Origin of the sequence: Helicobacter trogontum (assembly GCF_000765905.2) — a bacterium.
Classification (GTDB): domain Bacteria; phylum Campylobacterota; class Campylobacteria; order Campylobacterales; family Helicobacteraceae; genus Helicobacter_A; species Helicobacter_A trogontum.
On record NZ_JRPL02000003.1, the window covers coordinates 57,672 to 115,342 of the forward strand.

Annotated in this window: 57 protein-coding genes (1 of these 57 only partly in view); 24 read left to right on the plus strand and 33 right to left on the minus strand. The window is 33.1% G+C overall.

Features of this window, described 5'->3' with window-relative positions:
• Positions 1-431 precede the first annotated feature (431 nt).
• Positions 432-2,042: a ribosomal protection-like ABC-F family protein gene (gene abc-f, locus LS81_RS02130; RefSeq protein ID WP_034344755.1), complete on the minus strand. Its 1,611-nt coding sequence runs from the start codon at positions 2,040-2,042 to the stop codon at positions 432-434.
• Between the two features lie 143 nt (positions 2,043-2,185).
• On the opposite strand from abc-f, the gene ccoG reads away from it, so the two are divergent.
• The 12 genes from ccoG (at position 2,186) to acpS (ending at position 13,439) form a co-directional block, all read left to right on the plus strand.
• Positions 2,186-3,640, plus strand: a complete 1,455-nt coding sequence (ccoG, locus tag LS81_RS02135) for a cytochrome c oxidase accessory protein CcoG (protein WP_034344752.1) — start codon at positions 2,186-2,188, stop codon at positions 3,638-3,640.
• A 134-nt stretch (positions 3,641-3,774) separates the two neighbouring features.
• Positions 3,775-4,449, plus strand: coding sequence for a tetratricopeptide repeat protein (locus tag LS81_RS02140; RefSeq protein ID WP_034344750.1), 675 nt, complete (start codon positions 3,775-3,777; stop codon positions 4,447-4,449).
• Between the two features lie 27 nt (positions 4,450-4,476).
• Positions 4,477-4,866 (plus strand): GtrA family protein, encoded by a 390-nt coding sequence (locus LS81_RS02145; RefSeq protein ID WP_081955881.1) that lies wholly within the window; start codon positions 4,477-4,479, stop codon positions 4,864-4,866.
• Positions 4,867-4,962: 96 nt separating this feature from the next.
• Positions 4,963-5,742, plus strand: coding sequence for a histidinol-phosphatase (locus tag LS81_RS02150; protein WP_034344747.1), 780 nt, complete (start codon positions 4,963-4,965; stop codon positions 5,740-5,742).
• A gap of 95 nt (positions 5,743-5,837) precedes the next feature.
• Positions 5,838-6,887: a Holliday junction branch migration DNA helicase RuvB gene (gene ruvB / locus LS81_RS02155; RefSeq protein ID WP_034344744.1), complete on the plus strand. Its 1,050-nt coding sequence runs from the start codon at positions 5,838-5,840 to the stop codon at positions 6,885-6,887.
• 452 nt (positions 6,888-7,339) lie between these two features.
• Entirely contained in the window at positions 7,340-7,777 is a 438-nt protein-coding gene (locus LS81_RS02160) for an RNase H family protein (protein ID WP_034344741.1), read from the plus strand.
• Between the two features lie 182 nt (positions 7,778-7,959).
• Positions 7,960-8,580: a 5-formyltetrahydrofolate cyclo-ligase gene (locus tag LS81_RS02165; protein ID WP_034344739.1), complete on the plus strand. Its 621-nt coding sequence runs from the start codon at positions 7,960-7,962 to the stop codon at positions 8,578-8,580.
• Positions 8,577-10,079: a ribonuclease Y gene (rny, locus tag LS81_RS02170; protein ID WP_081955880.1), complete on the plus strand. Its 1,503-nt coding sequence runs from the start codon at positions 8,577-8,579 to the stop codon at positions 10,077-10,079. The genes LS81_RS02165 and rny overlap by 4 nt, the downstream gene beginning before the upstream one ends.
• A 1,017-nt stretch (positions 10,080-11,096) precedes the next feature.
• A complete protein-coding gene (locus LS81_RS02175; RefSeq protein WP_034344737.1) occupies positions 11,097-11,825 on the plus strand; it encodes an RsmD family RNA methyltransferase in 729 nt (242 codons plus the stop codon).
• A 9-nt stretch (positions 11,826-11,834) separates the two neighbouring features.
• On the plus strand, positions 11,835-12,386 hold the full coding sequence (locus LS81_RS02180; protein WP_034344735.1) for a flagellar basal body-associated FliL family protein: 552 nt from the start codon (positions 11,835-11,837) through the stop codon (positions 12,384-12,386).
• A gap of 67 nt (positions 12,387-12,453) precedes the next feature.
• Positions 12,454-12,867 carry a flagellar basal body-associated FliL family protein gene (locus LS81_RS02185; protein ID WP_034317123.1) on the plus strand — a complete coding sequence of 138 codons (414 nt, stop codon included), beginning with the start codon at positions 12,454-12,456 and terminating at the stop codon, positions 12,865-12,867.
• A gap of 2 nt (positions 12,868-12,869) precedes the next feature.
• Positions 12,870-13,439: a holo-ACP synthase gene (gene acpS, locus LS81_RS02190; RefSeq protein ID WP_052096451.1), complete on the plus strand. Its 570-nt coding sequence runs from the start codon at positions 12,870-12,872 to the stop codon at positions 13,437-13,439.
• A 280-nt stretch (positions 13,440-13,719) separates the two neighbouring features.
• Here the strand turns inward: acpS and LS81_RS02195 are convergent, their stop codons facing one another.
• The 4 genes from LS81_RS02195 to LS81_RS02210 all read right to left on the minus strand — a co-directional run bounded on the left by LS81_RS02195 (position 13,720) and on the right by LS81_RS02210 (position 18,689).
• Positions 13,720-14,739: an LLM class flavin-dependent oxidoreductase gene (locus LS81_RS02195; protein WP_034344732.1), complete on the minus strand. Its 1,020-nt coding sequence runs from the start codon at positions 14,737-14,739 to the stop codon at positions 13,720-13,722.
• 10 nt (positions 14,740-14,749) lie between these two features.
• Complete coding sequence (locus LS81_RS02200; RefSeq protein WP_034344729.1) at positions 14,750-15,769, minus strand: ATP-grasp domain-containing protein; 1,020 nt, start codon at positions 15,767-15,769, stop codon at positions 14,750-14,752.
• Between the two features lie 37 nt (positions 15,770-15,806).
• Positions 15,807-17,090, minus strand: coding sequence for an MFS transporter (locus tag LS81_RS02205; protein ID WP_034344726.1), 1,284 nt, complete (start codon positions 17,088-17,090; stop codon positions 15,807-15,809).
• Positions 17,091-17,240: 150 nt separating this feature from the next.
• A complete protein-coding gene (locus tag LS81_RS02210; protein WP_034344723.1) occupies positions 17,241-18,689 on the minus strand; it encodes an LLM class flavin-dependent oxidoreductase in 1,449 nt (482 codons plus the stop codon).
• 197 nt (positions 18,690-18,886) lie between these two features.
• Here LS81_RS02210 and LS81_RS11200 point away from each other — a divergent pair, with 197 nt between their 5' ends.
• Both LS81_RS11200 and LS81_RS02215 read left to right on the plus strand, forming a co-directional pair.
• Positions 18,887-19,051: a hypothetical protein gene (locus LS81_RS11200; RefSeq protein WP_161976739.1), complete on the plus strand. Its 165-nt coding sequence runs from the start codon at positions 18,887-18,889 to the stop codon at positions 19,049-19,051.
• A complete protein-coding gene (locus tag LS81_RS02215) occupies positions 19,052-20,074 on the plus strand; it encodes a glycosyltransferase family 9 protein (RefSeq protein ID WP_034344719.1) in 1,023 nt (340 codons plus the stop codon).
• Between the two features lie 220 nt (positions 20,075-20,294).
• Here the strand turns inward: LS81_RS02215 and glmS are convergent, their stop codons facing one another.
• From glmS to LS81_RS02240, 5 genes are all read right to left on the minus strand, one after another.
• Entirely contained in the window at positions 20,295-22,091 is a 1,797-nt protein-coding gene (gene glmS, locus LS81_RS02220) for a glutamine--fructose-6-phosphate transaminase (isomerizing) (protein WP_104696502.1), read from the minus strand.
• A gap of 296 nt (positions 22,092-22,387) precedes the next feature.
• The gene (locus tag LS81_RS02225; RefSeq protein ID WP_034344716.1) at positions 22,388-23,197 is read right to left on the minus strand and encodes a 3'-5' exonuclease; all 810 of its coding nucleotides are present in this window, start codon (positions 23,195-23,197) and stop codon (positions 22,388-22,390) included.
• A 15-nt stretch (positions 23,198-23,212) separates the two neighbouring features.
• Entirely contained in the window at positions 23,213-24,655 is a 1,443-nt protein-coding gene (gene argH, locus LS81_RS02230; RefSeq protein WP_034344714.1) for an argininosuccinate lyase, read from the minus strand.
• A 399-nt stretch (positions 24,656-25,054) separates the two neighbouring features.
• Positions 25,055-26,128 (minus strand): 3-isopropylmalate dehydrogenase, encoded by a 1,074-nt coding sequence (gene leuB / locus LS81_RS02235; protein ID WP_034344711.1) that lies wholly within the window; start codon positions 26,126-26,128, stop codon positions 25,055-25,057.
• A 269-nt stretch (positions 26,129-26,397) separates the two neighbouring features.
• The gene (locus LS81_RS02240; RefSeq protein ID WP_138069868.1) at positions 26,398-26,610 is read right to left on the minus strand and encodes a hypothetical protein; all 213 of its coding nucleotides are present in this window, start codon (positions 26,608-26,610) and stop codon (positions 26,398-26,400) included.
• Positions 26,611-26,858: 248 nt separating this feature from the next.
• Here LS81_RS02240 and LS81_RS02245 point away from each other — a divergent pair, with 248 nt between their 5' ends.
• Positions 26,859-28,421 carry a peptidase U32 family protein gene (locus LS81_RS02245; protein ID WP_034344708.1) on the plus strand — a complete coding sequence of 521 codons (1,563 nt, stop codon included), beginning with the start codon at positions 26,859-26,861 and terminating at the stop codon, positions 28,419-28,421.
• Between the two features lie 128 nt (positions 28,422-28,549).
• On the opposite strand, the gene LS81_RS02250 is transcribed toward LS81_RS02245, so the two are convergent.
• From LS81_RS02250 to LS81_RS02265, 4 genes are all read right to left on the minus strand, one after another.
• Positions 28,550-29,236 carry a C39 family peptidase gene (locus LS81_RS02250; RefSeq protein WP_034344704.1) on the minus strand — a complete coding sequence of 229 codons (687 nt, stop codon included), beginning with the start codon at positions 29,234-29,236 and terminating at the stop codon, positions 28,550-28,552.
• 1 nt (position 29,237) lies between these two features.
• A complete protein-coding gene (locus LS81_RS02255) occupies positions 29,238-30,083 on the minus strand; it encodes a porin family protein (RefSeq protein ID WP_237022189.1) in 846 nt (281 codons plus the stop codon).
• Between the two features lie 277 nt (positions 30,084-30,360).
• A complete protein-coding gene (locus LS81_RS02260) occupies positions 30,361-31,098 on the minus strand; it encodes a hypothetical protein (protein ID WP_233715915.1) in 738 nt (245 codons plus the stop codon).
• Between the two features lie 86 nt (positions 31,099-31,184).
• The gene (locus tag LS81_RS02265; protein WP_034344696.1) at positions 31,185-31,514 is read right to left on the minus strand and encodes a hypothetical protein; all 330 of its coding nucleotides are present in this window, start codon (positions 31,512-31,514) and stop codon (positions 31,185-31,187) included.
• A 219-nt stretch (positions 31,515-31,733) separates the two neighbouring features.
• Here LS81_RS02265 and LS81_RS11205 point away from each other — a divergent pair, with 219 nt between their 5' ends.
• A complete protein-coding gene (locus LS81_RS11205; protein ID WP_161976740.1) occupies positions 31,734-31,895 on the plus strand; it encodes a hypothetical protein in 162 nt (53 codons plus the stop codon).
• Between the two features lie 122 nt (positions 31,896-32,017).
• Here the strand turns inward: LS81_RS11205 and LS81_RS02270 are convergent, their stop codons facing one another.
• From LS81_RS02270 to hypB, 3 genes are all read right to left on the minus strand, one after another.
• Entirely contained in the window at positions 32,018-32,752 is a 735-nt protein-coding gene (locus LS81_RS02270; protein ID WP_233715914.1) for a hypothetical protein, read from the minus strand.
• 36 nt (positions 32,753-32,788) lie between these two features.
• Positions 32,789-33,088, minus strand: a complete 300-nt coding sequence (locus LS81_RS02275) for a hypothetical protein (protein WP_034344692.1) — start codon at positions 33,086-33,088, stop codon at positions 32,789-32,791.
• Positions 33,089-33,755: 667 nt separating this feature from the next.
• Entirely contained in the window at positions 33,756-34,442 is a 687-nt protein-coding gene (gene hypB / locus LS81_RS02280; protein ID WP_034344690.1) for a hydrogenase nickel incorporation protein HypB, read from the minus strand.
• Between the two features lie 224 nt (positions 34,443-34,666).
• Between hypB and LS81_RS02285 the strand changes: the two genes are divergently transcribed.
• The gene (locus LS81_RS02285; RefSeq protein ID WP_104696439.1) at positions 34,667-35,665 is read left to right on the plus strand and encodes a phospholipase A; all 999 of its coding nucleotides are present in this window, start codon (positions 34,667-34,669) and stop codon (positions 35,663-35,665) included.
• Between the two features lie 73 nt (positions 35,666-35,738).
• Here the strand turns inward: LS81_RS02285 and LS81_RS02290 are convergent, their stop codons facing one another.
• Positions 35,739-36,626, minus strand: a complete 888-nt coding sequence (locus tag LS81_RS02290; RefSeq protein ID WP_034344688.1) for a hypothetical protein — start codon at positions 36,624-36,626, stop codon at positions 35,739-35,741.
• A gap of 106 nt (positions 36,627-36,732) precedes the next feature.
• Here LS81_RS02290 and LS81_RS02295 point away from each other — a divergent pair, with 106 nt between their 5' ends.
• The 5 genes from LS81_RS02295 to hisG all read left to right on the plus strand — a co-directional run bounded on the left by LS81_RS02295 (position 36,733) and on the right by hisG (position 41,082).
• On the plus strand, positions 36,733-37,701 hold the full coding sequence (locus LS81_RS02295) for a thiamine-phosphate kinase (RefSeq protein WP_034344684.1): 969 nt from the start codon (positions 36,733-36,735) through the stop codon (positions 37,699-37,701).
• A 119-nt stretch (positions 37,702-37,820) separates the two neighbouring features.
• The gene (locus LS81_RS02300) at positions 37,821-38,546 is read left to right on the plus strand and encodes a hypothetical protein (RefSeq protein WP_052096449.1); all 726 of its coding nucleotides are present in this window, start codon (positions 37,821-37,823) and stop codon (positions 38,544-38,546) included.
• A gap of 146 nt (positions 38,547-38,692) precedes the next feature.
• On the plus strand, positions 38,693-39,778 hold the full coding sequence (locus tag LS81_RS02305) for a plasminogen-binding protein pgbB (protein WP_237022190.1): 1,086 nt from the start codon (positions 38,693-38,695) through the stop codon (positions 39,776-39,778).
• 37 nt (positions 39,779-39,815) lie between these two features.
• A complete protein-coding gene (locus LS81_RS02310) occupies positions 39,816-40,451 on the plus strand; it encodes a type III pantothenate kinase (protein WP_081955878.1) in 636 nt (211 codons plus the stop codon).
• A gap of 13 nt (positions 40,452-40,464) precedes the next feature.
• On the plus strand, positions 40,465-41,082 hold the full coding sequence (gene hisG, locus LS81_RS02315; protein ID WP_034344681.1) for an ATP phosphoribosyltransferase: 618 nt from the start codon (positions 40,465-40,467) through the stop codon (positions 41,080-41,082).
• A gap of 616 nt (positions 41,083-41,698) precedes the next feature.
• On the opposite strand, the gene LS81_RS02320 is transcribed toward hisG, so the two are convergent.
• The 7 genes from LS81_RS02320 to efp all read right to left on the minus strand — a co-directional run bounded on the left by LS81_RS02320 (position 41,699) and on the right by efp (position 47,483).
• Positions 41,699-42,295: a peroxiredoxin gene (locus tag LS81_RS02320; RefSeq protein WP_034320994.1), complete on the minus strand. Its 597-nt coding sequence runs from the start codon at positions 42,293-42,295 to the stop codon at positions 41,699-41,701.
• Positions 42,296-43,033: 738 nt separating this feature from the next.
• Positions 43,034-44,170 carry a hypothetical protein gene (locus tag LS81_RS02325; protein WP_034344678.1) on the minus strand — a complete coding sequence of 379 codons (1,137 nt, stop codon included), beginning with the start codon at positions 44,168-44,170 and terminating at the stop codon, positions 43,034-43,036.
• A complete protein-coding gene (locus tag LS81_RS02330; protein WP_052089209.1) occupies positions 44,167-44,535 on the minus strand; it encodes a TraR/DksA C4-type zinc finger protein in 369 nt (122 codons plus the stop codon). The genes LS81_RS02325 and LS81_RS02330 overlap by 4 nt, the downstream gene beginning before the upstream one ends.
• 12 nt (positions 44,536-44,547) lie before the next feature.
• Entirely contained in the window at positions 44,548-45,015 is a 468-nt protein-coding gene (locus LS81_RS02335) for a 23S rRNA (pseudouridine(1915)-N(3))-methyltransferase RlmH (protein WP_034344675.1), read from the minus strand.
• Positions 44,987-45,856 (minus strand): acetyl-CoA carboxylase, carboxyltransferase subunit beta, encoded by an 870-nt coding sequence (accD, locus tag LS81_RS02340; protein ID WP_034321008.1) that lies wholly within the window; start codon positions 45,854-45,856, stop codon positions 44,987-44,989. The genes LS81_RS02335 and accD overlap by 29 nt, the downstream gene beginning before the upstream one ends.
• 1 nt (position 45,857) lies before the next feature.
• The gene (locus tag LS81_RS02345; protein ID WP_034344672.1) at positions 45,858-46,916 is read right to left on the minus strand and encodes an FIG domain-containing protein; all 1,059 of its coding nucleotides are present in this window, start codon (positions 46,914-46,916) and stop codon (positions 45,858-45,860) included.
• Between the two features lie 3 nt (positions 46,917-46,919).
• Positions 46,920-47,483, minus strand: a complete 564-nt coding sequence (efp, locus tag LS81_RS02350; RefSeq protein ID WP_034344669.1) for an elongation factor P — start codon at positions 47,481-47,483, stop codon at positions 46,920-46,922.
• Between the two features lie 746 nt (positions 47,484-48,229).
• Here efp and surE point away from each other — a divergent pair.
• A complete protein-coding gene (gene surE, locus LS81_RS02355) occupies positions 48,230-49,084 on the plus strand; it encodes a 5'/3'-nucleotidase SurE (protein WP_034344665.1) in 855 nt (284 codons plus the stop codon).
• 276 nt (positions 49,085-49,360) lie between these two features.
• Here surE and LS81_RS02360 read toward each other — a convergent pair whose 3' ends face one another.
• The 8 genes from LS81_RS02360 to LS81_RS02395 all read right to left on the minus strand — a co-directional run bounded on the left by LS81_RS02360 (position 49,361) and on the right by LS81_RS02395 (position 56,403).
• Positions 49,361-49,657, minus strand: a complete 297-nt coding sequence (locus LS81_RS02360; RefSeq protein WP_081955877.1) for a CstA-like transporter-associated (seleno)protein — start codon at positions 49,655-49,657, stop codon at positions 49,361-49,363.
• A 69-nt stretch (positions 49,658-49,726) separates the two neighbouring features.
• Positions 49,727-50,140 carry a hypothetical protein gene (locus tag LS81_RS02365; protein ID WP_034344663.1) on the minus strand — a complete coding sequence of 138 codons (414 nt, stop codon included), beginning with the start codon at positions 50,138-50,140 and terminating at the stop codon, positions 49,727-49,729.
• A 30-nt stretch (positions 50,141-50,170) separates the two neighbouring features.
• The gene (locus tag LS81_RS02370) at positions 50,171-50,614 is read right to left on the minus strand and encodes a hypothetical protein (RefSeq protein ID WP_034321197.1); all 444 of its coding nucleotides are present in this window, start codon (positions 50,612-50,614) and stop codon (positions 50,171-50,173) included.
• Positions 50,615-50,821: 207 nt separating this feature from the next.
• On the minus strand, positions 50,822-52,207 hold the full coding sequence (mnmE, locus tag LS81_RS02375; RefSeq protein ID WP_034344660.1) for a tRNA uridine-5-carboxymethylaminomethyl(34) synthesis GTPase MnmE: 1,386 nt from the start codon (positions 52,205-52,207) through the stop codon (positions 50,822-50,824).
• Positions 52,208-53,545: a Jag N-terminal domain-containing protein gene (locus LS81_RS02380; protein WP_034344657.1), complete on the minus strand. Its 1,338-nt coding sequence runs from the start codon at positions 53,543-53,545 to the stop codon at positions 52,208-52,210.
• Between the two features lie 51 nt (positions 53,546-53,596).
• Positions 53,597-55,312 (minus strand): membrane protein insertase YidC, encoded by a 1,716-nt coding sequence (gene yidC, locus LS81_RS02385; protein ID WP_104696437.1) that lies wholly within the window; start codon positions 55,310-55,312, stop codon positions 53,597-53,599.
• A 19-nt stretch (positions 55,313-55,331) separates the two neighbouring features.
• Positions 55,332-55,763, minus strand: coding sequence for a membrane protein insertion efficiency factor YidD (gene yidD / locus LS81_RS02390; protein WP_052096444.1), 432 nt, complete (start codon positions 55,761-55,763; stop codon positions 55,332-55,334).
• Positions 55,738-56,403: an amino acid ABC transporter permease gene (locus tag LS81_RS02395; protein WP_034344654.1), complete on the minus strand. Its 666-nt coding sequence runs from the start codon at positions 56,401-56,403 to the stop codon at positions 55,738-55,740. Before LS81_RS02395 ends, yidD begins: the two co-directional genes overlap by 26 nt.
• Before the next feature lie 763 nt (positions 56,404-57,166).
• On the opposite strand from LS81_RS02395, the gene LS81_RS02400 reads away from it, so the two are divergent.
• Positions 57,167-57,671, plus strand: the 5' portion of a protein-coding gene (locus LS81_RS02400; RefSeq protein ID WP_034344652.1) for a F0F1 ATP synthase subunit A. Its footprint extends 176 nt past the window's final position; the window shows 505 of its 681 coding nt (coding positions 1-505); the start codon lies at positions 57,167-57,169; the stop codon falls past the right edge of the window.

Genomic DNA, 57,671 nt, shown 5'->3' on the forward strand with positions numbered 1-57,671 from the left:
ATTAAGAAAAAATCATGAATACCTATGTGAAATAAAACTAAACAATAAAATAAGTTTTTAAGGTGCATTTTACTATAACATACCTTCTAAACATCTCTTTCTAAATGTATAAAACATGAAGTAAAATGCGGATCACAAAATACACAAACAGCTAAATCATATCTTAATTCATATGTGACAACATATTTCTATTTTGCACTTTCTTAATACCAACAATAAAATGATATTTCAAGAAGAAACGTAAGCTACATGAGATACAAACACAAAATAATAGTAATGTAAATTAGAGTTATCAAAATCAAGGCTATCTTTTTTAAATTACCTCTATACACACACAACACAATAAAAAATTACATTAGGAAATGTTTCAAGGAATCCATTTCTGCTTTTCTACTCCTATTGCTTTAAGGTTTAATCCGTGTTACACACAATCACTTGCTTTTTGTTTCTAGGTATTCCTCATAGCTACCACGAAAATCAATTATTTTTGTAGCACCACCTTTAGGATCAGCAACAAGCTCTATAATTCGATTTGCATACGCACCAATAAGCTCCCTATCATGGCTAACACAAATAATACCACCTGCGTAATTATACAAAGCCTCACCGAGTGCAATAATTGCTTCCAAATCCAAGTGATTTGTTGGCTCATCTAATAATAAAAAGTTACTTTTGGCAAGCATAAGTTTTGAAAGCATAATCCTATGCTTTTCACCTCCACTTAATGCGCCCACACTTTTTTCTTGTTCCTCACCATTAAACAACATGCGTCCAAGTGATGTCCTAATCTCATTGGAATCTACACTTTTATCAAATGCTCGTAGCCATTCATACAATGTCTCCTCACCCTTAATAATCTCACTTGTATCTTGTGGAAAATACCCCATCTCAATCGTTGCACCCCACTTTACTATGCCGCTATCTTGCTGCAATTGTTCAGCTAGAATCTTACAAAGCGTTGTTTTCCCAACACCATTTGCACCAATTAATGCAATTTTATCGCCAGGTAAAACCTTGAGTTCTAGGTTCTGAAAAATCACCAACTCTCCGTATGCATGGCTAAGATTTTCAACTTGCAATACCTCATTACCTATATTTCTCTTAATCTTGAAAGCAATGCTAGGATCTCTTCTACTTGATATCTGCAAAGCCTCAAGATTTAATTTATCAAGCTGTTTTTGCCTCGAAGTCGCCTGTTTTGCCTTACTTGCATTTGCACCAAAACGGCGGATAAAATCTTCTAGCTCTGCTTTTTCTTTAAGTTTTTTGTTCCTCTCCATTTCTTGTTGTTTTGCAATTAATGTGCTTGCAATATACCAATCATCATAATTGCCACTAAATTCACGAAGTGTTTTAAAGTCAAGATCTAGAATATGTGTGCAAACAGCATTTAAGAAATGCCTATCATGACTAATAACCACTAACGTGCCCTCATGTCTTTTTAGATTCTCTTCAAGCCATGCAATAGCATTTAAATCAAGGTTATTTGTGGGCTCATCAAGCAACAATACATCTGGCTTTGGAAACAGAACTTGTGCTAATAGAATCTTAAATTTATCCCCACCTGTGAGTGTTTTCATAAGATCATTATGAGTATTTGCAGGAAATCCTAAGTCTTCTAAAATCTTCTCAATAACAACCTCACATTCATACATAGGATCTTCTTCAACACAAATCATTTCAAGTTCACCTAAACGAGTGTTAACTTTTTCATCACTTAAATCTGCTGTTGCATAAAGCTCCTCTTTTTCCTTTATCGCCTCATAAAGTCTTTTATTGCCAATTAGCACTGCGTCCTTAAGACTTAAATCTTCAAATGCATATTGATTTTGGCTTAATACGCCAAGACGCAAACCGCTATTTAACACAATATCACCACTACTTGCTTCGATTTCACCACTTAAAATCTTAAGAAAAGTTGACTTACCAGCACCATTTGCACCAATAAGCCCATATCGTTTTCCACTATCAAGTTTTATATTTATATTTTCAAATAATGTCTTTGTCGCATAACGCATACTAACATTGACTGCTTGTAACATAATATTCCTTAGTGTCAATTTCAAATAAAGTTACAAAATTTAACATTTTAATATAATTTTAACATTAAAATATGTATAATAACCAAACTAACCCATAAACTTCGATTCTTTTGAGAATTAAAACACAAGCAAAGGATTTGACTATGCAGGACACTTCATCAGATTCTAATACTCAAACAAAAAATGGTGCTAAGATTGAGAACTTTCGTCGAAAACGACACATTGGCTATATTATACTCACGATTGTGCTTTTGGTTATTCCATTTATTCGCATAGGAGATGCACAAAACCATGTTTTTTTGCTCTCTTTTGATCATAAAGTTTTACACGTATTAGGCATTGAGTATAGCATTCAGGAATTTTATGTTATGACCTTTATGCTCATGATGCTTTTTGTCGGCATATTTTTTATGACAGTTATGGCGGGACGATTTTGGTGCGGTTGGGGTTGTCCGCAAACTATTTTCCGTTCTGTATATCGCGATATTATTCAGACAAAATTACTTGGATTGAGAAAAAAAATATCAAATAAGCAAGAGGTTTTGAAACTTGATACGCCGATAAAAAAGCTAAAATACGTGCTTGGAATCGTGCTTTTTGCATGTATTGCACTTATTGCTACCGCAGATTTTTTATTCTTCTTTGTGCCACCAGAAGATTTTTTTGCATATGCTAAAGATTTTGGAGAACATGGAATTTTACTTGGATTTTGGCTTGCTATTGCCTCATTTATGACAATTGAAGTCTGCTTTGTTGCGGAAAATTTTTGTATTTATATGTGCCCTTATGCAAGAGTACAATCAGTATTTTTTGATAACGATACACTTATGTCTATTTATGATACAAAACGCGGTGGTTTACTTTATAATCCAAATGGAACTGCGATAGGAATCCCACCAAAAAAACAAGATCCACACAATGAATGTACAAATTGTCAAAGTTGTGTAAAGGTGTGTCCAACGCATATTGATATTCGAAAAGGTGTGCAACTTGAATGTATCCATTGTTTGGAATGCGTAGATGCATGCTCTGCTGTTATGGCAAAGTTTAATTTACCAAGCCTTGTTACATGGAGTTCGCCAAATGCTATGGAAAAACGATCAAAACCAAAACTTTTACGAGCAAAAACTATTGCCTATATGGTTATACTAGCACTTATCTTTGCACTGCTTATTTTTGTTGGCAAATCTCACAAAAGCATGTTATTAAACATCACGAGATCTTCAGAGCTTTATCACGTGCGCGAAAGTGGCGCAATCGATAATGTATATAAGTTTGTTGTGCAGAATGTCGATAAAGATCCGCACACTTTTGCATTTGAAGTTGATGGCGACATGGCAGACAAATTTGAGATCATTATGCCAGATCATAGAGGTAAAAAGGAATTTTTGATTGAACCAAATGAGCCAAAATTCCTTGTTGTTATATTGCGTGCAAAAGGTGAATATAATGATTCCATAGACACGGATAAGAATATACCACTTACAATTAAGTCTTATGCGACCGATAATAAAGATAACATTAATATTAAATATAGCACGTTCTTTATATATCCAAGCAAAGCTATTATTGAAAAAAAGTTACATAAACAACATTAATAAAATGCTGCAGCACTAATAGATTCTATTATCTTGGTAGAATCTATTTTATGTGCAATATTCCCACAAAAACCGATATTATAGAATCTACTTTTATGCAATATGTCTATGACTAAAGATATAGGGAGTTTGTTTTGAGACGATTTATTATTACATACTTTATTGAGTTTTTCAGAAAGTCTTATTTGGCGTGTTTTCTTAGTTTTATTTTATGCTATGACCTATATGCATTTGACAGATTAACTGAAGAAGAATGGCATTACACATATAATTTTTGTATGCAAAATAATGCAAATGCGTGTGATTATCTCATCGATAATGGTTTAGTAAGTCCACAAGAATGTCTTGGTAAGCAATGTGAAATTGTAGGTATGATATATACACTTGCAAATAGACATAATGAAGCATTGGCATATTTTGAAAAATTATGTAATAGTGGGAGCATGACAAGTTGTGGTAATGTTGGCGATATTTATTATTTTCACCTCCATGATTATTTTCGAGCAAAAGATTTTTATGAACTTTCATGTAAACAAAAAAATAGTGCGAGTTGCTATAGTCTAGGTATCATGTATAGCAATGGAGAAGGTGTGCGACAAAGCTTTGATAAAGAAGATGACTTTTATAGACAAGCGTGTAATGGCAAGGAGCCACTTGGCTGTTATAATCTAGGTGTAATATATCAACAAAGAACTGATGCAAAAAATCATTTAAACATCGCTAAAGAATTTTATGGCAAATCATGTGATTATGGTTATCAGACTGGCTGTGATAAGTATAGAGAGCTAAATGAAAATGGGATTAAATAACTACACTACACATAGAGGATAGATACATTGAAACAATATATAAAAAAATATGTCGATAAAAGTGCTATTGTCTATGGAATAGTGGGGATTATTAATACCATTATTGGATATAGTATTATGTTTGGCTTAACATTTATTGGTGTTATTCCAGAACTTGCAAATGCACTGGGTTATGGGATTGCTTTTGTAGTCTCATATTTGCTTAATAAAAAATTTACTTTTCAATCAAAGCATACCCATAAAAGGGATTTCATACGCTTTGCATTGGTAAGCTGTTTTGCCTATATTGCCAATCTATCTGTGCTTGTCATATGTCATAGAATCTTAATGTGGAATGAATATATAGCACTTATAATTGCAAACATAGTCTATGTCTTTATCGGTTACTTGCTGCATAAGTGCTGGACCTTTCGCTAAAATAATACTTATCTGATTATAAAACATTACATTAATTTTTTATACTAAACTATGTTTATAAAATTAAACTTAGTCTCATACACTCAAGGAGAAAACATGAGAGTTGATTTGCATAATCATACCACCTATTGCAATCATGCAAGTGGCAGTATAGAATCTTATTTGCAAAGGGCAAAAAGTCTTGGTATAGATATTTTTGGATTTTCCTGTCATGCACCAATGCATTTTGATGAAAAATATCGCATGAGCTTTTTAGATATGCCAGATTATTTAGCACAAATACCAAAGAGCTATGAATCTGTGGAAGTGTTACGTGCATTGGAGGTAGATTATATACTTGGTAGGGAGGATTTACTTGATCAATCCGTACTACATGCTGATGTGGATTATTTGATAGGTTCTGTGCATTTCTTAGATGATTGGGGTTTTGACAACCCAGAATTTCTAGGTAAATGGCAAAAAATAGGTGTATTTGCCACTTGGGATAAATATCTCTCATCATTACAAAGCATGGCTAAAACAGGATATTTTCAAATAGTCGGTCATTTTGATTTACCAAAGCTTTTTGGTGATGTTATGCCACAAAGTCTTAATACAAAAATGCTAGAAACTCTGCAAATTATAAAAGACATGGATATGGTATTAGAAGTCAATGCTGCTGGTTTAAGAAAAAATATCAAAGAACAATATCCTTCATATGAGATTCTAAAAAAAGCAAAAGAAATGAACATTCATATAACGATGGGTAGTGATGCACACGATACACAACAAGTTGGTTTTGGTTATGAGACATGCATAGAGATTCTAAGAGATATTGGCTTTGATAAACTTGCAATTTTTCGCAACAAAAAGAAATTTTTGGTAGATTTAGGTTGATGTGATAGTTAATATTCAAAAATTATTTAACAATGTGGATATATCATAAGATGCTTGAAATTTGCTATAATTAAGCAAAAAATAAGGCTATATTGATGGAAAAAATTTCACTACTAAAAAGCGAACAAATAGAAACAGAACGTATAGTGATTGGTGATAAAAAGACAACAGATTCTCAAAATGAGAATACATTGCGACCTATATCATGGGAAAACTACATAGGTCAAGATAAGATTAAGAAAAACCTACAAGTATTCATAGAAGCGAGTAAAAAACGCAATGAGTGTTTGGATCATATTCTCTTCTTTGGACCACCTGGTCTTGGTAAAACCACAATTAGCCATATTATAGCACATGAGATGGGAGCAAACATTAAAGTCAGTGCAGCACCCATGATAGAAAAAGCTGGGGATTTAGCTGCAATCATGACAAATCTTAGTCATGGTGATATTTTATTTATCGATGAGATTCACAGACTTAGTCCAGCTATCGAAGAGATTTTATATCCTGCCATGGAAGACTTTCGTCTTGATATTATTATAGGACAAGGAGCAGCAGCACAAACAATCAAGATTGATTTAGCACCATTTACACTCATTGGTGCTACAACAAGAGCTGGTATGCTTTCAAATCCTTTGCGAGATAGATTTGGCATTAGTGCGAAACTTGAATTTTATAATGAGGACGAGTTAGCTTTAATTATCACGAAAGCAAGCTATAAACTCAAGACTAAGATTAATGAAAAAAGTGCAAAAGAAATTGCAAAAAGATCGCGTGGCACACCCCGTATTGCTCTAAGACTACTAAAAAGGGTTAGAGATTTTGCTGAAGTTCAAGACAAAAATATTATTGACGAAGCAATCGCTAAACATGCATTAAATGAATTAGGAGTTAATGAACTCGGCTTTGATGAAATGGATTTAGGGTATTTAAAGATACTATCACAAGCAAATGGCAGACCAATTGGTTTAAATACAATTGCAGCGGCAATGAGCGAAGATGAGGGGACGATTGAGGATGTGATTGAGCCATATTTACTTGCAAATGGTTATATTGAACGTACCGCAAAAGGCAGAATCGCTACACACAAAACATATGCGCTTTTTCCATATTATGCTAAAAATGATAGCTTAAGTCTATTTTAAATCTATTAAAGCTTGAATCTTGTAATCTTTTGAAGCTTGGTATTATACAGGGTGATTTTTGCCTTAATTTATAGTTATAACCTCTTAAGATCATCTTATTGTAAGATTAAATATCATAAAAAAGTCGTTTATGTTCTCTTAAAGCCAAAATCCTTGCAAAAACTATTTTATCAAGTAAACCTAAGTTAAATTGCAAACATTCTTCTTATTATATTATCTTTCAATAATGAATAATAATATATAGAATCTTTATTTTATAGTACATAGAATATCTTCATTTGTTGCTTATATAATTAACATGACATGTTACTTAATTCATTCAAACACCATAAGAATTGCAAGATGTCAATATCGTGCCAAATAGTTTCCATTGAATGCAGAAATATATTTTTGTAGAATATCATTAGAATCTGCCGATTTTTACCTAAATTCTTACTTCAAGAGAGAAAAATATGAAATCAATTATCCTTTATACAGATGGTTCGAGCTTGGGAAATCCTGGGGCTAGTGGCTATTGCGCGTTACTTGAATATAAAGCTCCAAATGGTAAAATTTTTTACACACAAGTAAGCGGTGGTGAAGCTTATAGCACAAATGGACGCATGGAGCTTAAAGCGGTTGTTGAGGGATTAAAATTGCTTACTGAATCATGTCATGTGGTTATAGTAAGTGATTCTAAATATGTATGCGATTCGATTGATCACTATCTTTCAAATTGGCAAAAAAAGGGTTTTAAGGATGTAAAACATACAGATTTATGGGGAGAATATATACATGTGGGAGCAAAGCATACCATAACAACACAGTGGGTTAAAGCACATAATGGACACCCGCAGAATGAACACTGCGATAAAGTCGCAAGAGAGAATGCAAGTCTTTATGCAAATTAGGTAGAATCTTATTTTACAGTATAGAATTTAAAAAAATACTAGCATAACAATATCTTCACATATGTGATTATAATAGTCTTAAGACTTATTTTTTATACTATCATGGTTAAATATTTAAAAACTCGGACAAAAGAATTAAGGTAATATAATCTAATGGGGACAAATCACATCGGTAAAAACACATGAAATCCGCAGTAGCAAAAACAGAATTTCGCACACAAATAAAAGCAAAGATACAAAAAAAAGCCTCTCTTCAAAGAGGATTATGTATTTATGATAAATATTGTGCTAAAAATATTTATACACAAATAATAAAATATAAAAAACCAAAAGCATACAAAAAAAGATGTGGTAATAAAATTTTTTACATACCATCAAAAACAAATCATTACAACGTTTTACTCTATATGCCATTACCTACAGAAGTAGACATTACGTGTATCATGCAAAAATTAAAACGCGATAAAAAATATCAAGTATTTGTCCCAAAACTTGAAAAAACAAGCTTTAACATGGTAAAATATCGTTTGCCTTTAGTAAAAAACCACTGGCGAATTTATGAACCAAAAACTTGCAACATTTATAAAAATATATTAATAGACATTGCTATTGTGCCAGTTCTTGGCGTTGATAAAAATATGAAAAGAATAGGATTTGGAAAAGGTATGTATGATAGATTTTATGAAACCCTAAAGATAAACCCTTATAGTATTTTTGTGAGTAGATTGCGACATGTTTCCACAGAATCGCTATGTGAATGGCATGATATACAAGCAGACAAGTATGTGAGTACATATAAATGACTTATATTGTTTTACTTTCGTGTATGGCGACTGCGATTTGCATTGCGTTCCTCACTTTCTTTGTCGCAAGGAAGTTCTCTTATACGAAAATGCTTTTGTGCATTGAACAAAATAATGCAAAAATAAAAGCATTAGAAACTGAAATAGAACAGCTACTACACAACAGACATGTAAAAATGCAAGAGGAGGAAGCAAGATTTAATCAACAGCTGTTAGCACGTCAAAATGAACTTGAAAAAACCATACAAGAGCAAGAAGAATATACTAAAACAATAAAACTCGCAAAACAAGAAGCACTAAAACAGAAAGAGGAGCAAACAAAAATATTAGAGCAATATCAAGAAGAAAAGCTAAAACTTTCATCCCTCTTACAAAATTATACCTCAATGACAAAAGAAGAAGGAAAAAGAATATTACTGAAAAATCTAGAAGATGAGCTCATACAAGAGCGAGCTAGTCTTATCCGTCGATATGAAACAGAGGCAAAGGCTGAAGCAAAACGTAGGGCAAACTATATTATCGCACAAGCAACCACTCGATTTGCTGGAGAGTTTGTCAGCGATAAATTGGTCAACCATGTCCGATTGTTAAGTGATGAGATGAAAGGGAAAATCATTGGTAAAGAAGGTCGCAATATTAAAGCGTTTGAAATGATATGCGGTGTAAATCTTATTATTGATGATACGCCAAATGAAATTTCACTTAGCTCCTTTAGTCTTTATAGAAGAGCGTTAGCAACAAGAACGCTTGAAATTCTCATGCAAGATGGCAGGATACACCCAAGCCGCATTGAAGAAATATATGAAAAGGTAAAAGTTCAAGCAGAAGAGCAACTTTATCAAGAAGGTGATGAGATTTTGCTAGATCTTGGTATAGGTTGTGTAGAATCTGAATTAAAAAAACTTATAGGAAAGCTAAAATATCGAGCAAGTTTTGGACAAAATGCCTTGCAGCATTCCTTAGAAGTAGCTAGACTCGCAGGAATTATAGCAGGTGAACTAGGTGGTGATGTAAAACTTGCAAGACGAGCTGGACTTCTACATGATATTGGTAAGGCACTCACAGATGAACAAGGCGGTAGTCATGTGGATTTAGGTGCTGATGTGTGTTTAAGGTATAATGAAGATCCTGTTGTGATTAATGCTATATATGCACATCATGGACGCGAAGAATCTAAAAGCATTGAATGCAGCGCGGTTTGCACCGCAGATGCTCTTAGTGCAGCACGACCAGGTGTAAGAAATGAGGTAAATGAAAACTATATTAATCGTGTGAGAGATTTAGAAAAAATTGCTATGGAGAAATTTGGGGTAAAGCAAGCATATGCAGTGTATGCGGGTAGAGAAGTGCGTGTGATTGTGAGAGCTGATCTAATTGGCGATGCCCAAAGTATTGTATTGTCTAGAGAGATTGCAAATGATATCAAACAACAATTGCAATATCCAGGTGAAATCAAAGTCAATGTAATACGAGAAGTCCGTGCTATAGCATACGCATAACACTACAACGCGAGAGAATATATTTTAGAACATTATATAGAGGCTTACAATGTTGTATTGCAAATTTTATTCTACTCATTTTAACAAATATTTATGAAACCTATCTTTATTGAACCTCCTCATCTGCAAGATTTAACACAATGTAAAAAACATATTAAAAACTTCTTTTTAGTCTTATTAACGCATATTAACATATTTAGCCTATCTTTTATAAACCCAACCTCACTACTTATCATTAAAAAGACTAGGATATGATGCAAATATCTTACTTGAATAGACATATTGATATTTTATTGCAAGGATATTACATGACTTTTTGCTTTACATAATTTATACAATACGCCGTAATTTCCATATCTTAAGTTTATTAGTCTCATTGTTTATCATACAAAATTTAAAAACAAGGTTTAAGCAAAAAACAAAGATATAATTTATATACAAAGTAAATATTGTCATCTCATAAATATAAAATTGCAAAATATTGCCACAATATTATGTGATTAAGGTTGTATTTCAAATTCTAGACTAGAACAAATGAGATACTTTAACAGCAACTATAAATGCAAATAAATAAAAATTTATATATTCCTCACACCAAACCCATAAAATTATGCAAGAAATAATAAAATAAAGCTAGTTGATAGTTTTTGCATACATTATATTAAAACAATTTGTCTACATAATTATATTCTTCATTGAATACATTTCTTACATTAAATTAGCAATAAAACAGAGGATATTTTTACTTAGTTGTATCTCCATAGCAACACCTCTTTTTACCTATAACATTATTTTCATTAGTCACACCATGATAAAGTAATCTATTATTCCCTTAAAATCTTTGCAATAAAACTCTAGCTCTTGAATTTTTTCGAGGTTCTTTTTAGAGATTCTATATCATTTAAGTGTTATATAATCTGGTCATAACTTAACACAATTCACACTATAAATTATGTTAAAATTATGGACAAATAAAAACTTGTTAAATTGAAGGTTGGATAAGCCTAAAGGGAGAGTATGCATAAACACCAAAAGACACAACATACACAAGGCAAAAAAGAAAAATTTGCAATCAACAGGGGAAAATACAAGGGTTTAGGACTTTTTTTAGAATCTAACAACATAACTAGACCTACAAAAGCTCTTGTAAAAAAGTCCTTTTTTGATGTCATGCAATATTCTCTTTATAATAAAATCTTTGTTGAGTGTTTTGCAGGGAGTGGGCAAATGGGATTTGAAGCTCTATCGCTTGGAGCTAGTGAAGTTGTATTTTTTGAGAAAAATGCAGAGGCTTTCAAAAATTTATGCAACAACATTAGCTTATTTTGGGAGAAACATGTACGCTATCACGCTAATACGCAAGATTCTATGAGCAATACAATGCCTCTTAGCATAAGTGCACATTACAAAGATTGCCTACAATGTCAGGATTCTATTATGAATTTCGCAAAAAACGCAGATTTCCAAGTAAAAAATGATACAATTGCTCCTTTAAGTTCTATAGAGCAAACTAGGCAGTTTGTATTGTATATGGACCCACCTTTTGCATGTCGGAAAGGTTTTGAAGATATTTATACAAAGATTTGGTGTTTTATAAAATCTTTTGATGAAAATTTTGTGCAAAAAGTCGATATGATAGTTATCGAGAGTATGAGTGATATTCATCTTGATACTCAAGTAGGGATATTTCATCTTGTAAAGAAAAGTAAATTTGGACAGACAACTTTGATGTATTTTACAAAGTAAGGAGCAAACATGGCAGAAGAACAATCAGCTACAGAAGAGAAAAAGGGTAAGGGACTTATTTTTATAATCGTAGGTGTTGTTGTCGCGGTACTCATACTTATTGGTGTGGTTGTATTTCTTTTTATGGGTGGAGATGAGGAAAGTGATCATGGGGGAGGCAATATGCCACCTCCGCCACAAGTTGCAAATCTCTCACCAGAACAACAAGCATTGTTGCAAAATGAGGCATATAGAAATCCTGTTGCTATTATGCCTTTAGAAAAAGAATTTGTTATCAATTTAAAATCGCCAGATCCAGAGAATATGCGAAGTGCAGGTTTTGCAAAATTCAAAGCTACGCTTTTACTTGCTGATAAAAACGCAGTAAAAGAAGTTGATGTAAAACTTGATATTGTGAGAAATATTATAGCTGATAGCACAAGTGCCTATCTAGCTACCGAGTTGCAAGGTTCACAGGGTAGGCAAAAGCTTGCTAATGCGATTGTAGCTAGTCTTAATTCTGTGCTTACAGATGGCAAGGTAACAGCTGTTGTATTCCCAGATTTTATTCTACAACCTTAAGGCTTAGAAGCAAAATATTTTGACAAAACGTGTTTTTTAAAAGTCTCATGCGGTGTAAAGGAAAGTTATGAAGCGTATATTGTTCGTGTTATTATGTATTTTTAGTGTTGGAATCTTGTATGCTGATAGCAACACCCATTATGGCATATATCGCAATGCAAAGGATTTATATCCAATTGAAAAAGAATTTGTTATGATGTTAAAGCCATCAAACCCAGATGATTTACGTTCGGCAGGTTATATTAAGTTTAATGCTACAATGATCATGAGTGATAAATCAGCTGCTAAGGAGCTTGATGTAAAGATTGATATTATACGTGCTGTCATTATTGATACTGTGAGTGGTTTTATGAAGACAGATCTGCAAGGTGCACAGGGTAAGCAAAAACTTGCTGCAACGCTCACTGCAAGTGTAAATGCAATTCTAACAGATAGTAGCATTGTTGGTTTTGTGTTTCCAGATCTCGTAATCCAGCCTTAATTATGAATCTTGAGATTGGTACAGATATTATTGCTATATCCCGCATAAAAAATGCTATTACAAAGTTTGGCATGAGTTTTTTAGAGCGTTTTTTGTTGCCAAATGAAATATTACTTGCTTACAAAAATAGAGATAGTCTATCTGCATTGTATCGTAAAGATTCTAAAGCATCAAATCATTTAGATATGGAAAACCAAGAGTTTTTAACACATGATGTTGCATCTTGTAAATTCCATTTTTTCACTCAAGAAAATCTAGAACTATATTCAATGCAAACACAAAGTACTATAATGTATTTGAAACATAATTTCACACTAGATTCTTATAAAATTGATACGATAGCAGGATTTTGGGCGATAAAAGAGGCATGTTCTAAAGCACTTGGTGTTGGCATTGGTAAAGACATTGGCTTTCATGATATGTGTATATATAAAGATTTGCATGGAAAACCACATTTAGCCTTACATGAAAGCAAATATAATGCTTTTAAAACACAAAAGATTGCAATTAGCATGAGTCATGATTTAGAAAATGCCATTGCCATATGCGCCATTACATTTGCTGATACCTAAACCCTTGTCAAACAATGCTTAGAATATCAAAGATACAATCTTGAAGTGTAATTTATCTTTGAAGCATATTAACCTAAAAAAGTCTTAGTATTTGCATACTGATTTTGCAACCTCACGCTAACAATAAAACTTATAAAATATTACTATATAGAGCACAGAAATATTCAATAAAAAACAATATAACAAAAGACTATAGAAAAAATACCAAAATCTTTAAAGATAAAGTAATATGTGGGAGGGGGGAATTGTCCCCTATCATAAGTGATATTGATGTCAACTTTCACACAAGCGGCATGACTTTTTTAGCAATATATTCCAATTCCTCTTGCATATTCGCACACTGAATGATGAGTAAATCTACCCCGACCTTCTTATATGCCTTAATTTTTTGTGCCACCTGTTCTGGTGTGCCAATTAGTCCCGGACGCAAACCGCGATTGGATACACTATATTCAAGTTTGCTAATCTCTACATCAAGTTGAGAATTACCTGTAAAATTTTTGTAAGAGTTCTCATAATCCTCATAATTCTTAATTGTAGTGATCCTTTTTAACTCTTTTTGTGCCTCTTCCTCACTATCTCGCACAATCATATACACAGCCATACCAAAACCCCTAAATGGTGATAACCCTGCCCTTTCTTTTCTTTCTTTCATATCTGCAATTTTTATCTCTGCTTCTTCAAGTGTTCCTCCATGTAAAAGATAAAAATCTGCAAAATGTGTAATAGCATTTCTACCTATCTCACTTTCTCCCCCTGCATATACAAGTGGAGTTGTATGTGGTTTTGGTTCATTATAAGAATCACTGAAGTTAAAATACTTGCCATTATGATTCATTGGACTTTGCTCCCAAAATTTACGCAATACATCAGTATATTCACGTGTAAGCGTATATCTATCATCATGTGCATCAAAGTTTATACCATACTGCCTAGCCTCTTCTTCCCACCATGCTGACACCATATTAATAGAAAATCTTCCATTACAAATCTGTGAAATCGTGGCAATCTGCTTTGCCGTCAAAGCTACTTGATGATATTGCGGACGCAGAGCTGCTAGAATCTCAATTTTTTTTGTCACAGCAGCCAAACCATTTGCAATAGCCCACGCATCAAGTGCAGGTGCTCTCTCACCCTTAATGTCATTTAAATACAATTCTGGCACAAGCGTGAGTGTATAGCCTAAATTTTCTGCTTTTATAGCCAAATCGCGTATATATTCCCATGAACATAAAGTGCTATCATCATCTACATTTCTAAGCCAACTTCCAAACACAGGACTCCAATAACCAAACTTCATCGTTTCTCCTTTATTGCGTAATTGCTCTAAATTTCTCATGCAAAAACTCTACTAACCTATCAGCCGCTGCTACACCGCCACTTTGCCTAATCTTAGATTCTAAAGTAGAGTTATAATTTGTATTTGTATTAATATCATATACCACAAGATCACCACTTACACTTTCAATAAATTCAATTCCTGCTACAGAAATGTTATATTGCGCCAAGAATTGCTCCAAACACTGCACAATAGAACTTTTTGAATTTATCTCCTTACGCAGACTAAATTTATCACCCATACCTACTTCACATGCCGCTCCAGCAAAAGCAGGACGAGGGATTGCACTTTTAGAATCTATCTGACATGCATCAGCAGGACACAGTTCAAAAGCCCCATCGCTCGTATCTACACGCACCGCATAATGAAACTTGCCACCGATAAACTCACATCGTGTAATGAAAGCTTCCTTGGATTCTATGTATTCTTGTAATAGTGTAATACCATCTATAGGCAATTCAAATTCATCAGAATCTATATATTGCCTAAACTCTTCTATGCTTTCAAAAAGTCTCACACCTAAACCTTTGCCGCCTTGATTATGCTTGGTGATAAAGGGCTTATTTTGAAAGCAACTTGCCGCATTTATTAAGTCTATCTTTCCAAACACAGCAATAGTCTTTGGTGTTTTAAATCCAAAGTGTCCTGCCTTAAAAAAAGAATCTAAAAGCAATGCCTGTTTTACTTTACTCACTTCAAGCTCTAAAACATCACTACCATTGATCACACATCGCTTATGAGATTCCAACCATGAGAGAATAGCACGTCCATATTCTTTGGAAAAAGCATTATCACGTGTATGACTTGAAGCAGAGAGTCTACTCCAAAACACACCGTTTGGCGGGATAGAATCTAGACTGATTCCTCCTTGAGTCAAAAAAATCTCACGAAATTCTACCCCAGCCCTATCAAATGCTTCTTTAAAAGGTGGTATCCACTCATTATTTTCATGGATAATATAAATTCCATCCTGTAGCGTGTTATATAACATAATATGTCTCCTTTTAGTTTGATTAATTACAACAGAGTTAATCTAGATTTCTATTTTTTGGAATCAAAATAACACATACGGTTGCTATGACCATTAATATGCCAAGATAAATAAAGAAACCTTGTTCAACTCCGTATTCCTTAAATTGTAAAGCTACATAATTTGCACTTCCTCCAAAAAGTGCTGCCGCAACTGCATAACTAAACCCAGTTCCAAGAGCACGAATATGTTGTGGAAAAAGTGTAGTCTTAAAAATACCTGCCACTGCACTATATAATCCAAGCATAAAACACATGGATCCGATTATAGCAAACAACGCAAAAGGGTTTGTAAATGTTTTCATTGCCATAAAAGCTGGATAAATACCAAAAATAGTAAAAATACAGAATGCAAGTAGACAAGTTTTTAACCCTATTTTATCAGACAATATTCCAAAAAATGGAACAGAGATAAATAGTATAAAAATTGCTCCAAGCATAATATTAGAGGCTATTTGTGGATCAATTCCATTATTTATCATATATATCTTGCTATATGTGGTAATAATATAGTAAGCTGGAGAGCATCCTGCGGTAATACCAAAAACAAGCAATACAGATTTATATGATTTTAATAAGGCTTTAAAGCTACCTCTATCTGCATGACATTTTAGTTCCTCTGCAGAATTGTCACTCATAAACGAACGTATAAGTAGACTAAATAAAGCAAACATACCACCAATGAAAAACAATACCCTCCATCCCCACTCAGACATTTCTTCGTGTGAGATAAATAAAAACATGCAACTAATACTTGCTATAGCAAGTAATTGACCACCAATAAGAGTAAAATACTGAAAACTTGAATAAAATCCTCTTTTACCATGCGGTGCCACCTCACTTAAATAAGCCGCTGCAATACCATATTCTCCACCAACAGCAAAGCCCTGCAAGAGTCTTGCCAAAAGTAAAAAGATAATTGCAGCATCTCCTATGATATTTTTGCCAGGCAAAAATGCTATCAAAAACGAACCTATAGCCATTAAAACAATAGAAAAAATCATCGAGCTTTTACGTCCTATTTTATCAGCGATAGACCCAAAAACCATACTGCCAATAGGAAGCATTAAAAAACCAATGGCAAACACACCAAAAACAGATATTTGTTGTATAACTGAGGATTGTGCATCAGAAAAGTTACTCGCAAAATAAGGTGTCGCAAATGCATAAATATAAAAATCAAACCATTCCACAAGATTGCCGCTACTTGCTGCAATGACAGAACGGATTGTCTTTGTTTTTGAAATGTCTAATTCAGACCTATTCCTCTTAAATAACACCATTGTCATAATCCTTGTCATAAAACTTAGCTGTATTGCAAATAGACTGCAAACATTACCTAACTGCCTTCTATATTTTATTAGCAACCACAAATCTCGCCAAATTAAGCGTATATATATCTTTGTTTATAGAAAATATTTTATTGGCACAAACTATATAACATAGTCTTGCTCCTTATTGCGTTTGAATCTGCCTGTCCCTGCAAAATCATTAATACTGCTTTTAGAGCCACCCACTCGATAACGCGAAGCAAGATGTGTAGAATCTAATCTATCACCCTTACCAAAAAGCTTATGTCGCAATGATCCTTGTGTATATTCTTGCTTATATACACCACGTTTTTGTAACTCTGGCACAATAAAACGCACAACATCTTCAAAACTTCCTGGTGTTGTTGCATACGCAAGATTGAAACCATCAGCATCACTATAAGCAATCATTTCTTGCAATATATCGCATACTTGAGTAGGCGAACCTACAAATTTTGGTCCTTGACAGCCTATACCTGTAAGTTGCAATAAATCTCTTAATCTCCAAATCTTGCCAGATTCTGTTGTAGAATTATTCAAAGCATCTACCTGTGCAACCATAGCATTTGATTTAATATTGCTTAATGGATCATCCAAATCATAGCGACTTAAATCTACACCTAGCCAACCTGAATTGATAACCAAAGATCCCTCTTTGCTTGCATAAGATAGCAAGTCGTTATACTTAGCAAAGGCAAGACTTTCGTTCTCATCAGTAACTATTGTGGCTAAAATATAAATTTTAGCACTATAAGGATCTCGTCCTGCCTGAACGAGAGCATCCCTCACTTGTTTTACAGCAACTCTAGCATACTCTTTTGTTGGTGGAGCAATAAAAATAGCTTCTGCATGTGTAGCAGCAAATTGTCTTCCTCGTGCAGAATTTCCTGCTTGAAATAAGACTGGGGTTCGCTGAATACTTGGTTCACATAAGTGAATACCTGGAACATCATAATATTTGCCATGATGCCCTATGTGATGTATTTTGGTTGGATCTGCAAAATCTCCACTTTCCCGATCTAGTATTACTGCAGAATCTTCCCAACTCCCCTCTAATAACTTATAAATTACTTCCATATACTCATCAGCGACATCATAGCGTTCATTGTGTGGCAGCTCACTTGAACCCATATTTTTATTTGCACTTGGCAAATAACCAGTAACAATATTCCAACCTACCCTGCCCTTTGTGAGATGATCAAGAGTGCTAAGTCTCCTTGCAAATGGATAAGGATGCTCAAATGGCACACCAGCAGTAATCCCAAAACCTACATGTTTGGTAACCCCAGCACCGATGACAGCAAGTTGTATAGGATCATTGACTGGTACTTGCAAGGCAGTTTTTAAAGCACCTAAATCATTGCCGCCATAAATATCATACACGCCTAAAACATCAGCAATAAATACTGCATCAAATAAGCCCTCTTCAGCGACTTGTGCAATATTTTGCCAATATTCCATATCTTTATAGCATAGGGCTTGATCATTTGGGTATCGCCATAACCCAGGACTTAAGTGAGAGATGCAATTCATTTCAAAAGCATTAAAGCTTATTTGTTTTGTTAATCCCATATTTTTCTCCGCTTTAGAATCTAGTTTGTTCAACTTACAAAACGCATTATATCAGTAAATTTTTAAAAATACAATATGTAATTTTATTTTTTTTATATTTTTTAAACTTTTTTATATATAAATTATTATATTAGATGATTTAATTCTTATAACCTTATATATAATTATGTTAAATATAATTTTATAGTCATTTAGTTATGAAAAATAATATGTATGTAGAAAAGTTACATTTATATCATGATATAAAAGATTCTGCTAGATATTACATTGAAACATCACACTATAAACCAATAGAAGAGATTCTAAGTCTCAGTAACTATGCTATAATCTTGCTTTTAAAACGTATAATGCAGGATTTTTAAGTGAAAGTTGGTTATATACATTTCTATGGTTTAGGTGATAATATTTTTGCACTTGAGCCGCTTTTTGCATTAAAAACAATCTTTAATTGCGAGGTAATTGTTTTTGGTAACGCAATGATGCAAAATCTGTTATTGCATTGCGATTTTGTGGATTGTGTGCATGATATAAATGGTGATATTGCGAGTCATATTGATTTATTTAATTCATATCATCTTGATTATGCAATTCTTACAAATTGTAAGCGATGCTATCTATATCCATTACAAAAAAGCAATGTAAAAACTATTATTACAACTACAAAGATTCCAAGTCTTTTTTCACTGCGTTGCAAAACTATACCTATACACCTTATGCCAAAATATCGCAATATGACACGATATGAGCTAAGCTTGAGCCTTGTTCGTAAAATCAATCCAAAGTTATTTGATTCAAAGATAAAAACTCTTTGCTTTGATGATGCAAAGGTAAAAACTACGTTAGAGCAAAAAGAAAAAATACAATCTTTTATTACCAATCACACAAAAACAAAAGAGAAGAATTCAAAACTCATTCTAATAAATCCTTTCAGCAATACCGCCACCCACACGCTCCCATTAGAAGCATATATAGAACTTATAGCTAATATTGGCAATATGCGTAATTGCATTCCAGTGGTTGCCACCTATCCATACATTCATGAACACTTCTTACATGCCTTATCTGCATGGAAAAATACAAATCAACAAGAAATCCCTAATCTTATTATATTTCCAAACGATAATGATATACTCAACCTTGCTGCACTGATAGAGCAAATGGATTATGTTATTAGTCCAAGTACAGGGACAATACATCTTGCTTCGAATCTATGTATACCAACAATTGGTCTGTTCTCACAATATGATACAAAGAAATGGGGAACAAAGAGTAAGCAATATGTAATCCTGCCACATGAAAAAACACTCATGAGTAAAGATAATATAAAACATGCTATAAAACAAACTCTACACATGTTGCAAACAAATCTTCAAGATAGTAATTAAATTTTTACATCAGGTATTTAAGATTAACATTTCAGATAAGTTTTATTGCAGGATGTTTTTATGTTATGTCTTGAATAACAGAAGAAAAGTCAAATAATTTTAAAAGGCTTGCAACATTTTATCTAACATCCGCTTATAGCCAGGCAGAGCTTGAGATAAAAACAGATTCTAAACATACTTAGACATTTGCATTGTGATAAAATTCACAAAAGATAGAGTATTACTCAACCGTAACGCTTTTAGCTAAATTACGCGGCATATCAACATCATTATTAAGACGCACAGCAATTTCTAGTGCTAAGAGTTGCAAAACAACCATCATGGAAAAAAACTCTTCCATATAACTCTCAAATTGCGGAATCTTTACTATATCATCAGCAAGTTCAAAATCAATAGGGCTAATTGCACAAATTGTAGAATCCCTTGCAATAAGCTCTTCTACATTGCTTTTATTTTTTTCATACAACAAATTCTTGGGCATAAGAGCAAGTGTAAATAATTCACTATCAGCAAGGGCTATTGGACCATGTTTCATCTCCCCACTAGGATAGCCCTCTGCATGTAAATAGCTAATCTCCTTCAGCTTTAATGCACCTTCTAGTGCTAGTGGGTAAAAAATATCTCTCCCAATAAAGAAAAAGCCATGTCCATGCAGATAACGCTTTGATAATCTTTTGATTTTTTCATGTAAGTTTTGGTTTATATGTGTAGCACTTCTTGCATGCAACATCGCACGAGTTTCATTTTCTAAGCCTATAGAATCTATGCAGCCTCTTTTATGTCCAAGCAATACTGAAAAGATCCATAATACCATAACTTGTGTTGCAAATGCCTTTGTACTTGCTACGCCCTTTTCAGTCCCAGCTCTTGTAAGTAAGCAATAATCAGCCAAACGCACCATAGAACTATTATCTACATTGCATATTACAAGCGTTTTCAAACCTTTTTCTTTTGCAAGTTTTAGGGCTTGTAAAGTATCAGCTGTTTCACCGCTTTGTGAGATAGCAATGAAAAGTTCATCAGATTCTAACACAGGCTTTGCATAACGAAATTCACTTGCAATATGTGTTGTCGTGCGAACTCTTGCTTTTCTTTCCAAGAGATATTTGCCAACCAATGCGCTATGGTAGCTTGTCCCACAAGCACATATTGCAATACTCTTAAAAGCATTAAAAAAATTAGAATCTAACTCATCTAAACATACACTACCCTTACTTACTCGTCCCACCATTGTTTCAAGCAAAATGCTTTCTTGCTCATATATCTCTTTTTCCATAAAGTAGCGATAATTGCCCTTTTGTGCTTTCTCTCTGCTCACATTAAAAGGCTTTACATCATATGACAATGTTGGTATTTCATTAATACTAAGACTTCCATAAGCTCCATCATCAAGATAAATCACACTATCAATAAGCCCTACTAATGCAGCATCGCTACTTGCAAAAAAGACTTCATCAGGGCTATTTTTATTAAAACCAATTAAAAGTGGGGAATGTTTTTTTGCATAAAAGATTCTGTTAGATTCTAATTTTGTAATGAGCAAAATTGCAAAAGATCCTTGCAATCGTTTAATTGTTGCTTCAAATGCTTCCTTAGGAGAAAGCGTTTGTGCATAAGATTCAAATAAATGCACAATTGCTTCTGTATCAGTTTGACTTTGAAATTGTATAGATTTTGCTTGTAATTCTTCTCTTAACTCCTTATAATTTTCAATAATGCCATTATGAATAATTGCACTTTGTAAGCCACTATGCGGATGTGCATTGCTCTCTGTTGGCTTACCATGTGTAGCCCATCGCGTATGTCCAATAGCTAATCCATAGCCCTCAAACTTTATATCTTGTAGTTTTTCGTTGAGATTTTCTAGCTTTCCTACCGCACGAAAAGTTTCAAGATTTTCATTTTGCAAAACAGCCATACCTGCACTATCATAACCGCGATATTCTAATTCTTTTAAACCATTTAAAATTACATTTTTTTTATCTTTATTTCCAATATATCCAACAATGCCACACATCGTTAGCTCCTTATAGTTATTAATTTATAGAATCTGATTTATCCATACGTTGCAATATAGCATTGTTTGGACAAATTTTTGGGTTAGATTCCAAAAGGCATCTTATCTCTAACACTTTTGCAACTTGCAATATTCCTTACATTTACAAATCTATGCCATTACATTATAATCTATGCTTAATCTATAATAATATCGTGTATTCTAGCAAAATTATATAAAAGTTTGATAATCGCAGTTAGAGCAATTTCTATGGATAGATACCTGCATTACACACTGCTTTGGGTTTTACTATAAAACTACCTATTTTTTGTGTTTCTTGTAGGATATGTAACTTTTCCTTTTGAAAAATCAATTAATTCTTGCAGCGTTATTACATTGTTTGGAAGCGATTGTATACATATTTTATATAATTCAAAAGCAGTGAGTGCATCGGCATAAGCTCTGTGAACTTGCGTTGTGTTGATTCCAAGCATATCATTAAGATAGGAGAGTGCATATTTTTTTGACACAATACTTTTGCGACTAAGATCTAGCGTGCATAAACGGGCATTAAAAAGAGGTGGCATATCATATTTATGCAAACTCTCTGCAATAAAGTTATAATCAAAAGAAACATTATGTGCAACAAATACACTATCGCCCAAAAATGCACGAAATTGCTTTAACACTTGCTCAATGCGAGGTGCATTCTCTAGCATATAGGAATTTATTCCTGTTAGCTCAATAATTTCCTCTGGTACAAATGGACTATATACGAGTGTATCAAAAGTATCAAGGATTCTCCCATTTTGTGTGATTATAGCACCAATCTCAATAATCTGCCCATTTTTCACATTCGCCGATGTTGTTTCTATATCAACAAAACATAGTTTTGCTTCATCTAAACGAATATTTTTTATTGTTGTATCAACAATATGACTTTCATCATCTAATGCAGAAACCCTATATAATGGTGCATACAAACCAATCATTATTTCAAGCAGCGTTTCACTCTCAAGCATACTATATTCAGGCAATACATTACCTAATTGATGATGGAAATCCCTAAGTGCTAAAGGCATCCGATCAAGCAAATTAAAATAATGTTCAAAATATCGAAGTGCCATATCGTAATCCGGGCATCATGCAATCGATCTCAACCACTGCAATAATATATGAATTTGTCTTTTTACCTCATCACTCGCACATCCTCCAAGACTATTTCGCCTTTGCATGGAATGCTCTAAATCTAAGGCTAGTCTTAAGTCCTCATGCGATATTGTCGTATTGATGGCTTCTGTATCACTTTTTTGTGCCAAAAGTTTCAAGAGCTCTTTTTCCAAAACCTCATGAAGTAATTCTATCTCTATGTTGCTTAGATCTTTACCTCTAGACTCTGCATATTGCACACATATACCTGTAATATGATGTGCTTCTCTAAAAGGAACTTGACACTTTTTTACCAAAAGATCTGCTAAATCCGTTGCAACTAGATGTCCCTTTTCACACATTTTACGCATATTATCAGTATTGATTGTAAGCGTTTTTATACTTTCTGTTAGAATCTTGAGGCTAATCATTGCAGTCTGTATAGAATCAAACACACCTTCTTTATCTTCTTGCATGTCCTTATTATACGCAAAAGGTAGAGCTTTCATGGTTGTAAGTAACGCTACAAGGTTACCATAAACCCTGCCTGTTTTACCACGCAAAAGCTCGGCAACATCGGGATTTTTCTTCTGCGGCATAATAGAGCTTCCCGTTGCAAAATCATCAGAAAAAGTTACAAAACCAAACTCATAACTACTCCATAAAATAAGCTCCTCTGCCATACGAGAAACATGCATCATAATCATAGAAATATCATAGAGTATATCTAAAGCAAAATCTCTTTGTCCAACCGAATCCATAGCATTTAAGCTTGGTTCTCTAAAACCTAAACTCAAGGCAAGATTTGCTCTTTCATTTCCATAAGGTGTACCAGCAAGGGCTGCACTACCTAAAGGACAATCATCACTTCGTTGCATACTCGCTTGTAATCTCTCAACATCACGTTTCAAGCCAACGCACCACGCCACTAAATGGTACCCAAAGCTTATTGGCTGTGCATGTTGCAAATGTGTCATACCAGGCATTAGGGTATTTGTATGATGTTGGGCTATTGTCAAAAGAGATTCTATAAGCTCACTTAAGAGTTTTTGTATAGCAAGATTTTGTTTTCGGCAATAGAGTTTAAAATCCAAGGCAACTTGATCATTTCTACTGCGAGCTGTATGAAGCTTCTTGCCTGCATCGCCAATCTTTTTACTTAATGCTTGTTCTATTGCCATATGTATATCTTCATCGTGTAAAGAAAAGGCAAAAACACCTTGCATAATCTCTTGCTTTATCTCTTGTAGTCCATGCGTAATAGAATCTAACTCATGAATATCTAAAAGCCCAATAGAATAAAGCATCTTAGCATGTTCAATAGAACCTTGAATATCTTCTTCCCATAAATTTTTATCAAATGGAATGCTCGCATTAAACTCATCAAGCAAAGTGTTTGCATCTGTTTGAAACCTGCCAGCCCAAAGTTTCGCCATATGTATCCTTTATATGTTGAGTCCAAAAGTATATCGTAGCAAAATGATACAAAAAAAATGTTAAGTTGTTAGCTAAATGCAAATCATTCGCATATCATATTAGGACAACTACAATCTAGTAAATATCACATTACTTATCACATAAATCATTGTAGATTAAAACAAAGATTTAGTGCTCATTTTGTCTTCTATTCTACTTTATCACACCCTTATTTATAAGAGTTGTTTGAAATACTGCGTGAAAAATATGAAACTTTTCATATAAATATTATATTACAAAGGTTTTACAGGATAATATCTAATTCAAGTATATATTGATTATAATCTTGCTTAAAACCATGATGTAAAAAAGACTTAAAGATCTAGTTTTATACACACAAAACTTTGGATTTTATATATCTAACTCACAAATTCGCTGATGATATCTCCCATCTTTTCACAACCTACAAGTTTTGAATCTTTATCCATCATATCCCCCGTACGATAACCTTGCTGCAAAGCTTTATTTACTGCATTTCGCACAGATTCTGCCTCCTTTTTTAATCCAAAGGATAACTCTAGCATCATCGCTACGGATAAAATTGTACCAATAGGATTTGCCTTATCCTGCCCAGCAATGTCTGGTGCACTCCCATGAATTGGCTCATATAATCCCAATGTACTATGCGAAAGTGAAGCAGATGGAATCACACCAATTGTACCTGTGATAATACTTGCCTCATCGCTTAAAATATCACCAAACATATTTTCAGTCAAAATCACATCAAATTGACTAGGATCGCGACAGATCTGCATTGCTGCATTATCGACATACATATGACTCAAAGCCACACTTGGATAATCTTTTGCTACCATTTCTACCACTTCACGCCAAAGACGAGATGAGCTTAACACATTTGCTTTATCCACAGAAACAAGATTTTTCCCGCGTTTTTGTGCGATTTGAAATGCCACTTTTGCGATAGATTCTATTTGAGATTGTGTATAGCTCATCTCATCAATAGCAATTTTCTCTCCATCTCTCTCTTCCAATAAATGCCTACCAAAATACGCTCCCCCCACAAGCTCACGCACAATAACAAAATCAATCCCCTTTTGCAGAATCTCACACTTTAATGGACTAGCCATACTAAGTTCTGGTAAAAGTGTAGCAGGACGAATATTTGCAAATACACCTAATTCTTTCCTAAGTTTTAAGAGGGCTGATTCTGGACGATTATGACTTGGTTGTTTATCCCATTTTGGACCACCAACAGCACCTAGCAAAACACTATCACTGCGTTTGCAGATTTCTAAGCTCTCCTGCGGCAAACAATCACCACACGCATCAATGGCACACCCACCAGCTAAAACCTCATTATAAACAAACTCATGTTTATAAATTTTTGCTACAGAATCTAATACCTTTAGAGCTTGTGTTACCACCTCTCTGCCGATCCCATCACCATAAATGACTGCAATTTGTTTTTGCATCTTTGCTCCTTTTGCGACTTTATAAAGATTTGCATATGTTAGTATGTGTTTAATTTTATATCGCTAAGTAATTATTATGTGTCAAATAATATATAAAACTTACAAGACTTCAATAACTATTAAATCCTGTATTCTAGCAAAATTATATAAAAGTTTGATAATAATTGATTAGGTATTATGTACTACAAGAATCCATTTACTTTACTTGATCACAAAAGTTCTCACACCAAAATGCTTTGCATAAAGTGGATTTGGAAAAATTTTGGGATCTATGCCAGGACTATCCCAATCTCCATAACGTTTATAGAAACTATGAAAATAGTAGGACTTACAATTACTTGTGCCTTTTGCTCTGCTATATAGTTTGTCATATTATTCCACTTAATACGCATATCTATAAATGCACTTAAAACAAAAGTAGCATAAAGACAGCTAAACAATAAGATTCCATACTGAATCCTTCTTTGTGCGTGATAAAACAACGTTATTGCGACTTGGTAAACAATTAAAAACCCAACAATACCATTAAGCCAATTTTATTATTTTTATTATGTAAAGAATGCAATAATAAACAAACAAAACGTATATATGACAAAAATTTTAATCATCATATACCAAACACAACAGACATTAGAATCTCAAATTCCATGCATATACAATACACATAAATTATTTAGATTTAGATAAAATATTGCAGATAAAAAGCAATATAAAACATAAAAGGAAAACTATGCAAGAAACAACGTTGGGTTTCACACAAACAGATAGCTCTAAACACAAAGTGCAGCTACTCTCACCAGCAGGGAATCTCACAAAACTAAAAATTGCACTACAATATGGAGCCGATGCGGTATATGGTGGTGTAAGCCATTTTTCATTACGTAATCGTGCGAGTAAAGATTTTACTTATGATGATTTTAGAGAAGGTATAATCTATGCACATAAACTTGGTAAAAAAGTGTATGTAACTATCAATGGCTTTCCATTCAATTCACAAATAGAATCTTTAAAAACTCATATTGCAAAAATGCGTGATTTAGAGCCAGATGCATTCATCGTAGCAGCACCTGGTGTTGTACGACTTGCAAAAAGCATCGCCCCAAACATTCCAATACATCTCTCTACACAAGCGAATGTGTTGAATGTGCTTGATGCAGGTGTTTTTTATGATATGGGTGTAAAGCGAATTGTTGCAGCAAGAGAAATAAGCCTTAATGATTGCGAAGAAATAAAAAAGGTGTTGCCTGATTTAGAAATTGAAATTTTTGTGCATGGAAGTATGTGTTTTGCGTTTTCAGGGCGTTGTTTAATCTCTGCCTTACAACACGGCAGAGTGCCTAATCGTGGAAGTTGTGCAAATGATTGTCGCTTTGATTATGAGTATTTTGTTCGCGATGATACGAGCGGAAATCTTGTGCGTTTTGACCCAAATGAATTTTATGCTAAAAACCCAGATAATAATGTCTTTTTGCGTTTGCAGGAAGAAGAAGGTGTCGGTACGCATATATTTAACGCCAAGGATTTAAACCTTGCAAGTCATTTACACCATATCATGCAATCAGGTGTGATTGATGCACTAAAAATTGAGGGACGCACAAAAAGCACATATTATGCAGGAATCACAGCACGTACATATCGCCTTGCCTTGCAAGATTATGAGCAGCAGATTTCACGTCCAGCACTTTATCAATATGAACTGCATACATTAAAAAATAGGGGTTTTACTGATGGCTATATCATACATCGTCCATTTGTACGCCTTGATACACAAAATCATTTCAGTGCAATCAGTGAGGGAAGCTATCAAGTATGTGCAGAGGTTGATTATACTGGGTTGTATTGTCTCTGCAAACATACAATACAAAAGGGTGATTTATTAGAAATTATCTCACCCCTGCAATACTATCCAAATACGCAGTTTGGGACACAATCGCATGCAGTAGTCAAACGAAATTCTCACACAGATTCTACACAAAATAGCAAAGATATTTTAGAATTAAGCTTAGAGAATAATTTGCCAAACACTATAGAATCTAGTGACAAGATACATGATATACAATCATTAGACGCACAAGATTCTATATCGCTTGATTCCAATACAACAGACAAACTTACTACACAAAGCAATGAATATGGCACCATTTGTTGCATTGATGGGAGATATTATTTACGATTACATAAAATCTTATTGCAAAATGGAAAGGAAGTGGAGGCAATACATAGTGGCAATACAAACCCTATTGTCCTACCTTTTAAACTACCACCATTTAGCTTTTTGCGTGTAAAATTATAATGTATTACAGATTTTCTAAATATTATTTTACATAGCTGATTATATGCTTTTAGTTAAGATAATCTATTTGCATTAGCAATTTCAGTAAAATAGGTTTATATCTTTTGCACTAGTTTATCAATCTTATCTTATCGCATAGTGCTTTTATCTTGTATAACCTGCTCTATAAGATTAGTATTGTGCTTAATTGTCATAAAATCTGTATTGATTTGTGCGGGGTTGGTTTTAGGCAAAATAACAAGTAATTTTCCTGGATAACTTTCATCATTACGTTGATAAAACATTTCTTTAAATTTTTCTTTGCTAATCTTAATATTACCCAAACTCGGATCGGATAAATAAACAAAATAGTGATCCATTCCGCGATATACACTAAAATGATCGTTGCTTCTTGCTTTTACATACAAAATTGCTGGTACCTTGAGCTTTCCTAGAGATTCCATATTAAGTGCTAATCCAAGAGCCTTAAATCCCCTTGTCTCTGCATATTTAGCTAAATCAAGAAATGAGGTGCTAGCCTTCTCTCTTAAATCATCATTCCATTCAATCTCCTCTTTTTTATTAATATCAATACCCTTATCTCTCAACATAAAGTTTATAATATCTCTTTCATTTGTATGCGTATTATAATAATATGTGAGTATTGTAGATAATGATGCAGAACCACAACTATAGTCATACTCTTGTTTAGTGAGATTACTATCTCTAATTTGTGTCCAAGTTTTTATCGGTGTCTCAATCACAACAGAATCTATTGTAATTATTGCTTTTGAGTATGCCATCGTGAAACACAATATAAATACAAAATACTTCATTTTAGATTCTATATGAAAGGGTAAGATTTATTGCATTGCTTGTATAATCACTTGTCTGTAAGTATTCTATGCTGCTAAAAAGAATAAGATTCTGTTTTATCTCATATGCAACTCCAAAATTATATCCTACAGACGAGCCTTGCATGGATACAATCTTACTATCAACAAAATCCTTAGTTTTATACTGATATGTTATACCAAAATTAAGCGATACATAAGGATTTACTGCAAAATATACCATAGGCGTTAAGGTAAAAATCTCTCCACTATTAACACTTAACATTCCATTTGCGCTATAAAGATTTGCTCTAAATCCAGCTTGTAGCAAGAACACAAGTGGATCTATAGTATAATAGCTTGTTGCAAATATTGAATAACCCTTAAAATATTGCAATTTTGCTGTGTCATTGCTGAAATTTGTCATATTCATCAAGTCTATGCTGCCGCCAAGCAATAAAGCAGGATATCTACCTTCTCTTTTAATTTGAGCTAACATCCCTAGATTCCACGTATTAAAATTTCCGTTATGTTTCTCTGTAAAATTCGCATTTACATTTGTTGTATTATGCTGATAGAAAGCATTTATCGTGCTAAAAATCTCTATATTTTTATAGATTCCATATCTCACACTCATAGCAAAGTTTAAAAAATCGGTATTAGAATTTGCAATCATACTAATAGGAATTTGTATAGAGTTACCACTACCCACATCATGTGATAGTGAAGTGAGTAAAGAATTTTTGCTTTTAATATTTATATATGAAAGCTGACTTAGTATTCTAAATTGTCTTTTCCCGCTTAGAATCTCATCTATATTGACTGGTTTTGCATTTAAGAAATTCGACAATAAGACAAAAATAAATATTCCATAAACATATTTTTTAAACATTAACCTGCTGTGTCTCCGTATTTTAATCAAGAATAGTGAGTTCGTTATGTTAGAATGATTGCATCATACTACAAGATTACAAAGCCTCATAGCAGCTCTACATAAAAAAGACTATCACTTGACATAACACAACAGACATTGACTTTGTTGTGTCATATAACTACCAAGGTAATTTAACTCTAGTCTTGCAAATAATAGTTAAACACAATCTATAATCATGAAAAATGATGAAGCATTAAAATGCAACACCAGCCTCTAACCCGGCTTGCCAAGCACGCGAATCTGGCATACTTATACCATTGACTTGCTTACTTGCATTTAAATCATAATATTTACCAAAGCCCTTAAGATAAAAACTGACATTCTCACTTACTTTAGCTTGTGTACCAAGACTAAATATAAACACTTGATTATATCCATTTACTCTAGCAAGAGAACCATCAAAGACATACCCAGCACCAAGATAACCATAGCCAAAGCTATATGTAAGTTTAACCCTTTCAGATACTTTAAGTTTACCCTCAAGTTCAGGTCCAACATACACCATCAATCTTCCAATGCCATTACTACTAGAAATAATCGCATCTGTTCCAAGAAACAAATTAATAAACAAAGAAGAAGTTCCCTTAAGTAAATTTACACCTATTTTGGGCATCAACTCAACTTGCAAGAGTTGCGTATTTTTATTAAATTGACTCAAGTGTGCACCACTTAGATTGGTATTACCATATCCAATCTTCATCTCAGCTCCATAATGAAATCTCTGAAATAGCGTATCATAAGCACCAAAAGATATAAAACCTCCTGCACGATTTATATTAGCTTCATTAGCACTCATATTTTCATAGAATCCACCCACGCCAACATGGTAATCAGAACAATACTTTTCTGATACACACACTGCATTCACACTTACCCCTAAAGCCCCAGTTACCACAAGACTTAAACCAATTTTTTTAATACTATCCATCATAACCATATCTCCCATCCAAAAGCACCGTGTTGAAGTTGCCCTAAATATGGCAACTAAACTGACTATAAACTTTCGCCAATTTTCCTTTAAAATCCTGCATTAAAAGAAAAATCAAAATCAGTGCAACTACCATTAAATAAACAATTACCTAGCCAAGCACCAGCACCAATTCCTAAGCTAACAAGCAGTCCAGCAAGAAAACCCTCCCCCTTAGTCTCGCTCATTTCTGCATTATTTAATGCCATGACATCTGCATTTTCAGCATTATCAAAAAGCACATTCATATCATCATGATTGATATTTGATGCTTTATGCGTCTTGACAACATTTTGTATACCATCTGCTTGAATTTGTGCTTGCATAACACTGAAACTCAAAGTAGAACCTAAAACCAGCATTGAAACTATCTTTTTCATAACTCTCTCCTAATTTCATGTAACATTTCATTGCTATAGTTTCTATATTTACTAACTTTAGCAAATATAAAAACTATAAATAATAATACAAACAAATATCTAAAATCAAGCTTAAAAAACGAATTTTTCTATATTATTGTTGCTTTATTTATAAATAATTCTATAAAATGTAATATATTCTTTACATTTTATAATAAAAATCCTATAAAAATAAATTTCATGAAAATATCAGAATCTAATCTTATACTTACACACCTTGTATTCAAGTGTGCAAACAAAAACAATGAAGCAAAAATATATAAATCTATTTTATGTCCAGTGCGTCATATGCCTTATAACTTCTATGTTGGCAATCTATCTTGGGCGAGTGGGTTGAATTAAAAACCCTTATGATATTAAGACTACAAAAATATTACATACTCTGCAAATATATGCAAAAATTCACAATTTGGCATGTTGAAAATGATTAAAATTACATCAAATTAGAAACCATAATAAGGGCATTAAAATGCAACACCAGCTTCTAACCCAGCTTGCCAAGCACGCGAATCTGGCATACTTATACCATTTACTTGCTTACTTGCATTTAAATCATAATATTTACCAAAGCCCTTAAAGTAAAAATTCACATTCTCACTTACTTTAGCTTGTGTACCAAGACTAAACATAACAATTTGGCTTCCTTCACCTATACTCGCATGAGCCTTATTAAAAGTATATGCACCATTAAAGACATAACCATACCCAGCAGTATATGTGAGTTTCATCTTTTCATTTAAAGCAATCTTACCATCAATTCCGCCTCCAAGAAGAAACAACTCTCTGCCGACACCACTAGAATTCATCACATCATACCCAGCAAGAAAATTGACAAATAGAGGAGAATCCTTCCCAGCTATATTGACACCAATTTTACCTATCCCATCAAATTGAAATAGTGTATTATCTTTAGTAAGTAGATTAAGATTTGTCCCGCCAACACTATTATTTCCATAACCAAGCTTTACATCAAGTCCAAATTGCACTCTCTTAAAATAGACATCTGCTCCACCCAAAGAGATAAAGCCGCCCATATTATTGATGTTTGCTCCACTCCCTGTTGTATTTTCATAAAATCCACCAGCACCCAAATACAAGTCTATGCAGTAATTTTCTACTACACATACCGCATTGGCACTCGCTCCTAAAGTCCCTGTTAATACAACGCTTAAACCAATTCTCTTACATAAGCCCACCATACTAAACCTCCACATATTATGTATATGACGTAAATTTTATCCAAACAGCTTATTTGCTACCCATTCACCAGCCTTTACTGCTATTGGTGTCAAAAAAGCCGCCAACAATCCAGCAAGAATCCCTTCACCCTTAGTCTCACTCATCTCGGCATCACTCAATGCAATAACATCACCGCTCTTAGCACTATCAAAAAGCATATTCATATCATCACTATTAATACTTGCTACTTTATGTGTTTCAACAATATTTTGTACAACATTTGCTTGAACCTGTGCCTGCATGAGAGTCAAACTCAAGACAGAGCTTAAAACCAACATAGAAATTACCTTCTTCATACTTCGCTCCTTTTGCACAAAAATTGAATTTCTTCTGCTTCTATATTCACTTGGTTGCTACCTTATAAATTAGAAGCTGTTTAGATTATATAAACATATAGCTTAATATAAGCTTAAAATATAATAAAATTTTTATTTTATATTTTATAGTATTTAATTAAAAATTAATTCTAAAAATTAAAATATATATTTATATTTAATATTAAATATAAGAATTTATATAAAAAATTATTTCATTTAATATTATTGAAATATTGTAAATTATAAATAATGCAAATCGTTATTTTAATCAAAATTGTATCTAAAACAACCAATATTTAACTTAGATTTTAGAAGAAAATCCATCTTATTTAAACCCATATAATTTAAAAATTCTTTCATATTTGATTATATGAGCACAAGAGTATATTTATAACAAGATGACTATAAATTTAGCTTCTCATGATTTTGTTTTAAAAGGTGGTGAGGTGCAGATTCTATTGATAAAAAGTATATATCATTCCTAAATGATTTGAGCCAAGCAATAACAACATGTTAAATTTTATTGCCTACATCATTTAAAAACCTAATTCCTTAATAAATTAAAAAATGCAAGACTTTTGCTTAGCAAAAAGAGTCCATAAAATAATAAATGTCTCGTAAAATCTATGATTAGATATATGCATCATCACTTAAATATATGATTTGTCCTATACCCTCTTAATGCTAAGGCTTGAAAATACTCTTTTAAGTTTTTAAGGCTTTCTTTAGAATCTTTGCTTATCTCCATAATATCTACGCCATGTCGAAGACTTGCTAGATCGCTTTCTACTTGCTGCGTTTTAAATCCAAAATACTCTTTCATTTCGGCTTTTGTAATCAGCACAATATCAGCACATAAAAACATAGATGGATATTTTAACACTTTGTCATCACCTTCTGGCACACTAAGCAACACAACATTAACATTTGCACCCAAATCATAGCTTGCAGGACATACAAGATTACCCACATTTTCTATAAATAAAAAATCACTCTGATTAAACCTTGAATCCTCCATAAGCGATGGCAGCATATTTGCTATCATACTTGCTTCAAGATGACACGCCTCACCTGTTGTGATTTGTTTTGCTAAGACTCCTTGCTTTTCTAATCTATCCGCATCTCTATTTGTTTCTAAATCACCCTCAATTACACAGAATCTAAAGTCATCAAACTGACTTAAAGATTCTAAAAGTGTGGTCTTACCACTTCCTGGGCTACTCATAAGGTTGATTACAAACTTATTGTGCATATCATAAATACTTCTTAACTCTTGTGCTTTTTTATCATTTGCACTTAAAACTCTCTCTTTTATCGCAATAACTTTTTCCATGTATTTCCTTTCAAAACACTAATTTTAACAAAAAAGATTCCAATACGAAAGCATCGCATGTTTTTTTATTGTAATGAATGCAATGTTATAATAAACTTTACATAAAATTTACTTTAGGATACATAATGCATATTTTTAAATATGCTTTTTGTTGTTTATTGGTTACCTATCATATCACAAAAGCACACACAAATAACAATCCCCTTTGGATAACCTCAAATGATATGCTAAATAGAACAAAAAAGACATATATTTATGATGAAAGAATTAAAGATTTAGACTCCAAGCAATCCTCATCAAAAGATCAAATACCCATTCAAATAGCAGATAATAACTTAGATTCTAAAACCTCCAAGCAAACCATTCTTACAAAATTAAAAAATCACTTCCTTGATATAAACACCTACAAAGAACGATCAAAAAAGGCAGAAGCAACATACACAGATTTTATGAAGGTGCTAGAACATGAGGGGACATATTTTGTTTATTCATATAGCCTACCACCTTTTGGAATCTATGGCAATAATCTTCCCGGTGAATTAAAGTTTCAACTAAGCTTTAAAGTGCCACTTTGGCGAGGTGCATTTTGGAGTAAAGGGTCTCTCTTTTTTGCATATACCCAAACATCATGGTTTCAGCAGTTTAACTCTCGCTATTCTCATCCCATGCGAGATTCAAACTATAAACCTTCAATCCTTTATTCATATCCGACAGACTGGAAACTATTTGGCGGTAAAATTAAGGAATTACGTATTAGCTATTTGCATTTTAGTAATGGTATAGGCGGCAATGAATGCTTAAGGGATTCTAATGGGAATTCTTTAACCCCAGAAGAGTGTCGATCAAGAAGTATGGGTAATAGAATTATCTTCGAACTCCTTTGGGAAAAAGCTGTATTTAAAAATGGAAAATTTGGAGTGCATATTACAGCTTGGCCATATATCCCAAGACGCAGAGATAACCTAGATATTGGTTTATATATGGGCTATGCAAATGCAAGATTATATTATAAACACAAGAAGCATTTTGCAGAATTGCATGTTGCTCCAATTATTAGCGATTATACACAATATCATGGTTCGCTACAGCTTGGATATGCATATGCAATAAGTGATTTCGTCGCACTTTATGGGCAATATTTCTATGGTTACGCAAATAGCTTGTATGAATATAACATACCCACACATCGTGTTGGTATTGGTCTAAGAGTAACAGGGTTCTAGCTCACACATGATTACCTGCTTGAAACCACAATAAAATAAGCATTACTTTATTAAGTTTCATAGAATAAAGAGTTTATTTGGGTTCAAGTGCCCTAAGCTCAAGGACATCACGCTGCAATGTTGCATTATCCAACCTACTTTGCTCCACTTCAATACGCAAAGCATTTCTTGTTTTATGTAAATCCCATAATACCTCAAGTGACGTGGAACCAAAAAATAAATACATCGCATAACCACCAACAAAACATGCAATACAAGCCAAAATAATAAATGCTCGCTTAGAGTAGATTAGATACTGCCACCTGTATTTTTTAGACTTTGCTGCACTATATGAATTTTGTAAAACTTCGCTGTCAAATAAATCTTCTTTATCTATATCATCTCTATAAGATTCTTGCACACTCTCTTGTGAGATATGAGGATCATTAAGTTTTTGCGAAATCCTAGATTCTGCGGCATTACTAATTTTATTAGGTGGGTTTGCTCCATGTGATAAATTAGCGTCTATTGACTTACTTTGTCCTTTATAAATATTATCACTCTCTTTTATTTCCTCTCTTTGTGCATATGACCCTAAGCCATTTTGTGCAGATTCTGTATCTAATATGGAATCCCTAGAATCTGCAATAATAATATCTTTGATATCCTGCGGGATCTCATCATCTATGTTACTTATATTTATTTCTACCCCTACCCCTTCATTCACCAATATGCTATCACTAATAGGCGTGATTGAAGAATGAGGACTTGTATCCCCTTTATGAATATGTGCATCACTTTCATATGAAGCACCTAAGCCAGATTGTATATCATCTACAATAATATCATGCAGAGAATCTGTTTGTATATTTTCTGAATCTTTTTGCGCTTTATTAAGATCTATGGTATCTAGGTGCACCTCATCTTGCTCTTGTGTGAGGTTATTGTGAGATGTAGTTGTATCGTTTTTAGAATCTTGCATATAAAATTTATTCCTAATGGCTTTTATGCGATATTATAACATGTTTTTAATTCAAACATTAACATTGCATAACTCGTGTGCTCATAACCTATAAAAAAGGATCATTATGGATAAGGAATCATACTTTCTAACACTTTTAACACAAAGTGGTATTACACAAAATCTTAACGATGATTGTGCTTTGCTATCACCACTACTTTTCAAGAATAAAAACTATATCATTGCAGCCGATAGCTTTGTAGAAAATATTCACTTTAAGATCCATCATCTAGAAAATAAGAAATGCCATAGTGTAAACAACTTTATAACATATACGCATAAAAATCAATGGTTAAGTTATGAGAATCTCGCAAAAAAAGCTTTTTTGGTAAACATCTCTGATATATTAAGTTCAGGAGCATTACCACAATATGCTCTACTCTCCATCGTGTTGCATAAAAAAATACAAAACACACAAATCAAAGAAATCATACAAGGTATTACACAAATTTGTAAAGAATACAATATTAGACTTATAGGTGGTGATACAATGTGTGGCAACGAACTTTCATTTCACATTACAATCATTGGGAATCTTATAGGCAAATATCTACATAGAGGCAGGGTGAGAGAGGGTGATTTACTTGCCTATACAAGTATGCGAAAAGGAAATCTTGGAAGGAGTCTAAATACTCTAAAAAAGCTACTTAGATATGGTGCACATAAAAATATTATACCGCATCACAATATAGAATCTCAACACAGGGATAGTCGCTTTACCCTACCCTTTTTACGTATGAATTTCCTTAAAAAATCACATAGATTGCTACATGCTTGTATGGATATTAGCGATGGGTTAGCCAATGAGATACAACGATTAGAATCTCAAAACAAATTGACACTCTTACCCTACTCTACTCTAAAACGAGAAATATATCAAAGTGGAGAGGAATATGAGCTACTCTTTAGCTTCAAAGAGAGTAATCTCTCTGCCCTGCAACATATAGCAGATTCCACGCGAACACAACTCCATGTTGTAGGTAAATTTGGTCGTCATAAACCTCATTTTTTTCACACAATAAAATGGCATACATAACCATTGAAATAACACTAAAATCTTGCAGAAAAAAGTATATATGAAATGAGAGCATAAAGCCAAATTATTGAAAATCTTGTGCTATCATTCTAAGCTTAATCAGAATATCAAGGTTTAGCATGTCAATAGAAAAAAATCTCCATGAAGTAAAGGATAAACTTACAAAAGATCAAAATTTACTTGTAAGTGCATTTAAACTTGAAACATTCTACAAAAAATATAAAAACTTTCTATTTCTTATTATAGCTTTATTGGTGCTTTTTGGTGCATATAAGGGCATTAGTGCATACAAGGAACATAAGACAAATACGCAAGCTAATGAGCTTATGAATACTTTACATAGCAAAAATATCACTGAAGAAGATAGAAAAAAAACAGAGGAATTACTTGCCACAATAAAACCAGACCTATACGACTTTTATCGCTACACTCAACTGCAAAATCTAAGTCTATTGCAGTTAAAGAGTGATGAAAACCTCGCCATATTAGAACAATTAAGCAAATCAAGCAATGAACTCATTGCTACACTAGCCAACTATCAATATGCAGTTTTTAGTGAAAAATTGGAATTGCTTGAAAATTTTGAGTCAGATTCTATGCCGCTATTACGCGATAGAGCGAGATTTTTGGCAGCATATCTATATATGCAAAATAATAACACGCAAAAAGCTCATGAGATTCTAGAATCCATACAACCAAGAGATAACAATCGACTTGTTACAGAAATGGCAACTCTACTCAAACATTATGGCTTGGATAGCAAAAGCTTACCTACACAAAATGCAGATGCATCAAAAGAAGATACGGCTAAATTGCCTGTGGAAGCAAATAAAACAAAAGAGTAAGGAAAATAATGTATAAAATATTGAAATCAAGTTTTTGCTACATTGTGTGTAATCTTCAATCTTACCAAAAACACATATCACAATGTTTGTATGGTGCAAAATATTTACAATATTTTACGATCCAGAATGCTTTAAATAAAACCTTTTTGAGCAAAGCATCATGCACTCTAACCATATTATTACTCCTTGTATTTTATAGTGGCTGTGACTCACAAAAAAACTTTAAACCACAACGTGTTTATGGCAAAATAGAATTTAATGACAAATTAGATAAACCCTTGGTAAACAGCAATCAAGCGAGTGCAAAACTCAAAAACAATGCAGTCATCACTGATAATGGCTTATCACATATTACGATCAATGAACATGAAAATCTACTCTACGCAGATTCTAAGCAATGGCTTATTGGCGATGGCTGTGCAGGATTGTTAGTTATCCCGCTATTATATGAAAACAATATAGCAAAGCTTGATCGCAACAACATGAAGACCATTGCAACAAAAGGTTGTGTTGTAAGTGCAAGTATAAAAGGGGATCTTGTTGCTGGTGTACTTGCTAGCAATACACTTTTTCTCTACGATCTTGCAAAAGATACCTTTAAGTTTCAAATCAAGGAAGAATCAATCTATGCGATTTCATCAAGACATGCAAATCCCATCATCCTTGATACGCTCGTCATTTTCCCAACGCTTGATGGCAGACTAAACACAATCGACATAACACAAGGAAAAAGTGTCAAAAATATCATTGTAAATACAGAAAAATTCCTAAATAATATTATTTACCTCAAGGTGCAAAAGGATGAATTAGTAAGTGCTACGCACAAGCGTATCTATACACTTATACATGGGGAATCTTATGGCAAAGAGTTAGAGATTCGTGACATTTATTTTGATGGGACACATATTTATGCATTAAGTCTCAATGGCACAATATATCAATTCGACAAAACATTGGCAACACTTCAAAGCGTAAAATTGCCATATGCAAATCTGAATGGAATCATAATTAAGAAAGATCACCTATATACCTTTGATAATAGTGGTGGATACTTGATTGATTTATCACTTAATGATTTTAGCTATGAGGCATTTAAGCTGAAATTTGGTATAGATAGATGGTTTAGCAAACGTGTTACAATGTTTTATACGCCAAATATTTTCTATATCAATAATAATATTTTAAATTTCAATGAGGCATTAAAAAAGACAATATATGAGGATAAGAAATAAAATTTGTTTCAAAAAATGAAGGGAAAGGAGGTTTGTAATGGCAGGTATTATTCTATGTGATATAGGCAATTCTTTTTTGCATTTTTATTACGCGGGTAGAATATGGCGAGAGAATCCAAATAGCATTACGCTAAAAAAACCTCATATCCCAATCTATTATATTAGTGTGAATCCAAATTTTGAGAAAAAATTATTAGATTCCCATAAAACTTGCATTAATCTTGAAAAATTTATACAACTACAAAGCGTATATAAAGGTTTAGGGATTGATAGAAAAGCCGCATGCAAAGCCATTAGTAATGGTGTGATAGTTGATGCTGGAAGTGCTATTACTATTGATATTATGGAAGATAATCAACATATTGGTGGTTACATTTTACCTGGAATAAGCTCATATCAACACTTATATCAATGCATATCTCCTGCCCTGCATGTCCCGCTTGATCTAAGTGTAAATCTATATGCACCACCACAAAATACAAAAGAAGCAATAAGTTTTGGAATCCTAAAAAGTATTATACTTATGCTAAAGCATACAACCCAAACAAAAAAGATGTATTTCACAGGTGGCGATGGTAAATTTTTTGCTAAGTATTTTGAAAATAGTATATTTGACAACACGTTAATTTTCAAAGGTATGCAACAAGCCCTAAAAGAAAATAATATAATTTAAAAAAGGATATACAATGCTTACAATCGCACTCCCAAAGGGAAGAATAGCAGATGAGGCTCTATCACTTTTTGCGAAGATTCTCGACAAAAAAATACAATTTGATGACAGAAAACTTATATTAAAGGAGGGAAATTATACATTTCTGCTCGTAAGAAATCAAGATGTGCCAACCTATGTGTATTATGGTGCAGCTGATTTGGGTGTCGTGGGACTTGATGTGCTTGAAGAACACAAAGATATTGATGTCGCAAGATTATTAGATCTGAAAATTGGCAAATGCAAGGTTGTGCTTGGTAGCGAGTGTGGTAAACCAATAAATTATCTAAAACCTCGTATAAAAATTGCTACAAAGATGACAAATATCACTCAAAACTTTTTTTCCGCTCGTGCTATTGCTGTTGATGTTATAAAACTTTATGGCTCTATTGAGCTTGCTCCACTCGTGAATCTTGCAGATGGTATTGTAGATATTGTTGAAACAGGTAGCACAATGAAACAAAATAATTTACAAATTGATGAAGTTATTATGGAATCAAGTGCCTATCTCATTGCAAACACAAATAGCTTTTTTGCTAATAAAAACAAGATTTTGCAATTACAAGAAAATTTAAAAAAAATTCTACAGGGTTAATTAACTTGCAATAGATCAAATGGAGTCAAATTATTTTCAATAGAATTACTTATAATCTTAGTATAGTGGGGTTAAATGTTCATGTGTTTTCGATACATACCTCGTTATCTTGTGATGCAAAACTAAGAATTAATGCCCTAAATAAAGTAAAATAAATTTATTATACTTTATAAAAAATAAATTAAAAAGACAAAGATGCTCCATAAATACAAAGCCATAAATACTAATATAAAAATGACATTCAAACGTAATCATCTAAAAAATAAAGAAAGAACACAGCACGCATAGCCAAAAGTCTTAAAGTCTAAAAATTATAAGATGCTACAGCTTATTAGTCTACCTACCACATCAATCCCAACAACTTTGCTGAAAGCTAAACTCTTGTAGAGCAAAAATCAGTTCTAATTATAGAGATAAAAGTATTTTTTGTATTCCCTGTTTAAAATAAATTGAGTGTAAAAAATAGTTTCATAAAATTTTTCAATATAAAACAAACTAAATTAAATAGAAAAGTTCACCGTAAGGAAAGAATCTAGCATAAAAGGGCGGAACACCCAAAAATCTATTTTAAAAACTTGGGTGTCCCTTATAAGTAAAAATAGTTCACAAATAAGGATTAAAGTTTGTTGCTATTTTGTGAAAGATATTCTTTAACACCTTCAGCTGTAGCTTTCATCCCTTTATCACCTTTTTGCCAACCAGCAGGGCACACTTCACCATGCTCTTTATGGAATAAAATTGCATCAACTAAACGCAAATATTCATCCATATTTCTACCAAGTGGCAAATCATTTATTGTTGCATGTCGCACGATTTGGTTTTCATCAATGATAAAGCTACCACGCAATGCAACTGCTCCACCAAATAATACATCATAATCTCTTGAGATTTGTTTTGTAATATCAGACACCATAGGGAAGCTTACTTGCCCGATACCACCCTCATTTACTGGTGTATTTCTCCATGCAAAATGCACAACATCAGAATCAATAGAAACCCCAATTACATTTACACCGCGTTCTTTAAAAGCTTCTACTCTTTTATCCATAGCGATGATCTCACTAGGACATACAAAAGTAAAATCTTTTGGCCAGAAAAATAATACTGCACCATTCTTACCTAAATTTTTGCTTAATTCAAAATCATTTACAATACTGCCATTCGCCAATACAGCTGGAGCAGTAAAATCTGGTGCTTTTCTTGTTACTAACATAGTGTCTCCTTAAAAAATATTAAATGATAATAAAATAGCTATTATCACTTGTATTCTAGCAAACTTTGTTTAACAATTAAGCACACTATTTTTTCCTATACTAAAAGCCTTACAGGCTTTATAAATTTAACAATAATTTCTTTATAAACACACAGATAATCTCGTTTTAATTATTGTGAATAGGGAGGTTTTGTTGTATTATATATCCTCATTAGAGTATCAATATGCAATACAATAATACATTATTAGCATATATGCAATAATGCCTTGTTTAAGCACATATTGATTTTAACAAATAAAAACCCACAATGACATAAACTATAGAATCAAGAATAATCAAAATTTACTTATGATTTCAAAATGTCTTAGTGATACAGGGTTGCATATAGATTCTAACTCTACTGAATGTCTTATATGTTGTCTTAGTCTATTTATTATCTCTGATTGAAAATAAATATATCATTCACTTCATATTTAAATGTGTCTAGATTTTATCTAAATAACTTTGCATCATTTTGCATAAGTACATTATTATAGGCATATTATCTTGTGTAGATAAGCTACTTCTCCTAGCAACAAATATCTTATGTGGGAATAGATTCTATAAACCTTGTTAAACTCTTTATCCTGTCATCACAGAGGGATTATAAAATAAGTCAAACAGCATATTAAAAAAGAATATTGCTAAAATTGCACCCTACTCTCTTTATTTATGTTGAATGTTCACACAAGATATTGCTAATGATTTACATAATCTATCTGTTTTATGACAACATTATCCGTTGACATTTTCTCCTGCTTTCTTGATCGATATAAAAGTGGATCAAAAAATACAAGCAAAGGATACCCTTTTTCTTTTAATGTATTAAATGCACTGACAGGTAAAAAGTCATCCCTTGGATATTGTTGTTTTAATTCCATTGCTTCGTTTGTCTTTCCTACCTCAAGCAATATATAGAAGTATGCAAGTACACTCTGTTCTACTTCTTTGCTTAAAGATTCAAAAATGCTAAGCCAAAAATTAATATTATCTTGTCGCAACAATTCACACACAGCAATTGCTAATCCTAGATATTCTCTCTCACTCATTTTTACTTTTTTGCATGTTTGTATCATCATATCTTTTTGAATATTGATATTATTCTTAGCACATGTCTTCACAAGCCCTAAAAGTGTGGTATATGTGAGATAGTTTTTATCTAAACTCAATGCTTTTTGTAGTATTTTTGGTTGCCCATTTAATACAACATCCCATGCTTTATCATAAATTATCTGTGTGTTATTTTGCAGATATGGATTTGGCCCTGCAGAATCTTTACTAAAATCTTGTTTAAGTATATCTAATGCTCTTTGTGCATCATCCTTGATTGCATTTCTTATATTAAGGCTATAAAGTGGGTGTAATGGGTTTAATCGTATTTTTGAATCACTACCACCATTCTCTATTTCCTTAAATACATTAAACACAGAATCTACCTTTTCATAACTCGCGTTATGAGATTTCGTATCTGGTAACAATACAAATCGCTGCAAGACTTTTGAGAGTGTCTTTAATCCTGCATTTGAAAACACCTTTTCGCGCACAGGATTACCCAACATTTGCTCTTGTATTTGAGTAAAAATCTTCTCAATATCTCTATTTAGAGTCATGCTTTTAAATTTTTGCATTAATGAGACAAAGCTCATAAAAAGCAAAGCAAACACAAATAAAAATGCAGCAGGTAAACATACCCATAATGCAACAGGTAAGGTTATACTAAACTCTACCAAGAATGTATTCTGAAGTGTGTAATAATCTGTACTGATATAGAATGCATAAGCACCAATAAGCAACAGATACAACAATGCAAAACTAAAAAAATATCGGATCTTCATGTTCTCTCCTTTTGTTTTTCGCCTTTCTCATAAATTTCGCGACAATTAATACAAAATCTTGCATGCGGTTTTGCCTGCAATCTTTCAATACCAATCTCATCTTCACACATCTCACAAATACCATAGATTCCATCATCAAATTTTGCAAGAGATGCACTAATTTCTTTCATCTCTTTTTGATTGCGTTCCAACATGGAATCATCAAATCGCAGTTGGGATTGTGTGGATATAATGTCTGCATTTTCATTTAACTTCAAAGCACTCATTTCTTGTAAGCTCTTATGTAAGTTCAAGCTCAATCCATCTAAATACTCTAATCGTTTCTCTAATGTTTGTCTTAATGACAACAAATCTTCATCACGCATTCTTCTTCCTTACTAAAGCTTATGATATGGGTGTTTATTAATAATGCTCAGTGAGCGATAAATCTGTTCTACAAGCACAATTTTTGCAATTTCATGACTAAAGGTTAGCGAGCTCAAACTTATTGTTTTGTGTTGCTCTAACACTTCTCTCTCAAAGCCAAATGCCCCTGCAATAAAAAACTTTATAATTCCGCCGCCCTGCATACCATATGTTTCTATCATATGGCTAAATTCTATTGAAGTCAGCCCCCTTCCTCCTGCATCAAGGAGAATGCTCTGCTTGTCAAGATATTTAGAAAATGCCATTGTGTAACTCTGTTTTGCAATATTAGAATCTTGTTTTTGTGCCTCTTGTATACGTTTATTAAACATATTAAAAAAACTCATAGTAGCACCAAAACTCTTACAAGCCTTGCTATAATATTGCATAACATCACCTGGCATTTCATTCTTATGAATTGTATATATATGTATTTTCATAAGGCACAAGCATTTCAATAAGATCGCTTAAAGTATGTTTCAAATCTTTACGCGATACAATCATATCTATCAATCCATGATCAAGTAAAAATTCTGCAGTTTGAAAACCATCTGGCAAATCCGCACCAATTGTCTGCTTAATAACCCTTGCCCCAGCAAACCCTATCATAGCCCCAGGCTCTGCAATGATTATATCTCCTAAAAATGCAAATGATGCTGAAACTCCACCAAAAGTAGGATCGGTTAATACCGATATATAGGGCAACTTTGCCTCGGCAAGCTTACCCAATGCCGCCGAAGTTTTTGCCATTTGCATGAGTGAATAAGTTGACTCTTGCATTCTGGCTCCACCACTTGTGGATACAATGATTAATCCCTGCTTTTTACTGATGGCACGATTGATTGCCCGCACAATCTTTTCACCCTCAACACTTCCTAAGCTACCGCCCATAAATGAAAAATCAAAGATTACAAGTTGCACTTCCTTCCCATGTATAAGGGCTTCTCCAGAAATAACTGCACTTTTCCTATTTGTCTTTGCATAACCTTCTTCAATGCGTTTTGTATAACTTTTTTTATCTACAAATGCAAGCGGATCATTTGGGGCTAAATCATTATCGTATTCAATAAATGTGTCAGAATCACAAATGAGTTTTAACCTATCTTGCGCACTGATTCTAAAGTGGTGAGAACATTTTGAGCACACATATGAGCTCTCAATCACCTCCTTATTATACATAACTGCACCACAACTAGGACATTTTGTCCAACATTGTGCCGCATCTTTTCTATCTCTAGAATCTTCTCGTTTAAAGTTTTTAAAAAAATCTGAAAAACCCATTTTACCTTCCTTTAAATTTATCAACAATGTGAGAATCTGTCGTGATTAAAATATGAGAAATCACCTCTTTGCATTGTCTAAGTGATGGAATAGCCTCATAATAACACTCCAAATTACCATAGATAATTTGATTTTGTGCCAAATAAAATCCTGCCATTCCATCATATTTTCTAACTTGCATTGGCAAAAGCACAAAAAGATAGCGAAAGCTAAAAGCAAGACTCAAGGCAATAGCCCCAAGACTACGGAACTTTAAACCACTTTCTGCTAAAAAAGATGCCCACCTAGTATATTGCATGGCTTTTTCAAATATGCCACACTCAAGCTTTTCTGCAATGACTTTTTGTGGTCTATAAATGAGTATCTGACTAGCAAACATTGCGTGTAAAAAGTTTGCATCAAATGTCGGGAGATACTGTGCAGATTCCCTAATTGCATTACATGCGTTTGTCATAAAAACGCTTTTTATTGTGGTATTGCTATTTTGTAAAAGCTTTGTGAAATTACAGGGCATGTAGTAGGGCTGCATAGAAGTTGGCTTTTTGGCTGTCCTTGCATATATGAGATATTCTGGTTGCAAATCTGCGATAAAAGTTTGCAAACTAAATATGCAAGGCATTTTGGTTAAAGCTAATAAATCGTCATTGAGATATGCTATTTCACATGAAATATAATTGACAACACATGCTTCACACACTTTCCCAGTCGCATCACACAATGCTACACTTGCACCAAAATACGGAATATTTGACTTAAAATTACTGCTGCCATCAAGTGGATCAAGCACAATTGTGCCTTTCACATTGCTACCACCCTTTAACAATCCGCTTTCTTCAGAATCAATGTGATAATGTGGTAGCAAAAATTTACAAAATATGGTTTCTGCAAGTAGATCTGCCCCACTACTACGATCACCCCCAGCACCGACGCCAAAACTCTCATGCAGTATTGAATCTTGCGTATGTAAAAGGCGAATTACTTCCACACTTGCAAGCACAATACGCATAAAAAAATCACGTTGCAATAAGGGGAGCAAAGTATCTAGTGAGAGATTATTCATACTTTATTTAACCTTTTCTATATACTCACCTGTCTCTGTATTTACTCTTATTGTCTCACCTTCTAATACATGAAATGGAATTTGCACAACTGCACCTGTTTCTAAAGTTGCTGGTTTTTTACCTGCACTCGAAGTATCACCTTTAAAGTTTGGCGGTGTCTCCACGATTTTTAATTCAACAATTTGTGGGACATTGACTGATATTGCTTTATCATTATAGAGCAAAACACTAACATTCATACTATCTAAAAGCCATTTTGCACTATCACCAACCTGATCTTCATTTAAACCTATTTGCTCATAAGTCTCATTATCCATAAACTGATAGAGCTCACCATCATGATAAAGATATTGCATACCCTTTTCAATGATGTTTGGTGTTTCACACTTATCACCTGCATGGAATGTCTTTTCAATGACTTTACCATCTAAGAAACTTTTAATTTTTACACGCACAAATGCAGGACCCTTGCCTGGCTTTACATGTTGATATTCTGTGATTCTATAAGGGATTCCTTCTATTTCAATCTTTAAACCTTTTTTAAGATCACCCATTTCAATTGTCATTGTTATCCTTCTATAAAAAAATATTTCGGTATTTTACTCATTTATGTCTAATAAAACCATAAAAACTGCAAAAATTAGAATAAAAACTACACCATGAATTTAGTATATACACCATTGTATGTCTTAGTTGTGATTAACTGGTTTTCATCTATGGTTAGCATAATGGAATAATATATCAATCTAATTTATAACCTAGATTCTCTTATCTGTATTACTGACTACTTTATGATTTGAAAATATAAGCATGTTAAAAACTAAAAAATAGAGGTTAAAAAATCTAGCTACCACCAAATTTATTCATATAATTAAAAAGTCTCTAGGGCTTGATTTAATATCAATAAAATACATGTTAAAGCAATGCGGAGCATCTTATTTATGCAAATATTCTAATGAAATTATAAAAAGCATAAATATAAACTAGGGCGTATATAATATTTACAATATACTTATAATATACCAAAATATAGCCATAAACTTTAAACAATGAAAGGTGGCTACAACTATATACCTCCCCCTAAAAATCATAAATTAAATAACAAGCCCAGCATGAAACCAATCAATAACGACGCTAGGTATAATCTAATATGCTTTATAAATCCCATATATCAAATAAAACTTATATAAGCAAATACTAAGATTCTAAGATATGGGATATTCCCTTTAATGACTGCTCTGTTTTTGCTTACTTGGTGGTAATAAAATAGGATATAATACGCCTTTTAAACAACAAAATTAAGGTAAATTTTATGAATAAAACGATTTTTTTAACAAATGATGATGGTTATTTTAGTCAAGGCTTAATTGCATTGCGAAATACGTTATCCGATATTGCACGCGTTGTGGTTGTAGCTCCCGCACACGAAAAATCTGCATGTGGTCATAGCTTATGCGTAAGTAAACCCTTGCAACTCATAGAACTAGAACGAGATTTTTATAAGCTTGATGATGGTAGTCCAACTGATTGTGTATATGTTGGCTTATGCGAACTTTTCTCAACTGAAAAACCAGATTTGTTAATATCAGGAATTAATATTGGTGCGAATCTCGGTGAGGATACAACATATTCTGGAACGGTTGCGGGTGCAATTGAGGGTGCATTGCATGGGATACAAAGCATTGCAATTTCACAATTTATTGATGATAAACATGGAGAAGATAATAAACTAGTCAATCGTGACTTTACTCTTGCTCTTGATACAATAAAACAGCTCGCATCTGATATATTACACAATCGCTATTTAATTGGACATCGCAAACTGCTTAATATTAATATTCCTGCAATCCCAAAAGATAAATGCAAGGGTATTCAAGCCACACAACTTGGCTATAGAATCTATAATTCCAAAGCACAAGATATGCAAAGCCCACGTGGACAAAAATACCATTGGATAGGTTTAAATCCAATACAATGGCAAGAAAGAAATAACATAGATAATCCATATATTAAAAATAATCATTATATCTATCAAGACATGCAAATGCCGGTAGTAAATGATTTTGAAGCAGTAATGAATAATTATGTTTCCATCACACCTATGCAGCTTGATATGACAGATTATGTTTGTATGCAAACATTGCATTCATATTGTGCAAAAAGATAATAGTCTTATAGCACTAAAGTTTATAAGTCAAAAGGCAATTCAGAGAAGTCCTAGATTGCCACTTTTTTGCTAAGAATTCAGCAATATTTACCTTAATATAATTCTACGAAAACATAGAAAATAAAATATATAATAGGAATAAGTCAAAGTCAATCTAACTTATGTTTCTTAAATTGGTAGACATAAGATCTTTGAATAAAGGCAAATCTATACCACCATAAATAACGTTATGCAATGGTCATTATTTTACGTGGTCTTGATATTTCTCATGCTATATTAACAGCACTTTTTAGCACCATCTCGACTATATCTTTTATTTTGAGAATCTATGAAAAACTCCTTGCGTGTCTTTGGTATGCAGTGCGGATGATATTTTCTATGATAATCTAAATACTTTTCATAACTTGGCAATCCAACTAAAAGATGAAAAAAACGCTCAGAATCTTTGTACCACCTAAAACAAAATCGAAAAAGGGATAACACTACATCTTTTTGTTGTTTCTCTTGGTGTAGCAAATCTTGTGTACTTGCAATATTAGTTGCATCCTCTTGTGTCTTTTTTGATTCTTGCATACTCATTTCCCTTTAAGCTTTATCTCATTCTAGCACATTTAATCACGCATGTCAATAACCAATTATTGTTTAATACACATCAGCACGAAGCGTTACAATGTTAAATATAAAACCACTTTTACATTGAAAGTATTTTGTGATGCGTTTTGAACTACCATTCAAGTAGCTTTCTATATTCCCTATTTTTGTACCACCAAGTTGCAAAGCCTGCATTTGTAAATCCTTTAATGCAGAGAAAAAGAGCATAAGGCAGACTTCTTTAGAATCTTTAAAAATATGATGTGTCATTTTACTTGCAATAATACCTTGCTTTTTTGGAATTGATTTTTTTGAACTCTTGCTAAATTGCAATGTAACATTTTTATATAATTTATCTAAACTATGAGATTCTCTAAGATTTGGTAACGGGACGTCTTGTATGTCTGTATTTGCATAAAGAGCACAAGACATCATGCAAAATAAGACTGCAAAAAGAAGTTTCATTAAAAACTCTAATCTAGGCTTTCACTTATATTATGAAGCCATCATTATTCCAGCATGTATATAATTAATATTATAGAGCTTATTCATAAGTTGGCTAATAAGTCCTTTCATCTCCATACTTAGCTGCTCATTACGCAATAACTTATTAAATGTTTCAAAGTTAATATCATCACTCGTTTTAGCAATATAGCCAGCTGCTATTAAATCCTGACTATTTAAAATATTCTCACCACGCAATACATTTGCCATTGCCATAAAACTTGAAGCATCTTTAAATCCTCCTTGTATAGAGTCGCCAAGTCCCTCAATCTTTTGCAAATATTCTGATTTTACAAATACATCTTGTGGCAAATAGTTTTCATCTGAACTTATTGGTATATAGCGATTTCTTGAGCCATGATGAATATCAATTCCTTGTTGATTATGTACGCTATCTGCATATCTTTTTTGTAAAATATTCTGTGAAACCTGCATTTTAAATCCTTTCAAAATAGATTTACACGTTATTAAGCAAAAAGGATTCCAGAAACAAAAAACAATGCAAACAAGGATTCTAAAAGCGAGTTAATAAAGTAATAATAACGCAGAATTTGTATTCATAAGCGTATGTAATCTTAATTGATTGATCAAAGGCAGTATTGAAATCTTATAGGCAAATGATTAAAGATATCCAAGGAATAACTATTTTCCAACACAAAATTGCGAAAACATAGAATCAAGCATATCTTCGACATTATAAGGTTTTGTCATGGCACCCAATGATTGCAAACTTTGGTGCAACTCAAAACTTGCGAGTTCAAGCTCTCCATTGGTAAGAAAGTCTTGTGCACTCTCAAGATTCTTACACGCAGATTCCAAAAGATTGCTTTGCATAGTATTTGTCAGCACAAACGTATCACTATTAATATCCATCACCAAGAAGCTAGCAATTTTTTCTTTCAATAATGTTGAGTTATTCTCATCTTTTGTGTTCAGTTTAATCGTTTGAAACGGAGTGAAATCATAGCTATTTTGCTGCATTAAATCATCTTTGTTTAACACAATCAAGACAGATTTATCCTTGCATTCTTGCTCTAAAAATTCCATAATAACAAAATCTTGCTCATCCATAGGTTTTGAAATATCAAAAACACAAAGTATTATTTCACTCTCTCTCGCACTCTTAAAGCTTCTCTCTATACCCTGCATTTCAATAGAATCTATACTTGTATGTATACCAGCAGTATCAGTCAATGAGACTAGATTCCCACAAATATCAAGCATAGCAGTAATTGTATCTCGTGTTGTTCCAGCCTGATCACTGACGATTGCTCGATCTTGCATTAATAAGAGATTAAGTAATGAACTTTTGCCAACATTTGGTTTTCCTATAATACAAAGTTTTACATCTTGCAACTTTTGGTAATGTTTACTTGAATTAAGTACAGATTGAAATCGACTTTGTATTGAAAGCAAGGTAGAAACACTTCTAAGCAATGTGTCCCTGTCTAAATCCTCTTCACTATAATCAATATTTACCTCAATTTGTGCAATAACATGCAAGATCTCTTGCCTCAAAGATTCCAACATTTGACTTAATTTGCCATCTAAATTTCTTGTTAAAAGTTTTGTTAGATTTGTATTTGTATTATTTATCAATGCGATTGTCGCTTCTAATTCCACTAAATCAAGCTTATCATTACGCAATGCACGCATACTAAATTCACCCGCTTTAGCCAAAGTCGCACCAAAAGATAGACACGCCCTAAGAATCTCATTAGCTACTAAAATCCCACCATGACTCTGTATCTCAACAATATCTTCGCCAGTGAAACTTTTTGGGGCTTTAAAATAAATTACAATTGCCTTATCTAGCATTTCGCCTTTTTCATTATATATATTACGCAGGGTTGCCACCCTTGGTGCAAACAGATTTTCTAACACATTGTTATCCTGCTCACCACTAAGCTCCCTATTCTCTTTGAGGAGCAATTTTGCAGCAATATTTAATGCTTCATTACCACTAAGACGAATAATACTTATAGCACTTTTTGCAAGTGCGGTAGATATTGCTACAATCGTATTCATTTAATATTTCGGAAGATTTCCAAATCCATGCACACTGCTTCGCATATTACCATTACTCACAAACTCACTAATGCTAATATATTTTTCTCCATCAGCATTTTCTCTAAAAACAACATATTTGTTTGGCAGAGCATCACGCAACATTTTTAATGCAATATGCGTTAGGACGCCATCAAGAGGTTTTGTTTGTGCTTTACCATTTATTTTTGCATTCTCAATAATTGGCTCAAGATACGATTTCATTATCTCTTCTTGATTTTTTAGGAATTGTGCTATCTCAAGCCGTACGCCATAGCCATAACAGGTATGAATCCAATTAAACAATAAATAGCTTAAGGATTTATAGCGATAACCCTTCTGCCCAATAAGTAGAGCTGCATCAAAGCCATCAATTAAAATAAAAAGTGTGTGATCATCATAGGGTTCTACATGAACCTTATTAAGTTTAAGTGGTAGATACGAGAGCAACTCTACAAGCTCATCTTGCACTTCTTTGCAAATAGATTCTATGCCTTTTTTTTGTTGCATACTACTTGGCACAGCATCTTGCCATGCAATATTAGAATCCTGATCATAAAATGTAGAATCAAAATCACCTTGCATTTTTTCATCAATAGACTTTTTATGCAAGGCAGGAGAGTTTGATTGTGCCTTATCCTGTTGTGCAAACGTTTCAACATGTTTAGAATTTATTACATCAGATTCTAAGTTTGTATCTAAATTTTTAGCAGCTATCTTATCTTCACAATATTTCATGGAAGTCTTGTCTTGACTTTCTTCTTTGTCTCCTAAACTTTTTGTTGAGATATTTACATGTGAAGAATTAGAATTATTATTGGCCTCTCCACTTATACTCTCTTGGTTAGTTATCATTGTCTGATTGATTACTTCCGCATTTTCAAAACATATATTACCTGAAAGATTTTTATCATTTAAGGGTTTTGCACAATTTTCACAACTTACATCTATACTTGAATCCACTTTAGAAATTACTTGAGAAACACCTTTAGAATCCATACTTGTTGTGGCAATATCTAAGGTAGGCTTGTTAATATTAGTTTCTGTTTGTGTGTGAGATGATGTTGCTGCGTTTGCCTCAAACAGCCCCTCTTGTGTATTCTCAATTGTTGGTGCAGCACTCGTGTAAGTCTTTTCTTTCACAATATCTATATTGTGCTTTTTTGTGGCGACAATTATTGCGTCTTTCTTCAAAAATCCTAAGAATCCGCCACTTGGATTCTGGACAATCTCATATTCTATTTGCGTTAATGAGCAGTTAAAATATTTAGTTGCCTCTATTAATGCAGCATCAAGTGTATTTGCACTAAACTTCTTCATTTATATATCCCTCAAATCTACTTTTATCTACATATTGTAACACATTATTACTTATTTTTTTGCCTTATGTGCGTGTTTTTTATGCGTGTGTTCCTCAACCTCTTTTTGTTTTTTAGATTCCAACATTTTATTAATCGCAAGTTGTTGGACAATAGAAATAAGGTTATTAATCGTCCAGTAGAGTATAAGTCCTGCTGGAAACGTAATTAAAAAGAATGTAAAGATAACAGGCAGCCATTTAAACACTTTCTCCTGCATAGGATCTGTAAAAGTTGTTGGGGTGAGTGCTTGCTGTAAATACATAGAAAGACCCATAAGTAAAGGCAATACAAAATAAGGATCCATAACACTTAAATCATGTATCCACCACATAAGTGGTGCATTTTTCAGTTCAACCGCATTATATAAAACGCGATAAATCGCAAAAAATACTGGGATTTGCAACACAAGCGGTAAACAGCCACCAAGCGGATTTGCACCATGCTTTTTATAAAGCTCCATCATTGCAGCCTGTAATTTTTGTGGATCACCCTTATGTTTTGCTTGTAAATCTTTCATTTTAGGTGCAAGCTCTTTTAATTTTTGCATACCCACCATACCCTTAAAACTCAATGGGAACAAAATAATGCGTATAATGATTGTTAAAACAATGATAGCAACCCCCCAATTGCCAATATATTGATACAAGAAATCAAGTAATGCAAAGATATATTTCGCAAAAAAAGTAATCCTGCCATACTCAACAACACTTGTTAGATTTGGATTAATAGATTCTAACACTCTATAATCTTTTGGTCCTATATAGCCATGCAATACCTCATTTGTAGTGCTCACGTTAATAAATGGTGTAGGTAATCCCTTACTAAAAGCTCCAATACTTAGTGAAAGTGGCTTATCGACATTAAACAAAAGACTAGTATAATATCTATCCACACTCGCAACATATAATGCATCATCAAAGTTCTCTCCTTCACTTTTTGCATCACCATCTTCTATTTTTTCAATCGATCCATTATTTTTTTGCAATACTACACCATGAAATACATAGCTTTCAGAATCTGCATTTGGACGCATACCATTGCTGATTAAATATTGCGTTTGTTTACTTAATTCAACTTGCACCTTATAAGTCATATTTGGTTCAATGGTTATAATTTTTTTGACTATCAAATCACCTAAATCCTGCGTTAGAGTAAGTGTTTCTGCTTTGTCTGTAAGCACAATGTGTGATCTATCAGCACTATATTTTGTCTCACTTGCTTTCTTTCTGTAATTCTCATCAGTAAATACCATTTGTAATGGATAAAGTGGGACGTTATCAGCTAACAGGGGCAATCTTTCAAGCTTTTTATTTTCACCATTCACCATGCCAAAAAGTCGCCCTATGTGTGTAAAAATACCCTCTTGTCGTGGTTGCGTATATTTATCTGCTTTGAGGTATACTTGCGTAATAGATCCAAAGACATCAATATCCATATCAAAGTCTTGTGATTCTATGTGCACTAATTTTTCTTTATGTTGCGGCAGTGATGATGGGATTCCTTTCATATTACTATTGCTTGGTGGTGTGATTGTATGCGTATTAATGGCGCTTTGTGGGATCACCTCATTCCCACTATTCTTAGCATTTGAATCTAGCGTTTGATTGACCTGTGTTTGCGATTCTTTTACCGGTGGTTCTGGTGCAAAAAACTTCGACCATATCACAATAACTGCAAATGAGATAGCAACGGCTAAAATTAATCTTAAATTACCTTGTTTATCCACTAAAAACCCTTAATATTTTTTATAGATGAATCGCAATTATATAAAATTTTTTCAATTTAAGCAAATAAGAATGTGAATCTACGAAAAAATATGCCACTTTTGGTGCGACTTTTATGTGGGGTTTTGCCAATATATTTTGTCTATACGCATGTAATAACATAGCATCAAATGCTCTTTGGCTTAAATATAAACTTGGGTAGTCAAAGCCACCAAGAAAAAAAGGATTACAACGAAAGATTCGCATAAGAATCTTTATACATGCCGCAAAGATGTTATCAAAACGCAAAAGCAATAGAGCATATGATGAGCATGATGGATAAAAACGACAATTTGAACCAAGTAGTGGTGAAATCACATATTGGTAGAATCTTACCATATATATAGCTGCGATATTTAAACCTTTTGTGCTTTTCTGACAATAAATTTTAGTGCGTGATAAATTTTTTCTCAAGATAATTTCCGATATAAGAAAATGGATAACAAAGCATAAAATAGATAAAAAGTATTGCACCATACACAATAAAATTCACACTCGTATCGTGTCGTCCGACAACCTCAATCAATTGCTGTCCAACTTTTAAAAGCTCTACAACACCAATAAGAGGCAAAAGTGAAGTAGTTTTAATAATACGTCCAAAAAGATTTATACTTGATGGTGTCAGTGCTTTTAACGCTTGGGGGACAATTATGTAATATTCAATCTGCCATGCATTAAATCCTAAGGCAAGTGCAGATTCTCTTTGATGCTTTGGTGTATTAAGGATACTTGCGCGGACTAAATCACCCATTTCAGCAACCCCCCACATACTAAAGACAATGATTCCACAAGAAATGGCACTAATATGCAAATCAAATGCACTGGGTATACCATAATAAATGATAAAAAGCCATGCAACAAGTGGCACAATCCTCACAGATTCTAAAAAAAACTTGCAAACATATTGCACAGCCTTGCTTTTTACAATCATGAGACGCCCCATAATAAGCCCACCAATAATCGAAAAAACAATACTAATCAACGCTACAAACAATAAAATACCAACGCCATCTAACACTCTCCATAACGTTGCTAGACTAAAAAGTTCTTCCACCTCATACCTTTATGATCTTAATAATTTTAAATCCCTAAATTATAACAAAATTATATTTTTATCCACGATGATAGATGTAAGAAAAGATAAAACATACATTGTATTGGTGTATAAAAGTATCATAACCATAAAACAATTGTAAAAAATCTAATACTATGTATCATTTAACTCCTGCCTAAAATAAATTTGGATACAGATTTTAAAATATCTCAAGTATTCTATAGAATCTTACATACCTTAAATGCAGATCTAAAACACTAGGTTATCACCTAACCAACAATGATTTAGCACCTAGTTTCCTATCATACTCATTTCTAAAATTAAACATTTATTCATATATTAATTAACATAAATAATTAGATATTGCATGATATTGACTAAGCATACATCTAATGCAACAACAATTAAGCCAAAATATCAAATTAAAATCTCATGAGCCTATTTTACTTTTAAAGCTATTGTAATTTTAACAACCATTTAAAAAGCAGCCAAAAATCTCTTCTGCTTATTGATACTTGTTGAAGCAAATAAGTTTAGCCCTACTTGCATAACTTCATTGTTATACTACGTCTATGTCTATCATTCTTCAAACTAAGTTAATTGCAAGTTCGATAATTTTATGCAGATAAACATTGATGCTTCTAGAATCTTAATACTCTTGTTATACAAGGATTTACTCTTGTTAGTTGTTGTAGTTTTTTAGCTACCTTTAAGCGTTTTTTAGATAAAATCACGCATATGTTTTTTTGCAAAAAGGATAGACATGGAAGAAAGACTCTTTACATTTGCGGGGTTAATCAGCACTGACCATGCGTTTATTACGATATTTTACACTATTTTATGTGCAGCTGTAACAGTTGGCATAAGTGTATTTGCTGTGAGGAAACTGCAGGCTGTGCCAACAGGTATGCAAAATTTCTATGAGTGGATTATTGGTGGTATGCTTTATATTGGTAAGGATGCATTGGGTGAGAAACTAGCGCGTAAATACTTCCCTTTAGCTGGTACGATAGGCATCTTGGTATTCTATTGTAATGTCATAGGTATGATTCCAGGGTTTGAAGCTCCTACGGCAAGCATCAGCTTTACTTTAGTTTTAGCTTTGATTGTATTTTTCTACTACCACTTTGAGGGTATAAGAGCGAATGGTTTTGGTAAGTATTTCGGACACTTTGCTGGTCCTATAAAACTACTTTCACCATTGCTTTTTCCTGTTGAGATTATCTCACATTGTTCCCGTATTATCTCTTTGTCGTTTCGTTTATTTG

Excerpts from the sequence above, each read along its gene's own strand:
- abc-f (WP_034344755.1), bottom strand. The coding sequence starts at position 2,042 with ATGTTACAAGCAGTCAATGTTAGTATGCGTTATGCGACAAAGACATTA.
- ccoG (WP_034344752.1), top strand. The coding sequence starts at position 2,186 with ATGCAGGACACTTCATCAGATTCTAATACTCAAACAAAAAATGGTGCT.
- LS81_RS02150 (WP_034344747.1), top strand. The coding sequence starts at position 4,963 with ATGAGAGTTGATTTGCATAATCATACCACCTATTGCAATCATGCAAGT.
- ruvB (WP_034344744.1), top strand. The coding sequence starts at position 5,838 with ATGGAAAAAATTTCACTACTAAAAAGCGAACAAATAGAAACAGAACGT.
- LS81_RS02160 (WP_034344741.1), top strand. The coding sequence starts at position 7,340 with ATGAAATCAATTATCCTTTATACAGATGGTTCGAGCTTGGGAAATCCT.
- LS81_RS02165 (WP_034344739.1), top strand. The coding sequence starts at position 7,960 with ATGAAATCCGCAGTAGCAAAAACAGAATTTCGCACACAAATAAAAGCA.
- rny (WP_081955880.1), top strand. The coding sequence starts at position 8,577 with ATGACTTATATTGTTTTACTTTCGTGTATGGCGACTGCGATTTGCATT.
- LS81_RS02175 (WP_034344737.1), top strand. The coding sequence starts at position 11,097 with ATGCATAAACACCAAAAGACACAACATACACAAGGCAAAAAAGAAAAA.
- LS81_RS02180 (WP_034344735.1), top strand. The coding sequence starts at position 11,835 with ATGGCAGAAGAACAATCAGCTACAGAAGAGAAAAAGGGTAAGGGACTT.
- LS81_RS02185 (WP_034317123.1), top strand. The coding sequence starts at position 12,454 with ATGAAGCGTATATTGTTCGTGTTATTATGTATTTTTAGTGTTGGAATC.
- acpS (WP_052096451.1), top strand. The coding sequence starts at position 12,870 with ATGAATCTTGAGATTGGTACAGATATTATTGCTATATCCCGCATAAAA.
- LS81_RS02195 (WP_034344732.1), bottom strand. The coding sequence starts at position 14,739 with ATGAAGTTTGGTTATTGGAGTCCTGTGTTTGGAAGTTGGCTTAGAAAT.
- LS81_RS02200 (WP_034344729.1), bottom strand. The coding sequence starts at position 15,769 with ATGTTATATAACACGCTACAGGATGGAATTTATATTATCCATGAAAAT.
- LS81_RS02205 (WP_034344726.1), bottom strand. The coding sequence starts at position 17,090 with ATGGTGTTATTTAAGAGGAATAGGTCTGAATTAGACATTTCAAAAACA.
- LS81_RS02210 (WP_034344723.1), bottom strand. The coding sequence starts at position 18,689 with ATGGGATTAACAAAACAAATAAGCTTTAATGCTTTTGAAATGAATTGC.
- LS81_RS11200 (WP_161976739.1), top strand. The coding sequence starts at position 18,887 with ATGAAAAATAATATGTATGTAGAAAAGTTACATTTATATCATGATATA.
- glmS (WP_104696502.1), bottom strand. The coding sequence starts at position 22,091 with ATGTGTGGCATTGTTGGATATATTGGAAATAAAGATAAAAAAAATGTA.
- LS81_RS02225 (WP_034344716.1), bottom strand. The coding sequence starts at position 23,197 with ATGGCACTTCGATATTTTGAACATTATTTTAATTTGCTTGATCGGATG.
- argH (WP_034344714.1), bottom strand. The coding sequence starts at position 24,655 with ATGGCGAAACTTTGGGCTGGCAGGTTTCAAACAGATGCAAACACTTTG.
- leuB (WP_034344711.1), bottom strand. The coding sequence starts at position 26,128 with ATGCAAAAACAAATTGCAGTCATTTATGGTGATGGGATCGGCAGAGAG.
- LS81_RS02245 (WP_034344708.1), top strand. The coding sequence starts at position 26,859 with ATGCAAGAAACAACGTTGGGTTTCACACAAACAGATAGCTCTAAACAC.
- LS81_RS02250 (WP_034344704.1), bottom strand. The coding sequence starts at position 29,236 with ATGAAGTATTTTGTATTTATATTGTGTTTCACGATGGCATACTCAAAA.
- LS81_RS02260 (WP_233715915.1), bottom strand. The coding sequence starts at position 31,098 with ATGATGGATAGTATTAAAAAAATTGGTTTAAGTCTTGTGGTAACTGGG.
- LS81_RS02265 (WP_034344696.1), bottom strand. The coding sequence starts at position 31,514 with ATGAAAAAGATAGTTTCAATGCTGGTTTTAGGTTCTACTTTGAGTTTC.
- LS81_RS11205 (WP_161976740.1), top strand. The coding sequence starts at position 31,734 with ATGAAAATATCAGAATCTAATCTTATACTTACACACCTTGTATTCAAG.
- LS81_RS02270 (WP_233715914.1), bottom strand. The coding sequence starts at position 32,752 with ATGGTGGGCTTATGTAAGAGAATTGGTTTAAGCGTTGTATTAACAGGG.
- LS81_RS02275 (WP_034344692.1), bottom strand. The coding sequence starts at position 33,088 with ATGAAGAAGGTAATTTCTATGTTGGTTTTAAGCTCTGTCTTGAGTTTG.
- hypB (WP_034344690.1), bottom strand. The coding sequence starts at position 34,442 with ATGGAAAAAGTTATTGCGATAAAAGAGAGAGTTTTAAGTGCAAATGAT.
- LS81_RS02285 (WP_104696439.1), top strand. The coding sequence starts at position 34,667 with ATGCTAAATAGAACAAAAAAGACATATATTTATGATGAAAGAATTAAA.
- LS81_RS02290 (WP_034344688.1), bottom strand. The coding sequence starts at position 36,626 with ATGCAAGATTCTAAAAACGATACAACTACATCTCACAATAACCTCACA.
- LS81_RS02295 (WP_034344684.1), top strand. The coding sequence starts at position 36,733 with ATGGATAAGGAATCATACTTTCTAACACTTTTAACACAAAGTGGTATT.
- LS81_RS02300 (WP_052096449.1), top strand. The coding sequence starts at position 37,821 with ATGTCAATAGAAAAAAATCTCCATGAAGTAAAGGATAAACTTACAAAA.
- LS81_RS02310 (WP_081955878.1), top strand. The coding sequence starts at position 39,816 with ATGGCAGGTATTATTCTATGTGATATAGGCAATTCTTTTTTGCATTTT.
- hisG (WP_034344681.1), top strand. The coding sequence starts at position 40,465 with ATGCTTACAATCGCACTCCCAAAGGGAAGAATAGCAGATGAGGCTCTA.
- LS81_RS02320 (WP_034320994.1), bottom strand. The coding sequence starts at position 42,295 with ATGTTAGTAACAAGAAAAGCACCAGATTTTACTGCTCCAGCTGTATTG.
- LS81_RS02325 (WP_034344678.1), bottom strand. The coding sequence starts at position 44,170 with ATGAAGATCCGATATTTTTTTAGTTTTGCATTGTTGTATCTGTTGCTT.
- LS81_RS02330 (WP_052089209.1), bottom strand. The coding sequence starts at position 44,535 with ATGCGTGATGAAGATTTGTTGTCATTAAGACAAACATTAGAGAAACGA.
- LS81_RS02335 (WP_034344675.1), bottom strand. The coding sequence starts at position 45,015 with ATGAAAATACATATATATACAATTCATAAGAATGAAATGCCAGGTGAT.
- accD (WP_034321008.1), bottom strand. The coding sequence starts at position 45,856 with ATGGGTTTTTCAGATTTTTTTAAAAACTTTAAACGAGAAGATTCTAGA.
- LS81_RS02345 (WP_034344672.1), bottom strand. The coding sequence starts at position 46,916 with ATGAATAATCTCTCACTAGATACTTTGCTCCCCTTATTGCAACGTGAT.
- efp (WP_034344669.1), bottom strand. The coding sequence starts at position 47,483 with ATGACAATTGAAATGGGTGATCTTAAAAAAGGTTTAAAGATTGAAATA.
- surE (WP_034344665.1), top strand. The coding sequence starts at position 48,230 with ATGAATAAAACGATTTTTTTAACAAATGATGATGGTTATTTTAGTCAA.
- LS81_RS02360 (WP_081955877.1), bottom strand. The coding sequence starts at position 49,657 with ATGCAAGAATCAAAAAAGACACAAGAGGATGCAACTAATATTGCAAGT.
- LS81_RS02365 (WP_034344663.1), bottom strand. The coding sequence starts at position 50,140 with ATGAAACTTCTTTTTGCAGTCTTATTTTGCATGATGTCTTGTGCTCTT.
- LS81_RS02370 (WP_034321197.1), bottom strand. The coding sequence starts at position 50,614 with ATGCAGGTTTCACAGAATATTTTACAAAAAAGATATGCAGATAGCGTA.
- mnmE (WP_034344660.1), bottom strand. The coding sequence starts at position 52,207 with ATGAATACGATTGTAGCAATATCTACCGCACTTGCAAAAAGTGCTATA.
- LS81_RS02380 (WP_034344657.1), bottom strand. The coding sequence starts at position 53,545 with ATGAAGAAGTTTAGTGCAAATACACTTGATGCTGCATTAATAGAGGCA.